The 57671-nt window shown below is 72.9% G+C and carries 48 protein-coding genes (1 of these 48 only partly in view); 22 read left to right on the forward strand and 26 right to left on the reverse strand.

All coding sequences use genetic code 11. The annotated features are described in order from the left end of the window. Positions 1-192: 192 nt before the first annotated feature. Positions 193-1386: a glycine C-acetyltransferase gene (locus ACIRD3_RS09845; RefSeq protein ID WP_402213737.1), complete on the reverse strand. Its 1194-nt coding sequence runs from the start codon at positions 1384-1386 to the stop codon at positions 193-195. Positions 1387-1416: 30 nt separating this feature from the next. Next, positions 1417-2445, reverse strand: a complete 1029-nt coding sequence (gene tdh / locus ACIRD3_RS09850) for an L-threonine 3-dehydrogenase (RefSeq protein ID WP_402213739.1) — start codon at positions 2443-2445, stop codon at positions 1417-1419. Between the two features lie 482 nt (positions 2446-2927). Between tdh and ACIRD3_RS09855 the strand changes: the two genes are divergently transcribed. Beyond that, a complete protein-coding gene (locus ACIRD3_RS09855) occupies positions 2928-4343 on the forward strand; it encodes a serine hydrolase domain-containing protein (protein WP_402213741.1) in 1416 nt (471 codons plus the stop codon). Between the two features lie 91 nt (positions 4344-4434). Here the strand turns inward: ACIRD3_RS09855 and ACIRD3_RS09860 are convergent, their stop codons facing one another. After that, a complete protein-coding gene (locus ACIRD3_RS09860) occupies positions 4435-5496 on the reverse strand; it encodes an ATP-dependent DNA ligase (protein ID WP_402213743.1) in 1062 nt (353 codons plus the stop codon). 78 nt (positions 5497-5574) lie between these two features. Between ACIRD3_RS09860 and ligD the strand changes: the two genes are divergently transcribed. Together ligD and ACIRD3_RS09870 are read left to right on the forward strand one after the other, a co-directional pair. Continuing rightward, positions 5575-6582 (forward strand): non-homologous end-joining DNA ligase, encoded by a 1008-nt coding sequence (gene ligD / locus ACIRD3_RS09865; protein WP_402214037.1) that lies wholly within the window; start codon positions 5575-5577, stop codon positions 6580-6582. A 32-nt stretch (positions 6583-6614) separates the two neighbouring features. After that, positions 6615-7265 carry a GNAT family N-acetyltransferase gene (locus ACIRD3_RS09870; RefSeq protein ID WP_402213744.1) on the forward strand — a complete coding sequence of 217 codons (651 nt, stop codon included), beginning with the start codon at positions 6615-6617 and terminating at the stop codon, positions 7263-7265. 4 nt (positions 7266-7269) lie between these two features. On the opposite strand, the gene ACIRD3_RS09875 is transcribed toward ACIRD3_RS09870, so the two are convergent. Together ACIRD3_RS09875 and ACIRD3_RS09880 are read right to left on the reverse strand one after the other, a co-directional pair. Beyond that, positions 7270-7785, reverse strand: coding sequence for a hypothetical protein (locus tag ACIRD3_RS09875; protein ID WP_402213746.1), 516 nt, complete (start codon positions 7783-7785; stop codon positions 7270-7272). Next, on the reverse strand, positions 7782-8981 hold the full coding sequence (locus ACIRD3_RS09880; RefSeq protein ID WP_402213747.1) for an 8-amino-7-oxononanoate synthase: 1200 nt from the start codon (positions 8979-8981) through the stop codon (positions 7782-7784). Before ACIRD3_RS09880 ends, ACIRD3_RS09875 begins: the two co-directional genes overlap by 4 nt. 171 nt (positions 8982-9152) lie before the next feature. On the opposite strand from ACIRD3_RS09880, the gene ACIRD3_RS09885 reads away from it, so the two are divergent. Beyond that, positions 9153-11645 carry a DEAD/DEAH box helicase gene (locus ACIRD3_RS09885; RefSeq protein ID WP_402214039.1) on the forward strand — a complete coding sequence of 831 codons (2493 nt, stop codon included), beginning with the start codon at positions 9153-9155 and terminating at the stop codon, positions 11643-11645. Between the two features lie 98 nt (positions 11646-11743). Here the strand turns inward: ACIRD3_RS09885 and ACIRD3_RS09890 are convergent, their stop codons facing one another. Beyond that, positions 11744-12667, reverse strand: a complete 924-nt coding sequence (locus ACIRD3_RS09890) for a hypothetical protein (RefSeq protein ID WP_402213749.1) — start codon at positions 12665-12667, stop codon at positions 11744-11746. A gap of 236 nt (positions 12668-12903) precedes the next feature. Between ACIRD3_RS09890 and bioB the strand changes: the two genes are divergently transcribed. From bioB to ACIRD3_RS09910, 4 genes are all read left to right on the forward strand, one after another. Further along, positions 12904-14178 (forward strand): biotin synthase BioB, encoded by a 1275-nt coding sequence (gene bioB, locus ACIRD3_RS09895; protein WP_402213750.1) that lies wholly within the window; start codon positions 12904-12906, stop codon positions 14176-14178. Between the two features lie 30 nt (positions 14179-14208). Then, positions 14209-15513 carry an adenosylmethionine--8-amino-7-oxononanoate transaminase gene (locus ACIRD3_RS09900; protein WP_402213752.1) on the forward strand — a complete coding sequence of 435 codons (1305 nt, stop codon included), beginning with the start codon at positions 14209-14211 and terminating at the stop codon, positions 15511-15513. Continuing rightward, positions 15510-16244, forward strand: a complete 735-nt coding sequence (bioD, locus tag ACIRD3_RS09905; protein WP_402213754.1) for a dethiobiotin synthase — start codon at positions 15510-15512, stop codon at positions 16242-16244. Before ACIRD3_RS09900 ends, bioD begins: the two co-directional genes overlap by 4 nt. A gap of 78 nt (positions 16245-16322) precedes the next feature. Then, on the forward strand, positions 16323-16769 hold the full coding sequence (locus ACIRD3_RS09910; RefSeq protein WP_402213755.1) for a hypothetical protein: 447 nt from the start codon (positions 16323-16325) through the stop codon (positions 16767-16769). Between the two features lie 78 nt (positions 16770-16847). Here the strand turns inward: ACIRD3_RS09910 and ACIRD3_RS09915 are convergent, their stop codons facing one another. After that, positions 16848-17702: an alpha/beta fold hydrolase gene (locus tag ACIRD3_RS09915; protein ID WP_402213756.1), complete on the reverse strand. Its 855-nt coding sequence runs from the start codon at positions 17700-17702 to the stop codon at positions 16848-16850. Positions 17703-17786: 84 nt separating this feature from the next. On the opposite strand from ACIRD3_RS09915, the gene ACIRD3_RS09920 reads away from it, so the two are divergent. Together ACIRD3_RS09920 and ACIRD3_RS09925 are read left to right on the forward strand one after the other, a co-directional pair. Next, the gene (locus tag ACIRD3_RS09920) at positions 17787-18356 is read left to right on the forward strand and encodes a helix-turn-helix domain-containing protein (RefSeq protein ID WP_402213758.1); all 570 of its coding nucleotides are present in this window, start codon (positions 17787-17789) and stop codon (positions 18354-18356) included. 85 nt (positions 18357-18441) lie between these two features. After that, entirely contained in the window at positions 18442-19773 is a 1332-nt protein-coding gene (locus ACIRD3_RS09925) for a serine/threonine-protein kinase (protein ID WP_402213760.1), read from the forward strand. Here the strand turns inward: ACIRD3_RS09925 and ACIRD3_RS09930 are convergent. The 3 genes from ACIRD3_RS09930 to ACIRD3_RS09940 all read right to left on the reverse strand — a co-directional run bounded on the left by ACIRD3_RS09930 (position 19770) and on the right by ACIRD3_RS09940 (position 20916). Next, positions 19770-20231 carry a DUF3592 domain-containing protein gene (locus ACIRD3_RS09930; RefSeq protein WP_402213761.1) on the reverse strand — a complete coding sequence of 154 codons (462 nt, stop codon included), beginning with the start codon at positions 20229-20231 and terminating at the stop codon, positions 19770-19772. The two genes, ACIRD3_RS09925 and ACIRD3_RS09930, sit on opposite strands and share 4 nt — an antisense overlap. 224 nt (positions 20232-20455) lie before the next feature. Beyond that, positions 20456-20683 carry a hypothetical protein gene (locus tag ACIRD3_RS09935; RefSeq protein ID WP_402213763.1) on the reverse strand — a complete coding sequence of 76 codons (228 nt, stop codon included), beginning with the start codon at positions 20681-20683 and terminating at the stop codon, positions 20456-20458. An 8-nt stretch (positions 20684-20691) separates the two neighbouring features. Further along, positions 20692-20916 carry a hypothetical protein gene (locus ACIRD3_RS09940; RefSeq protein ID WP_402213764.1) on the reverse strand — a complete coding sequence of 75 codons (225 nt, stop codon included), beginning with the start codon at positions 20914-20916 and terminating at the stop codon, positions 20692-20694. A gap of 185 nt (positions 20917-21101) precedes the next feature. Between ACIRD3_RS09940 and ACIRD3_RS09945 the strand changes: the two genes are divergently transcribed. Together ACIRD3_RS09945 and ACIRD3_RS09950 are read left to right on the forward strand one after the other, a co-directional pair. Then, on the forward strand, positions 21102-22166 hold the full coding sequence (locus ACIRD3_RS09945; RefSeq protein WP_402213766.1) for a Scr1 family TA system antitoxin-like transcriptional regulator: 1065 nt from the start codon (positions 21102-21104) through the stop codon (positions 22164-22166). Positions 22167-22218: 52 nt separating this feature from the next. Beyond that, the gene (locus ACIRD3_RS09950; protein WP_402214041.1) at positions 22219-25116 is read left to right on the forward strand and encodes a BTAD domain-containing putative transcriptional regulator; all 2898 of its coding nucleotides are present in this window, start codon (positions 22219-22221) and stop codon (positions 25114-25116) included. On the opposite strand, the gene ACIRD3_RS09955 is transcribed toward ACIRD3_RS09950, so the two are convergent. Next, positions 25097-25318, reverse strand: a complete 222-nt coding sequence (locus ACIRD3_RS09955; protein WP_402213768.1) for a hypothetical protein — start codon at positions 25316-25318, stop codon at positions 25097-25099. The genes ACIRD3_RS09950 and ACIRD3_RS09955 overlap by 20 nt on opposite strands. A 157-nt stretch (positions 25319-25475) precedes the next feature. Here ACIRD3_RS09955 and ACIRD3_RS09960 point away from each other — a divergent pair, with 157 nt between their 5' ends. Both ACIRD3_RS09960 and ACIRD3_RS09965 read left to right on the forward strand, forming a co-directional pair. After that, a complete protein-coding gene (locus tag ACIRD3_RS09960) occupies positions 25476-25991 on the forward strand; it encodes a DinB family protein (protein WP_402213770.1) in 516 nt (171 codons plus the stop codon). A 2-nt stretch (positions 25992-25993) separates the two neighbouring features. Continuing rightward, positions 25994-26530, forward strand: a complete 537-nt coding sequence (locus tag ACIRD3_RS09965) for a hypothetical protein (RefSeq protein WP_402213772.1) — start codon at positions 25994-25996, stop codon at positions 26528-26530. A 244-nt stretch (positions 26531-26774) separates the two neighbouring features. Here the strand turns inward: ACIRD3_RS09965 and ACIRD3_RS09970 are convergent, their stop codons facing one another. From ACIRD3_RS09970 to ACIRD3_RS09990, 5 genes are all read right to left on the reverse strand, one after another. Continuing rightward, a complete protein-coding gene (locus ACIRD3_RS09970; RefSeq protein WP_402213774.1) occupies positions 26775-27314 on the reverse strand; it encodes a GNAT family N-acetyltransferase in 540 nt (179 codons plus the stop codon). Between the two features lie 202 nt (positions 27315-27516). After that, on the reverse strand, positions 27517-27915 hold the full coding sequence (locus ACIRD3_RS09975; protein WP_402213776.1) for a hypothetical protein: 399 nt from the start codon (positions 27913-27915) through the stop codon (positions 27517-27519). 398 nt (positions 27916-28313) lie between these two features. After that, the gene (locus ACIRD3_RS09980; protein WP_402213778.1) at positions 28314-28673 is read right to left on the reverse strand and encodes a DUF6086 family protein; all 360 of its coding nucleotides are present in this window, start codon (positions 28671-28673) and stop codon (positions 28314-28316) included. Positions 28674-28703: 30 nt separating this feature from the next. Next, positions 28704-29702 carry a MarR family transcriptional regulator gene (locus ACIRD3_RS09985; RefSeq protein ID WP_402213780.1) on the reverse strand — a complete coding sequence of 333 codons (999 nt, stop codon included), beginning with the start codon at positions 29700-29702 and terminating at the stop codon, positions 28704-28706. Positions 29703-30004: 302 nt separating this feature from the next. Next, positions 30005-30700 carry a helix-turn-helix domain-containing protein gene (locus ACIRD3_RS09990; protein WP_402213782.1) on the reverse strand — a complete coding sequence of 232 codons (696 nt, stop codon included), beginning with the start codon at positions 30698-30700 and terminating at the stop codon, positions 30005-30007. Positions 30701-30810: 110 nt separating this feature from the next. Here ACIRD3_RS09990 and ACIRD3_RS09995 point away from each other — a divergent pair, with 110 nt between their 5' ends. Beyond that, complete coding sequence (locus ACIRD3_RS09995) at positions 30811-32247, forward strand: aminopeptidase P family protein (RefSeq protein WP_402213784.1); 1437 nt, start codon at positions 30811-30813, stop codon at positions 32245-32247. Between the two features lie 113 nt (positions 32248-32360). On the opposite strand, the gene ACIRD3_RS10000 is transcribed toward ACIRD3_RS09995, so the two are convergent. The 6 genes from ACIRD3_RS10000 to paaK form a co-directional block, all read right to left on the reverse strand. Beyond that, positions 32361-32798, reverse strand: a complete 438-nt coding sequence (locus ACIRD3_RS10000; protein ID WP_402213786.1) for a GNAT family N-acetyltransferase — start codon at positions 32796-32798, stop codon at positions 32361-32363. 179 nt (positions 32799-32977) lie between these two features. Further along, positions 32978-33649: a class I SAM-dependent methyltransferase gene (locus ACIRD3_RS10005; RefSeq protein WP_402213788.1), complete on the reverse strand. Its 672-nt coding sequence runs from the start codon at positions 33647-33649 to the stop codon at positions 32978-32980. A 68-nt stretch (positions 33650-33717) separates the two neighbouring features. After that, positions 33718-34986, reverse strand: coding sequence for a sugar ABC transporter permease (locus tag ACIRD3_RS10010; protein WP_402214043.1), 1269 nt, complete (start codon positions 34984-34986; stop codon positions 33718-33720). Between the two features lie 71 nt (positions 34987-35057). Further along, positions 35058-35837 carry an ATP-binding cassette domain-containing protein gene (locus ACIRD3_RS10015; protein WP_402213789.1) on the reverse strand — a complete coding sequence of 260 codons (780 nt, stop codon included), beginning with the start codon at positions 35835-35837 and terminating at the stop codon, positions 35058-35060. Between the two features lie 140 nt (positions 35838-35977). Beyond that, complete coding sequence (locus ACIRD3_RS10020; protein WP_402213791.1) at positions 35978-37099, reverse strand: sugar ABC transporter substrate-binding protein; 1122 nt, start codon at positions 37097-37099, stop codon at positions 35978-35980. Between the two features lie 341 nt (positions 37100-37440). Continuing rightward, entirely contained in the window at positions 37441-38697 is a 1257-nt protein-coding gene (paaK, locus tag ACIRD3_RS10025; RefSeq protein ID WP_402214045.1) for a phenylacetate--CoA ligase PaaK, read from the reverse strand. Positions 38698-39105: 408 nt separating this feature from the next. Here paaK and ACIRD3_RS10030 point away from each other — a divergent pair, with 408 nt between their 5' ends. Further along, positions 39106-40674: a hypothetical protein gene (locus tag ACIRD3_RS10030; RefSeq protein ID WP_402213792.1), complete on the forward strand. Its 1569-nt coding sequence runs from the start codon at positions 39106-39108 to the stop codon at positions 40672-40674. 375 nt (positions 40675-41049) lie between these two features. Further along, the gene (locus tag ACIRD3_RS10035) at positions 41050-42213 is read left to right on the forward strand and encodes an ROK family protein (RefSeq protein WP_402213794.1); all 1164 of its coding nucleotides are present in this window, start codon (positions 41050-41052) and stop codon (positions 42211-42213) included. A 206-nt stretch (positions 42214-42419) separates the two neighbouring features. On the opposite strand, the gene ACIRD3_RS10040 is transcribed toward ACIRD3_RS10035, so the two are convergent. Then, positions 42420-43199, reverse strand: coding sequence for a GntR family transcriptional regulator (locus ACIRD3_RS10040; RefSeq protein ID WP_402213796.1), 780 nt, complete (start codon positions 43197-43199; stop codon positions 42420-42422). A gap of 287 nt (positions 43200-43486) precedes the next feature. Between ACIRD3_RS10040 and ACIRD3_RS10045 the strand changes: the two genes are divergently transcribed. The 5 genes from ACIRD3_RS10045 (at position 43487) to ACIRD3_RS10065 (ending at position 53404) form a co-directional block, all read left to right on the forward strand. Then, positions 43487-44314, forward strand: a complete 828-nt coding sequence (locus ACIRD3_RS10045; protein ID WP_402213798.1) for an exodeoxyribonuclease III — start codon at positions 43487-43489, stop codon at positions 44312-44314. Between the two features lie 208 nt (positions 44315-44522). After that, positions 44523-48167: a DUF4132 domain-containing protein gene (locus ACIRD3_RS10050; RefSeq protein WP_402213800.1), complete on the forward strand. Its 3645-nt coding sequence runs from the start codon at positions 44523-44525 to the stop codon at positions 48165-48167. 1456 nt (positions 48168-49623) lie between these two features. Next, a complete protein-coding gene (locus ACIRD3_RS10055) occupies positions 49624-50259 on the forward strand; it encodes a hypothetical protein (RefSeq protein WP_402213801.1) in 636 nt (211 codons plus the stop codon). Positions 50260-50450: 191 nt separating this feature from the next. Further along, a complete protein-coding gene (locus ACIRD3_RS10060; RefSeq protein ID WP_402213803.1) occupies positions 50451-52676 on the forward strand; it encodes a hypothetical protein in 2226 nt (741 codons plus the stop codon). Positions 52677-52918: 242 nt separating this feature from the next. Then, a complete protein-coding gene (locus ACIRD3_RS10065; protein WP_402213805.1) occupies positions 52919-53404 on the forward strand; it encodes a hypothetical protein in 486 nt (161 codons plus the stop codon). A 320-nt stretch (positions 53405-53724) separates the two neighbouring features. On the opposite strand, the gene ACIRD3_RS10070 is transcribed toward ACIRD3_RS10065, so the two are convergent. The 3 genes in view from ACIRD3_RS10070 to ACIRD3_RS10080 are tightly spaced (each overlapping or abutting the next) and all read right to left on the reverse strand, a layout consistent with a single transcriptional unit that may run on beyond the window. Continuing rightward, positions 53725-55692 (reverse strand): acetoacetate--CoA ligase, encoded by a 1968-nt coding sequence (locus ACIRD3_RS10070; RefSeq protein ID WP_402213807.1) that lies wholly within the window; start codon positions 55690-55692, stop codon positions 53725-53727. Then, complete coding sequence (locus tag ACIRD3_RS10075) at positions 55689-57296, reverse strand: bifunctional 3-(3-hydroxy-phenyl)propionate/3-hydroxycinnamic acid hydroxylase (RefSeq protein WP_402213809.1); 1608 nt, start codon at positions 57294-57296, stop codon at positions 55689-55691. The genes ACIRD3_RS10070 and ACIRD3_RS10075 overlap by 4 nt, the downstream gene beginning before the upstream one ends. Continuing rightward, positions 57293-57671, reverse strand: the final stretch of a protein-coding gene (locus ACIRD3_RS10080) for a fumarylacetoacetate hydrolase family protein (RefSeq protein WP_402213811.1). 560 nt of this gene lie beyond the right edge of the window; 379 of the gene's 939 nt are visible here — the last part of the coding sequence; its start codon lies beyond the right edge, outside the window; its stop codon occupies positions 57293-57295. Before ACIRD3_RS10080 ends, ACIRD3_RS10075 begins: the two co-directional genes overlap by 4 nt.

Here is a 57671-nt window from a genome sequence, read left to right on the forward strand (position 1 = left end):
GGGGGGGGGGGGGGGGGGGGGGGGGGGCCCCCCCGGCGGGGGGGGGGGGGGGGGGGGGGGGGGGGGGGGGGGGGGGGGGGGGCTCGGGCCCCCCCCCCCCCCCACGGCGGTTGTGGGCCCGCGGGCCGGACCGGTTCCGAGCGGTCCGGCCCGCGGGCAGTCGGTGCGGGCCCCTGCCGGGCCCGGCGGGGGCTACTGCCCCAGGGCGGCGCGGGCGTCGACGAAGGCCGCGACGGCGCGCTCGACGTCCTCGGTGGAGTGCGCCGCGGACAGCTGCACCCGGATCCGGGCCTGGCCGTGCGGGACGACCGGGTAGGAGAACCCGATCACGTACACGCCGCGCTCCAGCAGCAGTTCGGCGAGCCGGCCGGCCTCGGCCGCGTCGCCGATCATCACCGGGGCGATCGGGTGGTCGCCGGGCAGGATCTCGAACCCGGCCTCGGTCATCTTCGAGCGGAACAGCGCGGTGTTGGCCGCCAGCCGCTCGCGCAGCTCGTTGGAGTTCTCGACCAGGTCGAGCACCTTCAGCGAGGCGGCCGCGATCACCGGGGCCAGCGAGTTGGAGAACAGGTACGGCCGGGAGCGCTGGCGCAGCAGGGCGACGATCTCCCGGCGGGCGGCGACGTAGCCGCCGGAGGCGCCGCCGAGGGCCTTGCCGAGGGTGCCGGTGATGATGTCCACGCGGTCCATCACGCCGTGCAGCTCCGGGGTGCCGCGGCCGCCCGCGCCGACGAAGCCGACGGCGTGCGAGTCGTCCACCATGACCATGGCGCCGTAGCGGTCGGCCAGGTCGCAGATCTCCCGCAGCGGGGCGACGTAGCCGTCCATCGAGAAGACGCCGTCGGTGACGATCAGGCGGCGGCGGGCGTCCTGGGTGTCCTGGAGCTGCTTCTCCAGGTCGGCCATGTCGCGGTTGGCGTAGCGGTGGCGGCGGGCCTTGCTGAGCCGGATGCCGTCGATGATGCTCGCGTGGTTGAGCGCGTCGGAGATGACGGCGTCATTGGCGTCGAGCAGGGTCTCGAAGACACCGCCGTTGGCGTCGAAGCAGGAGGAGTAGAGGATCGTGTCCTCCTGGCCGAGGAACGCCGAGAGGCGGTCCTCCAGCTCCTTGTGGACGTCCTGGGTGCCGCAGATGAAGCGGACCGAGGCCATCCCGTAGCCCCAGCGGTCCAGGGCGTCCTTGGCGGCGGCGAGCACCTCGGGGTGGTCGGCCAGGCCGAGGTAGTTGTTGGCGCAGAAGTTCAGCACCTCGCCGGGCTTGCCACCGCCGGTGACGGTGACGGCGGCGCTCTGCGGGGTGCCGATCACCCGCTCGGGCTTGAACAGGCCGGCCTCGCGGATCTCGTCGAGGGTGGTGGCGATGTCGGCGCGCACGTTGTCGAACACAACAGGCTCCTTTTGCGTCGGCGGGGTGGCTCAGGCGGTCCAGTCGAGGATGATCTTGCCGCAGTTGCCGCTCGCGGCGTCGTCGAAGGCGGCGCCGAAGTCATCGGCGGCGTAGCGGCCGGTGATCACCGGGCTGAGGTCCAGGCCGCCCTCCAGCAGCACGGACATCGCGTACCAGGTCTCGAACATCTCGCGGCCGTAGATGCCCTTGATGGTGATCATCGAGGTGACGATCCGCGCCCAGTCGACGGCGAAGTCGTCGGCCGGCAGGCCGAGCATGGCGATCTTGCCGCCGTGCGTCATGTTGGCGATCATCGACTGCATCGCCTCGGGGCGGCCGGACATCTCCAGGCCGACGTCGAAGCCCTCGCGCAGGCCCAGCTTCTGCTGGCCCTCCTCGATGGTGTGCTCGGCGACGTTCAGCGCCAGCGTCACGCCGACCTCGCGGGCCAGGTCGAGCCGGTACGGGGAGACGTCGGTGATCATCACGTTGCGGGCGCCGGCGTGCTTGGCGACGGCGGCGGCCATGATGCCGATCGGGCCGGCGCCGGTGACCAGCACGTCCTCGCCGACCAGCGGGAAGGACAGCGCGGTGTGCACGGCGTTGCCGAACGGGTCGAAGATCGCGGCCACGTCCAGGTCGACCGGCACCCGGTGCACCCAGACGTTGGAGGCGGGCAGCGCCACGTACTCGGCGAAGGCGCCGTCGCGGTTGACGCCCAGGCCGACGGTGTTGCGGCACAGGTGGCGGCGGCCGGCCAGGCAGTTGCGGCACTTGCCGCAGACCAGGTGGCCCTCGCCGCTGACCAGGTCGCCCACCGCGATGTCGGTGACGCCGGCGCCCAGCTCGGCGACCTCGCCGACGAACTCGTGGCCGATCGTCATCGGGGTCCTGATGGTCTGCTGCGCCCAGTTGTCCCACTTACGGATGTGCAGGTCGGTGCCGCAGATGCCGGTCCGCAGCACCTTGATCAGCACCTCGCCCGGGCCGATCTCGGGCTTCGGGACGTCGATCATCCAGAGGCCGGGCTCGGCCTTCTGCTTGACGAGTGCCTTCACGGGCGACGGCTCCTGACGTGCGGGTGGGACGGCCTTCGGGGGTCGGGCAGGCCGCGGCGGCCCGGTTCGGCCGCACCTGACGGACGCGCTCCGGGCAGGCAGCAATCTGCCTGGTGAGAGGGGGTGCGGTCCATCGAGGAATTCTTAAGGGCGGCCACAGCTGGGCTGAACGATCGTGCCCGAGCCGCGCCCGACGGCCCGTACGGCGTGCCGGTGCTCACTCGTTCGGCCGAGCGCGAGGAGCCGACCGTCACACCAACCGGCCCCCGGGCGGCGGCACTTGGCAACGCCCGCGGGCCGCCGGCCACGGGCACCACCAGCCGGGACCGGCCACTCGGGTGGGGTTGCGTCCCGTTCGGGCCAGCACGGCCGCGGCCGACGCGCGGGTGCCGGACGCCGGTGCTTACGGTGACGACGCTCCCCCGCGGCCCCGTGGAGCAGGCGCTCCGGGGCCCTTCGCCCCAGAGAGGCCGCCCCGACCCATGACCAAGACCCGACGGCCCCGACCGGCCGCACCCCGCTCCGCCGGCCGGGCCACCGCCGCCGCCCTGGCCCTGACCGGCCTGCTCGCGGTCTCCGCCTGCTCCGGCGGGTCCGAGCCCGCCCCGCAGGCCGGCGGCCCGGCGGTCACCGCCGAACCGGCCGCGTTGAGCCCGTCGTCGACCGCCGGCAGCAGCCCCACCGGCACGGTGGTCCCCCTCACCCCGGACGTCGTGAGCCGTCTGGACACCGCGATCAAGCAGGTGATGACCCAGGTCGGCATCCCGGGGGTGATCGTCGACTACACCACGCCCGACGGCACCTACCAGCGCTCCTTCGGCGTCGCCGACAAGAACGCCGGCACCCCGATGTCGCCCGACCTCTACATGCGGATCGGCAGCGTCACCAAGACCTTCACGGCGACCGGCATCCTGCAGCTGGTGGACCAGGGCAAGGTGGGCCTGGACGACCCGATCTCCCGGTACGTCCCGGGAGTGCCCGGCGGCGACGGGATCACCCTCCGCGAGCTCGGAGACATGCGCAGCGGCCTGTACAGCTACACCTTCGACCCGGACTTCCAGAAGGCGTTCTTCACCGACCCCAACCGCCCGTTCACGCCGCAGGAGCTGCTGGCGTACTCCTTCAAACACCCGGCGAACTTCGCGCCGGACGCCCAGTTCGAGTACTCCAACACCAACCTGATCCTGCTCGGCCTGGTCGTCGAGAAGGTCAGCGGACAGCCGCTCGCCGAATACCTGCAGCAGAACGTCTTCGCCCCGGCCGGGCTCACCCAGTCCAACCTGCCGGTCGACGCGGCGTTCCCCGCCCCACACGCCCACGGCTACACCAACCAGACGCTGAGCGGTGCGGTCGAGGACTCCACGGACTGGAACCCGTCCTGGGCCTGGGCGGCCGGCGCCCTCATCTCGACCCGGTCCGACCTGCAGAAGTGGTCGAAGGTGCTGGCCACCGGCGTACCGCTGGTCAAGCCCGCGACCCAGGCGGAGCGGCTGAAGACCAAGCCGGTCGGGCCGAGCCCCGACCTCGGCTACGGCTTCGGCGTGTTCGAGACCCACGGATGGATCGGCCACAACGGCTCGCTCCCCGGGTACGAGAGCGTGGTGATCTACCTGCCGCAGGCGCAGGCCAGCCTGGTGATCCTGCTCAACACCGACATCCTGCACGACGGTTCGGAGCCCTCCACCCCCCTCGCCCGGGCGATCACGCAGATCGTCTCGCCGAACAACGTCTACACCCTGCCCACCCCGCCCGGTTCGGCCTCGGCCTCGGCCTCGGGCTCCGGGTCGGCGTCGCGCTCGCCCAGCGGCTCGGGCTCGCCGTCCGCGTCCACGACGTCGGCTTCGCCGTCGGGGCCCTCCCCCACCGCGAACGGCTCCGCCACTCTGCACGTCTCCTGAACTGCACGTCTCCTGACCGCGCGGCTCCGCTGACCCCACGGAGGCCCGGGCCGATCCACCGGCCCGGGCCTCCGACGCACACGCCCCTGCCTCAGATCCCCAGCACCTCGCCGAGGTCGTACGAGACCGGCTCCTCCAACTGCTCGTAGGTGCAGCTCTCCGGGGTGCGGTCCGGCCGCCAGCGGCGGAACTGCGCGGTGTGCCGGAAGCGGGTGCCCTCCATGTGGTCGTAGGCGACCTCGACCACCCGCTCGGGGCGCAGCGCGATCCAGGAGAGGTCCTTGCCGCCGGTCCAGCGGCTGACCGCGCCGGGCAGCCGGCCCGCGGCGTGCGCGGCCTCGTCCGCCCAGTCGCCCCAGGGGTGCCGGGAGAGGTCCGCCATCCGCAACGGGGCGAGTTCCTCGGCGAGTTCGCGGCGCCGGGCCATCGAGAAGGCGGCGCAGACACCGACGTGCTGCAGCTTCCCCGCGGGGTCGAAGATGCCGAGCAGCAGCGAGCCGACCACCGGGCCGCTCTTGTGCTCGCGGTAGCCCGCCACCACGCAGTCGGCGGTGCGCTCGTGCTTGATCTTGTACATGGTCCGCTCCCCCGGCCGGTACGGCTGGTCCAGCGGCTTGGCGACCACCCCGTCCAGCCCGGCGCCCTCGTACTCGGCGAACCAGCTCCGGGCGAGGTCCCGGTCGGTGGAGGCGGGGGCGGTGAACACCGGGTCGGCGGCGCCGGCGAGCGCCGTCTCCAGGGCCGGGCGGCGCGCCGACAGCGGCTCGTCCAGCAGGGAGTCGTCGCCGAGGGCGAGCAGGTCGAAGGCGACGAAGGAGGCCGGGGTCCGCTCGGCGAGCAGCTTCACCCGGCTCGCGGCCGGGTGGATGCGCTCCAACAGCTCCTCGAAGCGCAGCCGCCCGTCACGGGCGATCACCACCTCGCCGTCCAGCACGCAGCGTGGCGGCAGCTCGCGCCGCAGGGCTTCCACCAGCTCGGGGAAGTACCTGGTCAGCGGTTTTCCGGTGCGGCTGCCGAGCTCGACCTCGTCGCCGTCGCGGAACACGATGGTGCGGAAGCCGTCCCACTTGGCCTCGTACTGCATCCCGGGCGGGATCTCGGCCACCGACTTGGCGAGCATCGGCGCCACCGGTGGCATCACGGGCAGGTCCATGCGTCCGATCCTCGCCCCGATGGTCTCGGGGCGCGCGCCGGGCGTACGGCGCTTAGCGTGAGAGCCATGGGCTCCGCCGTGGAACTGGAAGTCGCCGGGCGCACCGTCCGGCTGTCGAACCCGGACAAGGTGTACTACCCCGAGCGCGGCTTCACCAAGCTGGACGTCGCGCAGTACTACCTGGCCGTCGCCGACGGGGTGCTGCGCGGTCTGCGGGACCGCCCGACCACCCTGCAGCGCTTCCCGGACGGCGTGGAGGGCGAGTTCTTCTACCAGAAGCGCGCCCCCAAGGGCCTGCCGGACTGGCTGCCCACCGCCCGGATCAACTTCCCCAGCGGCCGCTCCGCCGACGAGATCTGCCCCACCGAGCCCGCCGCCGTCCTGTGGGCCGCCAACCTGGGCTGCCTCACCTTCCACCCCTGGCCGGTGCGGCGCCCCGACACCGACCACGTGGACGAGCTGCGCATCGACCTCGACCCGCAGCCCGGCACCGACTTCCACGACGCCGTCCGCGCCGCCCACGAACTGCGCGCCCTGCTGGAGGAGTACGGGCTGCGCGGCTGGCCCAAGTCCTCCGGCGGGCGCGGCCTGCACGTCTACGTGCCGCTGGTGCCCGAGTGGACCTTCACCGACGGACGGCACGCGGTGATCGCCCTCGGCCGGGTCCTGGAGCAGCGGATGCCGGGCAAGGTCACCACCGCCTGGTGGAAGGAGGAGCGCGGCGAGCGGATCTTCGTCGACTACAACCAGATGGCCCGCGACCGCACCATCGCCTCCGCCTACTCGCTGCGCGCCCGCCCCCGCGCGACCGCCTCCACCCCGCTGCGCTGGGAGGAACTCGACGACGCCTCCCCCGAGGACTTCGACCTGCGCACCGTGCCGGCCCGCTTCGCCGAACTCGGCGACCTCAACGCCGAGATGGACGGCCAGGCGTTCCGCCTGGAGGGCGTGCTGGAGCTCTACGAGAAGCAGCTGCACGACGAGGGCCTCGGCGAACTCCCCTACCCGCCCGACCACCCCAAGGCCGCGGGCGAACCCACCCGCGTCCAGCCGAGCCGGGCCCGCAAGAAGGAGGACCCGGCGTAGGCTGGCGCCTTCGACGGCGGTGGGGGGCGTGCATGGGCGTGCGGGGACTGGCGGAGATCCTGGCGGACGCGGCGGGCGGGGTCTTCCCGCCGCCGGACGGCTCGGTGACGGTGGTGGCGCAGCCCTCGCCGTACGAGGCCGGGGTGGTGGCCTTCGCCGCGCACGCGGTCGTCTTCACCGACCAGGACCCGGCCTGGGTGCACGACACGCTCGCCGCCGACCCGGGCGACCCGCTGGCCGCCCCGCTCTGCCCGCCCTTCCTCACCGCCCTCGCCGCGCGCACCGGGCGGATCGTCAACAGCATCGACCTGCTGACCGTCGCCGACCGCCTCCCGGGCGAGCCGCCGCTGCCGCTCACCGAGGTGCGGGACCGCGACCACCCCCGGGTGGTGCGGGCCCTGCGCTACCGCGAGGACGTCCGGGTGTTCACCACCGACGGCGGGGTGCTCGTCCTCGGCCGCGGCGTGGCCGGCCGCTGGGAGTGCGCCGTCGAGGTCGACCCGCACACCCGCGGCCTCGGCCTCGGCCGCACCCTCGCCACCGCCGCCCGCCACCTCCTCCCCGAGGGCACCACCCTCTGGTCCCAGCAGGCCCCCGGCAACGCCCCCAGCGTGCGCGCCTTCCAAGCCGCCGGCTACCGCCCCATCGGCGCCGAAGCCCTCCTGGTGCCGGAGCGGCCGTAGGGCGTCACCCTTCGGGTGGCGTCCAGAGCACCCGGACCCGGTCGGCGTCCGGTTCGTAGCCGAGGAACGGGGCCCGGGTGGTGCCTTCGAAGTACAGCGGCACCGGCTTGCCCAGCCGCCGTCCGATCGCGGTCAGGAAGCCGCAGAGGACGTCCAGCCGTTCCTGGCCCTGCAGTTCCCAGAGCGAGACGTCGAAATCGATCTGCTCGTCCGCGAGGAACCGGAAGATCGCGCACACCTCGGCGGCCGGCCACACCCGGAGGTTCGGGCACTCCGCATCGGCCGGGCGGGAGAGCACCGCGGCCGCCCCGGGCAGCGGCAGGACGGAGCTCCCCTCGGAGTACTCGTACGACCAGCCCCGCTCGACGACCAGGTCGAGCACCGCCTGCCAGTCGGCCGCCGTGGTGTCGGCGATGTAGACGTCCGGCAGCGTGCCGCCTCCCGAGGGGTCGAGCAGCCAGGCGACGTCCTCCCACAGCAGCTCCGGCGCGGGGGCGGGGGCGTCCGGCCCGGCGGTCATGCGGTGCGGGCGCCCGTCGGGGCCAGGTCGGCGATGGTGCGGACCGCGTCGGCGATCTGGCCGTCGGTCAGGTCGCCGCGGGCGGTGAGGCGCAGGCGGGAGACGCCGTCGGGGACGGACGGGGGGCGGAAGCAGCCGACGGCGAGGCCGGCGCGGCGGCAGTCGGCGGCCCAGGCGACGGCGGCCTCGGGGCCCGGGGCGCGGACGGAGACCACGGCGGCGTCGGGGCGGCAGGAGTCCAGGCCGGCGGCGGTGAGCTGCCGGGCGAGGGTGCGGGCGACCTCGCGGGCGCGCTCGGCGCGGGCGGGTTCGGCGCGCAGCAGGCGCAGGGCGGCGAGGGCGGCGCCGGCCGCGGCGGGGGCCAGGCCGGTGTCGAAGATGAAGGTGCGGGCGGTCTCGGTGAGGTGGCGGATCACCCGGCGGGGGCCGAGGACGGCGCCGCCCTGGGAGCCGAGCGACTTGGAGAGCGTCACGGTGGCGACGGTGTCGGGCTGCCCGGCGAGGCCGGCGGCGGCGAGGGCGCCGGTGCCGCCGGGGCCGAGCACGCCCAGCCCGTGCGCGTCGTCCACCAGCAGCGCGGCGCCGTTCGCGCGGGCGGCGGCGGAGAGGTCGGCGAGCGGGGCGGCGTCGCCGTCCACCGAGAACACCGAGTCGGTGACGACCAGCGCCCGCCGCGGGGTGCGCGCGGCGAGCGCCTCGGCGACGGCCTCCGGGGCGCTGTGCGGGGCGCGGTGGACGTCGGCGCGGGAGAGCCGGCAGCCGTCGATCAGCGAGGCGTGGTTGTAGGCGTCGGAGACGATCAGGGTGTCCGGGTCGGTGAGCGCGGTGAGCGCGGCCAGGTTGGCGGTGTACCCGGAGGAGAACACCAGGGCGGCCTCGACACCGCAGAACTCGGCGAGCTCCGCCTCCAGTTCGGTGTGCAGCGCCGTCGTCCCGGTGACCAGCCGCGATCCCGTCGACCCGCCGCCCCACCGCAGCGCGGCCTCCGCCGCCGCCCGCGTCACCGCAGGGTGCCTGGTCAGCCCCAGGTAGTCGTTCCCGGCGAGGTCCAGCACCGGGTCCTCGGCCGGCCGGCTGCGCAGCGTCCTGGTCAGCCCGGCGTCGGCCCGCAGCGCGGCGGCCTCGTCGAGCCAGTCGAAGACGGTCTCGGGGGCGAGGACGGAGGAACGCGGTCCGTACGCGAGGGGCTGGCTCATGCCCGGCACTCTGGCACGCCGCCCGAAGCGGGATCAATGTGCCGCTCGGCACATGATCGGCGCACTTCGCTGGCCGGTCGCCACAACGCGGGCGCCTCCGCCGGTCGGCGACGGGCTTTGCCCGGGGTGGCGGCGAGCAGGCAAGATAGCCGGGTGACCCTCCTTGATCTGATGCCGAAGCCCGCCACGCCCGACGCGCTGTACGAGACGTTCGCAGCCTGGGCGGAGGAGCGTGGGATCACGCTGTACCCGGCGCAGGAGGAGGCGCTGATCGAGCTGGTCTCGGGGAACAACGTGATCCTGGCGACGCCGACCGGCTCGGGCAAGAGCCTGGTGGCGGCGGGGGCGCACTTCGCGGCGCTGGCGGAGGGGCAGCGGACCTTCTACACGGCGCCGATCAAGGCGCTGGTGTCGGAGAAGTTCTTCGACCTGGTGAAGATGTTCGGCACCGAGCAGGTCGGCATGATGACCGGCGACGCGAGCGTGAACCCGACCGCGCCGATCATCTGCTGCACCGCCGAGGTGCTCGCCCAGATCGCGCTGCGGGACGGCGCGCGGGCGGACATCGGCCAGGTGGTCATGGACGAGTTCCACTTCTACGCCGAGCCGGACCGCGGCTGGGCCTGGCAGATCCCGCTGCTGGAGCTGCCGCAGGCGCAGTTCCTGCTGATGTCGGCGACGCTGGGAGACGTCCGCCGCTTCGAGGAGGACCTGACCCGCCGCACCGGCCGTCCGACCACGGTGGTGCGCAACGCGACCCGCCCGGTGCCGCTGTTCTACGAGTACCGCCGCACCACGATGCACGACACCCTGGAGGAGCTGCTGCAGACCGGCCAGGCGCCGGTCTACGTCGTGCACTTCACGCAGAAGGAGGCGGTGGAGCGGGCCCAGTCGCTGATGAGCATCAACATGTGCTCGAAGGCGGAGAAGGAGGCCATCGCCGACCTGATCGGCAACTTCCGCTTCACCACCAAGTTCGGCCGCAACCTGTCCCGTTACGTCCGCCACGGCATCGGCGTGCACCACGCGGGCATGCTGCCGAAGTACCGCCGACTGGTCGAACGCCTCGCCCAGGCCGGCCTGTTGAAGGTGATCTGCGGGACGGACACGCTCGGCGTCGGCGTCAACGTGCCGATCCGCACAGTGCTGTTCACCGCCCTGTCCAAGTACGACGGGCAGCGCGTACGGATCCTGCGCGCCCGCGAGTTCCACCAGATCGCGGGCCGGGCCGGCCGCGCCGGGTTCGACACCGTCGGCCAGGTGGTGGCGCAGGCGCCGGAGCACGTGATCGAGAACGACAAGGCGATCGCCAAGGCCGGGGACGACCCGAAGAAGAAGCGCAAGGTGGTGCGCAAGAAGGCGCCGGAGGGCTTCGTCGGCTGGACCGAGGAGACCTTCGAGAAGCTGATCGCCGCCGATCCGGAGCCGCTGGTCTCCCGGTTCAAGGTGAGCCACGCGATGCTGCTCTCGGTGATCGGCCGCCCGGGCAACGCCTTCGAGGCGATGCGCAAGCTGCTCACCGACAACCACGAGGACAGGGCCGCGCAGCGCCGGCACATCCGCACCGCGATCGCCATCTACCGCTCGCTGCTGGAGGGCGGCGTGGTGGAGCGGCTGCCGGAGCCGGACGCCGAGGGCCGGATCGTGCGGCTCACCCTCGACCTGCAGGAGAACTTCGCGCTCAACCAGCCGCTGTCCACCTTCGCGCTGGCCTCCTTCGAGCTGCTCGACCCGACCTCGCCCTCGTACGCGATGGACGTGGTCTCCGTGGTCGAGGCGACCCTCGACGACCCGCGCCAGATCCTCGCCGCGCAGCAGAACAAGGCGCGCGGGGAGGCCGTCGGCGAGATGAAGCGCGACGGCATCGAGTACGAGGAGCGGATGGAGCGGCTCCAGGAGATCACCTACCCGAAGCCGTTGGAGGAGCTGCTCAGCCACGCCTACGACGTCTACCGCCGGGCGCACCCGTGGATCGGCGACCACCAGCTGCAGCCGAAGTCGGTGGTCCGCGACCTGTACGAGCGGGCGATGACCTTCTCGGACTACGTCGGCTTCTACGAGCTGGCCCGCACCGAGGGCATCGTGCTGCGCTACCTGGCCGGCGCGTTCAAGGCGCTGGAGCAGACCGTCCCCGAGGACGTGAAGACCGACGACCTCAAGGACGTCATCGCCTGGCTCGGCGAGCTGGTCCGCCAGGTCGACTCCAGCCTGCTGGACGAGTGGGAGCAGCTGGCCAACCCGACCGAGCCGCAGGCCGAGGAGGTGCGGCTGGACGACAAGCCGGCGCCGGTCACGGCCAACGCGCGCGCCTTCCGGGTGCTGGTCCGCAACGAGATGTTCCGCCGCGTCGAGCTGTGCGCGCTGGAGCACTACGAGGAGCTCGCGGAGCTGGACGGCGAGTACGGCTGGGACGCGGACCGCTGGGCGGACGCGATGGACGGGTACTGGGACGAGTACGACGACCTCGGCACCGGCCCGGACGCCCGCGGCCCCAAGATGCTGATCATCGAGGAGGAGGACTCCGCCTGGAAGGTCCGCCAGATCTTCGACGACCCGGAGGGCGACCACGACTGGGGCATCAGCGCCGAGGTGGACCTGTACGGCTCGGACGAGGAGGGCCGGGCGGTGCTGCGGGTCACGGCGGTGGACCGGCTCGGCGGCTGACGGACCGTCGATCACGTGGAGGGGGGCCCGGCGTTGCCGGGCCCCCCTCGGGCTGTTTTCGGGCGGGCAGTGGGCGGCCGGGCCCACCGCGCCCGGGGTCACATCCAGACGAACGGCGACCCGACCGCGTACGAGATCGCGCGGGTGGCCTCGTCCAGGGTCTGCTCGGTGCTGGGCGCCGCCGTCCCGCTGGGCGTGGGGGTCGGCGCGGTGGGCGTACCGGTGACGCTCGGGGTGGTGCCCGGCGGGCGGCCGTCGCCGGTGCGCGAGCTGGTGACGGTGACGTAGTGCCCGACCGCCTCGACCCGCGGGTCGCCGCCCGGCTTGGCGCCGGCGGCCTGGGCGGGGGCGGTGGAGGCGTCGGCGAGGATGAAGGCGACCGAGCCGGGCTTGGCCCGCAGGGCGTCGGCGGCCTTGGCGGCGGCGGTCTGGTCGGCGAAGCGCAGCAGGGTGACGCTGCTCAGCACGGGGCGGTCCTGGCCGCTGAAGCTGACGGTCAGGTACGCCTGGCAGCCGCTGTCCTTCAGCGGGTCCTGGGCGCGGTCCTGGAGCACCTCGGCGCAGTTCTCGCCCTGCCGGACGCCGTTGCGCCGCGCCTTGAAGGTGCCGACCTCGACCAGCCGCTGGGCGGGGAAGTAGTCGTCGACGTTGAGGCCCTCGGTGTCGATGCGCGGCGGCGGGGTGCCGACCACCCGCGGCGCCTTGGTGGCGTCCTTGCTGGACGGGCCGAGCCCGGGTATGTAGTCGCCGGGCATCGGGCGGGTGATGATCCATCCGCCGACCGCGACCACACCGACCACGACGACCCAGCCCGCGGCCCGACGGCCGCTCAGCCGGCGGACCGGTCGCCGTCCGGTGCCGACGCCGGCACCCGTCGCGTCGCCTCCCGTCACACCGGCACCCGTCGCACCGGCTCCCCCGGCGGAGGCACCCCTCGCGCCGGCGCCCCCGCCGGTCCGCTGTCCTGCCTGGCCTTCCCGGCCCTCTCCCGGAGTCGGGGTGCGCTCCCCCTGCGTGGTCATGGCGCAGATTCTAAGCACCCCGGAGGTGGCCTGGATCACGGGGGCGGGGGTTGTGGATCATCGTCCCCCGCCGGCTTCCACTACCCGCCGGTAACCTTCGGCCCGGCGCCGCGTCAAGCGCGTGACCTGCGGCGGAGCCGTGACCTTCGACACTGTGGCAATCGGCACATCCTCGCACCGATCTTCTGGCGGGTTTGCTCTGGCGCCGCTCGACGGCCAGCAGGCAGGATCACCCCATGGATCTGCTCGATACCCTCACCGCCAAGGGCCTGCGCGGCGACGTCCCGACCCGCGAGGAGGCCCTGGCCGTCCTCGCCACCACCGACGACGAGCTGCTCGACGTGGTCGCCGCGGCCGGCAAGGTGCGCCGCCGCTGGTTCGGCCGCCGGGTCAAGCTCAACTACCTGGTGAACCTCAAGAGCGGGCTCTGCCCGGAGGACTGCTCGTACTGTTCGCAGCGGCTCGGGTCGAAGGCCGAGATCCTCAAGTACACCTGGCTCAAGCCGGACCAGGCCGCCGACGCCGCCCGGGCGGGCGTGGCCGGCGGCGCCAAGCGGGTCTGCCTGGTGGCCAGCGGCCGCGGCCCGACGGACCGCGACATCGACCGGGTCACCGACACCATGGCCGCCATCAAGGAGGCCGACCCCGAGGTCGAGATCTGCGTCTGCCTCGGCCTGCTCTCCGACAACCAGGCGGAGCGCCTCAAGGCGGCCGGTGCCGACGCCTACAACCACAACCTCAACACCTCCGAGAGCACCTACGGGACCATCACCAAGACCCACACCTACGCGGACCGGGTCGACACCGTGCAGAAGGCGCACGGCGCGGGCCTGTCCGCCTGCTCCGGCCTGATCGCGGGCATGGGCGAGAGCGACGAGGACCTGGTCGACGTGGTGTTCGCGCTGCGCGAGCTCGGCTCGGACTCCGTCCCGGTCAACTTCCTGATCCCCTTCGAGGGCACCCCGCTCGCCAAGGAGTGGAACCTCACCCCGCAGCGCTGCCTGCGCATCCTGGCGATGGTCCGCTTCGTCAACCCGGACACCGAGGTGCGGATCGCCGGCGGGCGCGAGGTGCACCTGCGCACCCTGCAGCCGCTCGGCCTGCACATCGCCAACTCCATCTTCCTCGGCGACTACCTGACCAGCGAGGGCCAGGCCGGCCAGGCCGACCTCGACATGATCAAGGACGCCGGCTTCGAGGTCGAGGGCGCCGGCGAGGCCACCCTGCCGCGCCACCGCGCCGACGTCGCCGCGGCCGCCCAGGCCGGCGGCTGCGGCACCGCGGCCTCGGCCTGCGGCAGCGGCGGGGGCTGCGGCCCGTGCGGCGGGCACTCCCACGCCGCGCCGGCCGAGCAGGCCGCGCCGGTCGAGGCGGCCGGTGAGAACGCTGAGGCCGCTGCCGCCGAGCCCACCGAGGGCAACGAGCCCGCCGAGGGCAACGACGAGCTCCGCAGCGACCTCGTCAAGGTCCGCCGCCGCGGCGCCGGCACCGAACTCGCGCCCAACGCCTGACCCTTCTAGCGCTCCGGAGAGTCACCCACCATGCCCCAGCTGTCCGCGGACACGCTGCTCACCCTCGACCGCGCCCACGTCTGGCACCCGTACGGGCCGATGCCCGGCACCGTCACCCCGTACGTGGTCGAGTCCGCCTCGGGCGTACGGCTGCGCCTGGCCGAACCGGTCGCCGGCGGGCGGCGCGAGCTGGTCGACGGGATGTCGTCCTGGTGGGCGGCGATCCACGGCTACCGGCACCCGGTGCTGGACGAGGCCGTGCGCGAGCAGCTGGGGCGGATGAGCCACGTGATGTTCGGCGGGCTCACCCACGAGCCCGCCGTCCGACTGGCGGCCCGGCTGGTGGAGATCACCCCGGAGCCGCTGCAGCACGTCTTCCTCGCCGACTCGGGCTCGGTCTCGGTCGAGGTCGCGATGAAGATGTGCCTGCAGTACTGGCAGTCGATCGGGCGGCCCGGCAAGCGCCGGCTGCTGACCTGGCGCGGCGGCTACCACGGTGACACCTTCCACCCGATGTCGGTCTGCGACCCGAACGGCGGGATGCACCACCTGTGGGGCGGGGTGCTGCCCGGGCAGCTCTTCGCGCCCCAGCCGCCGGCCGGGTTCGACGCCCCGCTCGACCCCGAGTACGCCTCGCAGTTCGAGGAGTTGATGGCCCGTCACGCCGACGAGCTGGCCGCCGTCATCGTCGAGCCGGTGGTCCAGGGGGCGGGCGGCATGCAGTTCCACTCCCCCGCGTACCTGCGGATGCTGCGCGAACTCTGCGACCGGTACGGGGTGTTGCTGGTCTTCGACGAGATCGCCACCGGATTCGGCCGTAGCGGCGCCCTGTTCGCCGCCGACCACGCCGGCGTATCGCCCGACGTGATGTGCCTCGGCAAGGCGCTCACCGGCGGCTACCTGACGCTGGCCGCCGCCCTGTGCACCGGCGAGATCGCCGACGGCATCAGCCGCGGCGAGATGCCGGTGCTCGCGCACGGCCCGACCTTCATGGGCAACCCGCTGGCCTGCGCGGCCGCCAACGCCTCGCTGGACCTGCTGCTCGGGCAGGACTGGGCGACGGAGGTCAAGCGCATCGAGACCGGCCTGCGGGACGGCCTCGCGGCGGCGGCCGACCTGCCGGGCGTGCAGGACGTCCGCGTCCAGGGCGCCATCGGCGTCGTGCAGTTGGACCACCCGGTGGACGTCCGGGCGGCCACCGAGGCGGCCGCCCGGGAGGGCGTCTGGGTGCGCCCCTTCCGGGACCTGATCTACACCATGCCCCCCTACGTGACGGAGGACCAGGACGTGGCACGCATCGCTGCCGCCGTGACCGCCGCGGCGGTGGCGGGATGAACGCGCGCATCCTCTTCGTCACGGGCACCAACACCGACGTCGGCAAGACCGTCGCCACCGCCGCCGTCGCCTCGGCGGCGCTGCGGGCCGGGCTGAAGGTCGCGGTGCTCAAGCCCGGCCAGACCGGCGTGACCGCCGACGAGCCCGGCGACACCGCCGAAGTCGTCCGCCTGGCAGGCGAACTGACGTACCGTGAGCTCGTCCGCTACCCCGAGCCGCTGGCACCCGACACCGCCGCCCGGCGCTCCGGACGGCCCTACCTCTCCCCCGCCGAGGTGGTGGCCGAGGTCGCCGGGCTCGCCGCCGGCCACGACCTGGTACTGGTCGAGGGCGCGGGCGGCCTGCTGGTCCGCTACGACGACGAGGGCCGCACGCTCGCCGACCAGGCCCGGGCCGTGCTGGACGCCGGGCTGCCGGTCGAGATCCTGCTCGTCGCCTCCGCCGGACTCGGCACGCTCAACATCGTCGCCCTCACGGCGGAGGCGCTGGCCGCCCGCGAACTCCCGCTCACCGGCGTCCTGGTCGGCTCCTGGCCCGCGGACCCCGGCCTCGCCGAGCGCTGCAACCTCGCCGACCTGCCGCGCTCCGCCGGCGCCCCGCTGCTCGGCGCCCTGCCCGAACGCGCGGGCAGGGCGGAGGACTTCGCCGCCCTCGCGCTCGCCTCGCTGGCCCCTGAGCTGGGCGGAACCTGGAACGCGGAGCACTTCGCGCACAGCCATCGGCCCGAATAGGCCCGGCTTCGCTCGAAGGGGTGATCTCCGCCCCCGAACCGTGGGAGCCCCGGCCCTTGGCTGAATACCGTTCCTCCCATGACAGACGGGCTCACCGTGGACGAGGCCCTGCGGGCCTTGGCCGCCCTGGAGGCGGCGTGGAAGGACGACGACGAGGCGCTGTCCGCCCTGGCGGCGGGCGGCGCCGGTGAACAGCCGCTGCCGGCGCTGGTCGCCGCGTACGGCGAACACGCGATGGACACGCTGATGGCCCTGGCCTTCGGCCTGCGCTCCAGCATGAGCGACGAGGAGCTCGCGGAGATCTCCGACGCGGTCAGCTCCAACATCGGCGCCCGGATGAGCGCCCTGCTCACCCAGACCCTGAAGGCCTGGGGCACCCTCGCCGCCCCGGACGACTTCGCCGTCACCAAGATCATCGCCCACACCGTGATCGACGCCATGCGCGCCGTCACCGAGGACCCCGGCAAGACCGAAGTCCTGCCCCTGCTCGCCACCTTCCGCAGCTACGCCCTCAACGACACCTGAGGGCCGGACGGTTCGGGGCGGGCGTCGAGGTCTCGTCGAGGTCTCGTCGAGGCCCGCGCCCTCGCCCCGCGCCTTCGTTCACCGCTCCGGGCCCGTCCGGCCGAGGAGGCGTTCCACCCGGTCCGCGACGATCCCCGGCTGCTCGGCCTGGATGAGGTGGCCGGAGTCCACGGTCTCGAACCGGCCGTTCGGCAGTGACTCGGCCCACCGCCGTCGATGCTCGGCCAGGGCGGCGTGGTGCCGCCCCCGGCCCTTCTGGGGGCGGGAAGCCGAGAGCAGGACGGTCGGGCACGTCGGCGGGTCGGGCGGATCGGCACGGAAGCGGGGAACGGCCGCGGCCACCGCCCTGATCTCCTTCCGCGTCTGCGCGATGCCCGCCGGGACGAAGTCCTCGGCGAGCATGGTCGTGTAGGTGTCCGCCGGGTAGTGGCGCCGGAGCTCCCCGCCGGCCAGCCGGGCCAGCAGCCGGGAGCGGCACAGCGCCTGCGTCACACCCAGGGCCCGGTCGACCTTCACCGCGGTCCGGTCGAAGGTGTCGTAGACGGGCGCGCTCTCCGCCGCCGGGTCGAGCAGCAGCAGCCCCCGCAGCCGCGACCCCAGTCCCGCCACGGCGCGGCGGGCGACCAGCCCGCCCATGCTGTGCGCGACGAGCACGAAGCGGCCGGGGACCACCGCCTCCACCATCGCGACCAGGTCCGCGGCCATCTCGTCGATGCTCAGCTCTTCCACCGTGCGGCCGCTGCGGCCGAAGCCGGCGCGGTCGTAGGCGACCACGCGCGCCCGGTCCGCCAGCAGCGCGACCACCGGGTCCCAGCAGGTGCGGCCCATCCCGCCGCCCGCCTCGAAGACCACCCAGTCCGCTCCGCTGCCGGATTCCTCCACGTGGACGGTCCGGCCGTTCACCCGCACCGCCCGCCCCGCTGTCTGACGCATGCCCCCTCGCCCCCTCCAGGTCCGCCGTTCGGAGTCCACCGTTTCCATTTTCGAGAATGGTACCGAGTATGGAATCGTGAGGCCATGGACACCACCGAACTTCTTCTCCACCCGGTGCGCCTGCGCGTGGTGCACGCCCTCTCCGGCGGAGGGGAACTGACCACCGCTCAGCTATGCGCGCGCATGCCCGACGTGCCGAAGGTGACCATGTACCGGCACGTCGCCCTGCTCGCCGAGGCGGGCTTCCTGGAGGTGGCGGGAGAACAGCGGGTGCGTGGCGCCGTCGAGCGGCACTACCGGCTGCGCCAGGACCGCCCGGTCGTCGACGCCGACGCCGCGGCGGCCATGACGCCGGACGACCACCGCCGGGGCTTCGCCGCCGCCATGGCCGTGCTCATCGCCGAGTTCAACGCCTACCTCGACCGGGACGGCACCGACCCGGTGGCCGACGCGGTGTCCTACCGCCAGGGCACCCTCTGGCTCACCCCGGAGGAACTCACGGAGATGACGGCCCAGTTGCGCGCGGTGCTGGGTCCTCGGCTGGCCAACCGCCCGGCACCGGGCCGCGCGCCCTACCTGCTCAGCCCCATCACCTTCCCGGTCGGGCCGCCGTCCCCCGAGGAGCAGCCCGAGGGGCCTCTACAACTACCGTAGGGCTGCGCACGTGGACTCCCGTGGTGTGTAATCGCGCTGAGCCGGAGCAGCCGGACGGCGGGAGCGAGGGCAAGGGGGAAGCCTGGTGGACGAGTTGCAGCCGACCGATCCCCGGCAGGTCGGGCGGTACCGGATCACCGGGCTGCTGGGCGCGGGCGGGATGGGCCGGGTCTACCTCGGGCAGTCCCCCAGCGGACGGGCGGTCGCGGTGAAGGTGGTGCGGCCGGAGCTCGCCCAGGACCCGGAGTTCCGGCGCCGGTTCGCCCGCGAGGTGGCCTCCGCCCGTCGGGTCAACGGCTTCTTCACGGCCGCCGTGGTCGACGCCGATCCCGAGAGCCGGACCCCGTGGCTCGCCACCGCCTACGTCCCCGGCCAGCCCCTGGACCAGGCGATCGCCGGCGGCGGCCCGTGGCCGGTGGAGTCGGTACGGGCACTGGGCGCGGGCCTCGCCGAGGCCCTGGAGGCCATCCACGCGGCAGACCTGGTCCACCGCGACCTCAAGCCCTCGAACGTGCTGCTCGCCCCGGACGGCCCCCGGGTGGTCGACTTCGGAATCTCCGTGGCCGCCGAGGCCACCGCCCTCACCCGCACCGGGATGATCGTCGGCACGCCCGGCTTCATGGCGCCCGAGCAGCTCACCGGCGCCCCCGTCACCCCCGCCACCGATGTGTTCGCCCTCGGCGCCGTGCTGCACTACGCGGCCACCGGCACCGGGCCCTTCGGCACCGGGTCCGTCCAGGCGCTCAACTTCCGCATCGCGTACGAGGAACCGGACCTGTCGGGGCTGCCGGCGGGGCTGGAGATCATCGCGCGCTGCCTGGCCAAGGACCCGGCGCAGCGGCCGTCGGTGGCGGCGCTCATCGCGGAACTCGCCCTGGCCCCGGTGGAACCCGGACCGGTCGCGTCGCCCGTCCTCCCGGCGACGGCGTGGCTCCCGACGCCCGTCGCCGGCCCGACGCCCGTCGCGGCGACGACGGTGACCGTCCCGCCGGTCGCGACGGCCCCGGCCGCCGCTGCCGTCCCGCTGTTCCCTTTCTGGGCGGCCATCGCCACGTTGGCCCTCGCCACGGTCCTTCCCCCTGTCACGGGGTCATCCGTGGCCATCACGAGCATGGCCAGGGGCTCCTGGCCGGTCGTCGCGGCCGCCGCCCTCGGCGTCGCCACGTGTGCGGGCGCGCTGTTCCTCGCACAGCGGAGTCGTACGGGTCCGGTACCGCGCTGGCCCCGCCACGTCCACGGCCTCGCCGCCGTCGTCAACACCGGGCTGGTCGTCTTCTACCTGGACAGGATCGCGAGCTACGGGCGATTCGGTGAGCTCAGCGGCGGTGCTTACAGCTATATCGTCGCGGCTGTCCTGCTCATCTACGGCGTCGTGCGCTTCCCCACCTCGCCGAGGATCCCGGCGGCGCGCCGCTAGACACGGTCGCTCCGACCCCAGAACGCGCGGTAGAGCAACATTCCGGCCGTGCCCAGCACGCCGACCAGCAGCGCCAGGGCCCACGGGAGCAGGACGGACGTCCACCCCACCTGCGCCGGGAAGGCGATCGTGGACGGCCGGTCCGGGTCGATGAGCACGGTCCGCACCGCGCCCTTCTCCAGCCCGGCCGGCACACCACCCAGGTCGTGGTCGGGTGTGGCCTCCCGGCCGTCGGGCAGCGCGAGCACGATCCTGCCCGGCCGGTCGCCCATCGGGCCGTGGTACTCCGCCGTCACCACGGTGGCCGGTACCCGTGCGGCATCGGCGTAGCGGTAGTGGTAGCGGGCCTGCGCCCCCATCGCCACCAGGCTCAGCAGGATGCAGCCGCCGAACACGATGAGCCCGATGACCAGCGTCGTTCTGTTGTAGAGCGGTGTGCCGGACGCTTTCCGCGCCATGATCCCCCCAGGTGCTCGGCCAGAGCATAGACCCCGGGCTGGAGCGCTCGTCTAGGGATTGGACCTCATCCACCCGGCGGCGAGAGCGAATCCGCCCGTCGAGGCGGCGAGGAAGGCGAGGGCGAAGACGAGGCCGCGCGCCGGTCCCGGGACGTCCTCGGGGACCAGGAGGACGGCGAACCCCGCGAGGGAGAGGGAGCCGACGACGATGACGCCGGCGGCGACTACGGCCGCATACCTCTGCGGAGGACGACGACCAGCTGCTCGATGACGTCCGGCCGGGCGGCCCCGAGGTCGATCAGGATGACGCCGGTGGCCTTGGCCGAGCGCCAGTCGATCCCGAGCGAGGGGAGTTTGATCGAGGCGGCGTTCAGGACGGCCCGGAGGTCGTCGAGGATGTCGGCCGCGGTGCGACGGTCCTCGGCCGTGATCTTGTCGATCATGCTGCTCATGGGGCATCTCACTGTTCGGTGGTCGTGATCCAGCGCGCTTCGGTGTCCCACTCGATGCCGCCGCCGAGGGGGCGGAGGAACACGAGGCCGTGCTGCCGGCCCATGAAGGTGGCCCACCGGCCGGAGCGGACGTCGAAGACCCGCTCCCCGACGGAGGAGGGACGGTAGGGGTCGGAGGGCGGCGCCACCCGCCGCACCGCCGGCGGGGGCGGGGAGGCGGAGTCGGGGCTCATCCGCGCCTCGGGGACGGAGTCCCCGCACTGCGGGCACCGGCACGGCGGGAAGTTCCGCCGCAGGATGAGGCTTTCGCCAGATTGAGTGTTCGTCATATCCACCGACTAGTTCCTTTCCGTTGCCAACTCCTCACCAAGAGTGGCTAACTGGGACCAGCAGCGGAAGAGCTTCACTTTGACAGCGCATGTTGTGGAACCAGGTGATCACCATGGCTCAGCGGGAACTCGACCCCACCTCCTCCCCGAACGCGGCTCTCGGCGTTCAGCTTCGACGCTTCCGCCTGGCGAGGGGGCTCACTCAGGTCGAGCTCGGACGGCGGATCAACTACAGCGACTCGCTGATCTCCATGATCGAGAACGGCGAACGTCCCGCGCCGCTGAACTTCGTCCGGCGCTGCGACAAGGAACTGGACACCTGCGGGGCGCTGGAACTCCTGTACTGGACCAGCAAGAGCAGCACGTTGATCGGCGGGTTCCTCGCGTTCATCGAGCACGAGACCAAAGCCACCGCCTTCAAGATCTACGAGCTGAACCTCATCCCTGGGCTGCTTCAGACACGCGCCTACGCATCCGCGATCATCGGCGCCGAGGCCCGACGAGGTGAGATCACCGAGGACAAGGTCAGTGAGCGCCTGAATGTCCGCATGGCACGGCAAGCCGCCCTGTACCGCGAACCCGCTCCCTCGATCCACATCGTCATGGAGGAGAGCTGCCTGCGACCCGTCGGCGGTCCCTTCGTCATGGCCGAGCAGCTTCGTCGGCTTGAGAGCGTGGCCGAACTTCCGCACGTCATGCTGCAGATCGCGCCGTCCAGCCTCGGCGAGGACCTCCCCACGGTCTGGCCGTTCACACTTCTCAGTTCACCGGACCAAACCTGGATGGCGTACCTCGAAACCATCCAGCGGGGATACGTCGAGCGCGACGACCAGAACGAGATCCGCTCTCTCGCAAGGACTTACGATTGGCTCCAGGCCCAAGCCCTCTCATGTGCGGACTCGCTGGCTCTCATCCGCGCGCGTCTCAAGGAGTTCGAAGCCATGTTCCCCATCACAGCCGCCAAGCCCGCCTCCTGGCTGAAGTCCTCCTACAGCAGCGGCGGCGGCAACTGCGTCGAGGTCGCTCCCGGCCTCCCCGGTGTCCTCCCCGTCCGCGACAGCAAGGACCCCCACGGCCCTCAGCTCGCCTTCGGCACCGACGCCTGGAAGTCGTTCATCGCCGGGGTCAAGGCAGGCGACTTCGGTGCAATCTGACTTACCCTCGACCCCGGCCCCGCTGCGCTTCGCGATACTCGGCGCGCTGCGGGTGCAGCGCGCCGATGGTCCCCTCCCACTCGGGGCTCCCCGGCAGCGGGCCGTGTTGGTCGCGCTTCTCCTCCGTCCCGACGCCGTCGTCACAGCTGACCAGCTGATCGACGACCTGTGGGGCGATCACCCTCCAGGGTCTCCCCTCGTCACCCTCCGCTCGTACGTCTCGCAACTCCGCAAGATCCTGGAACCGGTCCGCGAGACCCCCGCCGTCCTGCTCTCCCAAGCGGGCGGCTACCGCCTGGCCGTCGAGCCCGACCACATCGACCTCTGGCGCGCCAAGCACCTGCACGAACTCGCCGCCCGCCACTCCCCCGAGCAGCCGGCCCGCGCCCGCGAACTCCTCGCCGAGGCCCTCTCCCTCTGGCGCGCCGAACCACTCGCCGACCTCCCCGGCCCCCTCATGCACCGCGAGCGCGAGCGCCTCCGCGAACTGCGCCTCACGCTCCTGGAGGAGCGCCTCACCCTGGACGTCGCGCTCGGCGATCCCACCCCGGAGCTGGCCGCGCTGGCCGCCGAACACCCCTTCCGCGAACGCCTCCAGGCTCTCCTCATCCGCGCCCTGCACCGCCAGGGCCGCACCCCCGAGGCCCGCGCCGTCTACGACGCCCTGCAGCACCGCCTCGTCGAGCACCTCGGCATCGAACCGGGCCCTGACCTCACCACCCTGCGCCGGGAACTGGACCCGGACCAACTCCCCTCCTCCCCACCCCACTTCACCGGCCGCGCGAACCACGTCGCCCACATCGCCCGGGCCCTCACCGCTCCCCCCGGCCCCGGCCTGCGTCTGGTGACCGTCACCGGCATGGCCGGGGTCGGCAAGACCGCCCTCGCCGTACGCGCTGCCCACACCGTGCGCCCGGACTTCCCCGACGGCCGCCTCTACGCGGACCTGCGGGGCGCCGACCTGGTCCCGGCCAGCCCGTCCGACATCCTGGCCGACTTCCTGACCACCCTGGGCATCCGACCGTCCGCCGTCCCCAGGGACCTCCCGGGCCGGTCCGCCCTCTTCCGCACGGCGACCGCCGGCAAGCGGCTGCTGATCCTCCTCGACAACGCCCGGGACGACGTCCAGATCCAGCCGCTGCTGCCCGGTTCCTCCGACTGCGCGGTCCTCGTCACCAGCCGTACGGTGCTCTCCGGCGTGCCGTCGGTCCTGAACCTCCCCCTGGACGTGTTCAGTTCGCGGGAGGCGCTCGGCCTGCTGGACTCCGTCATCGGCCGGCCCCGCCGGTCCGCGCAGTCCGTCGAGGCCGAGCTGCTGGTCGAGGCGTGCGGCCGGCTCCCGCTGGCTGTCCGGATCGCCGCCGCCAGGCTCGCCGCCGCCCCGGACCAGTCGATCGCCGATCTCCTGCGCCGCCTGGCCGACGACCGTGAGGGCATCGCCGCCCTCCGCACCCGCGACCTCGCCATCGAGCAGGTCTTCGACGTCAGTTACCGCCTGCTTCCGCCGTCTCTGGCGACGGCGTTCCGGATGCTCGCCTGGGTGGAGCCTGACATCGGCCTGGAGTCGGCGGCCGCCGTCCTCGACCTGCCCGAGGGCGAGGCCGAGTGGCTGGCCGAATCCCTGGTGGACCAGGCCCTGTTGGAGTCGCTCGGCGCCGGCCGCTACCGCTTCCACGACCTGGTGCGCGCGTTCGCCCGCCGTACCTCCCTCCGACTCGGCCCCGACGAACGCGGCTCCGCCCACCACCGACTGCTGGGGCTCCTCCTCGGGCGTGCTCGTACGGCCTTCGCCCTCGCCGTCCCCGGCGACCCGGTGGCCGACGTCTTCGGCGAACCGACGCCCTCCCGGACCAGCCGTCCCCCCTTCACCGACCTGGCCGACGCCCGCCGCTGGGCGCGCGCGGAGACACCGGGCGCGGTCGCCCTCGCGGCGGCCGTCGCGACGCACGGCCGCGCCGAACTGCGGGCCGCCATCGACCTCCTGATCGCGCTCAGCCCGCTCGGCCTCGGCGCGTTCGGCGGCCGGGCGGAGGAAGCGGCCCGCCTCCTCGTCGCCGCCGCCGTCGAGGCCCGCGACCGCGCCGCCGAAGGCCGTTCCCGTTTCCTGCTCGGCACGATCCTGCTGGCCCGGGCCCGCCTGGGCGAGGCGGGCGCCGAGGCCCGGCAGGCCGCCGACGCCTGCCAGGAGGCGGGCGACCGGGCCGTTCTGCGGCAGGCCCTCAACGACCTGGGCCTGATCGCCCAGGCGGAGGGCCGGCACGAGGAGGCGATCGCCGCCTTCGACGAGGCGGCGCTGCTCGCCCGGCGGCTGGGTCACCGGTCGGGCGAGGTGGCGAGCACCGCGAACGCGGCGCTGTCCCGGATCCGCAGCGGACAGGCGGCCGTCGCGGCGGAAACCTGCCGCCTGCTCCTGACCGAACCGACCGCCGACACCCGCACCGGCACCGAACCGACCGCCGGCACCGGCACCGGCACCGGCACCGAGCCGACCGCCGGCACCGGATCAACGGACCCCGCGATGACCGCGTACGTGCACTACGTCCTCGGCCTCGCCCACCAGGTCCTGGGCCGGCTCGACGACGCCGCCGCGCAGATGCGTCTCTGCATCGACCGCGCGCACCCCGCCCGCGACCTGGACCGCGAGTCGGCCGCCCGCAGCCGCCTGGCCGACATCCTGCGCCTGCTCGGCCGCCTCGACGAGGCCGCCGCCGAGGCGGAGCGCGCCCTGGCCCTGGCGACGGAAGGCGGGCGACAGCGCGAACGCGCCCTCGCCCACCTGGTGTCGGCCAACGCCCTGACCGCCCGTGGCGACCACTCGGCCGCCCGGCATCACGAGGCGGAGGCCCACCTGCTGCTCAGCCGGCTGAGCGCGCCGGAGTCCGCCGACGCGAAGCCGCTGCTGACCGCGCTGGCCACCACCGACCGGGCCCTCACACCCCGCGCGGATTGACGATCACCAGGCCGGTCCCGTTCCACGCGACCCTGCTCGCCAGGCACTGCACGTCGGCCGACCCGCCGCAGGCCCCCGCCGGCGGCTCGGCCGGCGAGCCGTGCCGTACGGGCCCTCCCGCTCCCACCGCGACGGCACCCAGCACCGACACCAGCACCGCCGCACCGGCGACCACCGCGCGGACAACAACCTTCCGAACCACCGAGGACGCTCCTTACTCGTACGTGATCAAGCGTCCGTACCCTCCCAGGCTCCGGTAGACAGCCGATCAACGCGCCACCCCCCGCCACCCGACCGACCTGGCCGGCGCTCGACAATTCGGGTGCCCCGGCCCGGCCGTGCCGGTAGCCTGCGCGACCATGGCACCCGAACTGCAACGCCCCCCGATCCACGCGGACGAACGCACCTCGCTCATCGGCTGGTTGGACCTGCAACGGCAGATCCTGCGCTGGAAGTGCGAAGGACTCGGCGACGAGGACGCCCACCGCGCGGTCATCCCCACCTCGCCGGCGATGACCATGGCGGGCCTCGTCTCCCACATGCGCTGGACCGAACACCTGTGGCTGGAGGTGCTGTTCCTCGACGGCGACGAGACGCCGAACCCCGCCTTCGACAAGTCGACCGAGGACGCCGACTGGCAGACCGGCGGCCGCCCGCTGGCCGAACTCCTCGCCGAGTACGAGGCCCAGTGCGCCCGCAGCAACGAGATCGTCGCCGCCGCCTCCCTGGACGACACCGGCCGCCACACCGGTTTCCACTCCGGGGGCGCCAACCTGCGCTGGATGCTCGTCCACCTCATCGAGGAGACCGGCCGCCACGCGGGCCACGCCGACCTCGTCCGCGAACTCCTGGACGGCACGAAGGGCTACTACTGACCGTGCCGAACCCGCCCGACGCCCCGGCCGACGTCCCGGCCGCGGTGAGGGCCGCCGCCGAGCCGCTGGAGGACCTGCTCGACGACTGCAACCACGTGGCCCTCATCGACCTGCTCCCCGTCGTCCCGGTGGTCCCGGTGCTCCCGGCCGCCGCGGCGGCGCCCGGCCGGGACCGGCTGCGGCGGATCGCCCAGGCCGTCTACGACGCGGGGCCCGGCGGGTGCCGGACCCCCGCGCCGGTGGAGCCGTTCGAGACGGCCGGCGCCTGGCGTGACGTCCTGCGCCACGAGGTCACCGAGGGCTTCCTGCAGCCCGCCCGGCGGTTCGGGTCCACGGCGCCCGCCCTGCGCACCCCGGAGCAGATCCGGCGGGCGGGCGAACTCGCCGACGGCGTGGCCGACCTGATCGAGGCGCACCTCGGCCCGGTCCGGGCCTCCGCCGAGGTCGGCGGGTCACACCCGGGCGAGATCCGGTGGCGCGACCTGCTGCTGGTCTCCGGCGACCGGGCCACCGTCCTGCACCTCGGCGTCGCCGACTGATCGGCTCCTCAGCCCCGCGAAGGCGGCACAGCGGCCTGGACCGATGCCGCTCAAACCGACGATCGTCCACCGGTTGCGCAGCAGGTCCCGTCGCCCGAGACCGAGCCGTATCTCGTCCGCCGCGCGAGTGTAGACCCCGCCGCCGGGACCTGCACGGGAAGTCGACGTGGCCGACTTTCCGTACAGGTCCCCATGCAGATCCCGTGCGGTCCCGCCCGGTTCCGGCCTTTGCACCGGGGACGGCTCAGGCCCGGGGATCGGTGCGCAGCAGGCTGTAGAGCACCACGTCCCGCCATGCCCCGTCGCGGAAGGTGTGCGCGCGCTGCACGCCTTCGCGGGTGAATCCGACCTTTTCCAGGACGCGCTGCTCGGCCAGGTTGGTGGATTCGGTCTCCGCTTCCAGCCGCATCACCGGCGAATGCGCGAACAGGTAGTCGGCGAAAATCCGGTGGGCGCGCGTGCCGATTCCCCGGCCGCGCGCCTGGGGCAATAGCTGCGCGCCCATGGTCCAGTACGGGGCAGTCGGCGACGCCCCCTCCCGCATCGCGGCGGCGTAGCCGCAGAACTCGCCGTCGGCGGTGATCGCGAGCGTCCACTGCTCGTCCGTGAGCAGGCCGGTCTCGGCCCAGACGCGGCGGATGCGGTCCGGCTGCCGCCAACCGGTCCAGAGGTGCTCGCCCATGACGTCGGGGTCGTTCAGCAGGGCGAGGAACTGCGGGAAGTCGGCTTCGGCTATCGGGCGCAGCGAGATGTGTTCCTGGTTCATGCCTGCGGAAACGCGCACTCCGGCGTTCCGGTTCCGCGATTCTCGGAGAAATTCGGAAACAGCCCCCTCGGGGCGTTCATTTACTGCGGACAGAATTGGTTCACCGCGCCGGAAATCCGTTGACCGCGCCCGGAATCCGTTTTACTGCGCCAGGTCCGTCGACTGCACCGGCCCGCCGCGCGGCAGCACGGCGGCCCACCGGCGGTCGGCCGGGCGGGCGTCAGCGCGCCGCGGCGACCCGGAACGACCCCGAGTTCCACTGGAGCCCGGCCGGGCCACCGGTGGGCCACTCGTGGTCCAGCCGGCGACGGTCCCGGCCCAGGGCGCCGAGGTCGAGCGGCCGCAGGGTGCCGGCGACCAGGCCGGTGGCCTCGGTGGCGGTGAGCGGCATGACCGTCACGTACTGGGCGTCGTCGCCGCCCATCCAGTCGACGGACTCGCTGAAGATCCAGACGAACTGCTGCGCGCAGTCCCGGCAGCGCCGGACGTCGACGGAGAAGTGCGCGCCCTCCACCACCTCGGCCTGCTGCTCGAACGCCTCCCGCTGCCCCCGCCACACCGCGTGCGCGTCCTCGCCGTAGCACTTCGCGCAGCCGAACTCCATCATCGGCCTTCTCATCGGTCGACTCCCTGTTCCGCATCCGCCCGTTCGACGACGTCCCGTCGCGGCCCATGATGCCCGGCCCGGCGGCGGATGGCACCGTCCCGCCGATCACCGCCCGGTGGGTGCCACGAGCCTCGACGAGCCTCCCGACGGCCCCGCCAACCGCCGGTGACGGGCGGTGATCCACCCCGTGAACGGCCGCGCCCACCGCCCGTACGCAGCCACGATGCACCGCCGCCCCGCAGCCGACGCCATCCCCCGGCACCCCCGCCACCACCGCGCGCCGGCCCCGCCTAGATCAACGCGGCCGCTCGGAGGAGCCCCCGACGGTGGAACAATTCACGGCCCGTTTCCACGCCATTCTCGCCCGGACGAAGGACCCCAGGGGCGCGCACGAGTTGACGACCGGGCCCTCACGGCGCGAGGTCGCGCAGCATCTCCCGCGCCCGCTCCCGCAGCCGCGGGTCGGACACCTCCTCCTCCCACGGCGTGCCGGCCCTCTCGGCGAGGGCCAGGGTCGTGGCGACGAACCCCTCGGAGAGGGCCCGCAGCACGCCGTGGTGACACGTCCTCCCGTGCCAAGCGGCCAGGGCCCTGACGAAGGCGCCGAACACCGCCGGGTCGATCTCGCTCTCGTCATCGACCATCGGCCCGATGCCCGAGGTCTGGCCGAGTTCGGCCTCGAAGTCCGCCACCTGGCGCAGGAACAGCCGGGAGGCCCCGTTGGACGGGTTCCACAGCGTCCTGCCGGCCATCTCGTAGTACTGGCTCATCCGGTCCCCCTCAACGCGGAAACGACCACCTTACGACTGCGCCGGGGGCTGCGGGTTGTCGAGCAGGAGGTCGTGGCCGACCTCGGTGAGGGAGTGACGGACCTGCTTGCCCTCGCGCCGGGTGGCGATCAGGCCGGCCGCGCGCAGGGCGGCGGCGTGGGCGGAGGCGGAGGGCGGGGTGACGCCGAGCCGCTGGGCGAGTTCGGTGGTGGAGCAGTCGCTGCCGGCGATGGCGCGCAGGACGCGGGCCCGGGCGGGGCCGAGGACGGCGGCGAGGCCGTCGGCGGCCGGTGGCCGGGCCGGGGCCTCGGCGGCCGGGGTGGCGATCGGGTGCAGCAGCAGGCTCTGGCGGTCCGGGCCGGCCAGGAGGCTGATGCTCTGCTGGACGAAGTAGTTGGGCCGCAGCTCCAGGCCCCGGCCGCCCAGCTCGAAGGAGCCCTCCAGCTCGCCGAGGGTGCACTCCAGCACCCCCTCGTCCCGCCAGACCGCCTTCGGGTGGAGCGAGTCGAGCATCGCGCCGATCCCGGAGCGTGCGGCGGTGCGGGCCCGGACCGCGATGTCGGCCTCCAGGACGCGGCGGATGTCGGGCCAGTCCGGGGCGAGGCAGGACCGGAACAGCGCCCAGGCGCCGTCGCTGACCTCCCGCAGGCCCCGGGAGCCGTCGTCGCGCAACCGGGCGAGCGCGGTCGGGAGTTCGGCCCCGCTGCCGAACATCGCGACGTCCTCCTCGACGGCCCGCTGCGGGACGGCGAGGAGTGCGTCGAGCTCCTCCGTCAGCTGCCGGCGGACGCTGTCGAGGTCCGCCACCATGAAGTCGGGGACGCCGATCGGGCTCGCGTTGACCACGTCGAGGAAGCGCACGGCCCGGTGGGGCACGTGCCGGCGGACGTCCCGCCACCAGCGCTCGCTGCGCGACCCGGTGCCCTGGTGCACACCCCTCCGGGCGGAGCCGGCCATCAGGTGGTCGAGCGGCGAGATGACGAACCGGGTCTTCGCGAGGTCCGCGACCCCGAACCTCAACGCGATCACAAAGCCTCCTCGGGATCCCCGCAACCACCCTGACCTGGTGCGTTTTTGACTATTAGGCCCTGAGGCTAATGCATGGCCGGTCGGCCTCCGCGCTTGGCATGCTCTCTCTCGCCGGCGCGACGAGGACCCGCTCCGGCCCCCACCACGAGGGGAGTGGGGGCCGGAGCACCCGTTCGGTAATCCGAACGCCGTGCCTCCGGCGCCGCCCCGGGTGCGGACGCGGGCGTCCGTCAGCGTCCGCGCCCGCACCCGGGCCGGTGCCCCCGCCCGCGGCCTCCTCGGTGCCCCCGCCCGCGGCTTCCTCAGTGCCCGTGCCCGAGCCGAGCACCCGGCCCCAGCGCCGGACGGGACGCGGGCGGCAGCTCGGACCCCTGCCCGTCGCCCGCCAGGTGCAACCGCTGCTCCGCCCGGTACTGCAGCAGGAGCACCGAGCGGACCGGCTCGCCGCCCACGGCGGTGTACGAGTGCGGCAGCGAGGCGTCGAACCCCACGTAGTCGCCCGGGCCGAGCTCGACCTCCCGCCGCCCCGCCCGCACCCGCAGCCGCCCGGCCTGGACGACGGTGTGCTCGGTGCCGATGTGGCCGCCGGAGATCTGCGTGCCGTCGGTGCGGACCTGCTGGTCGTAGAGCTCGAACACGACGTCCCCGGACTCGATCCGGCGCAGCGGGCGCAGGTCGACGCCCCGACCGCTCAGCACCTCGACGTCGGCCGCCCGCACCACCGTCACCTCCTCGGCGGGCCGCGCCTCCACCAGGTCGGAGATCGGCACGCCGAGCACCCGGGAGAGTCCGAGCACCGTCTCCAGGGTCGGGTTGCCGGCCCCGGACTCCAGCTGGGAGAGCGTGGCCTTGCCGATCCGGGCCCGCCGGGACAGCTCGGACAGCGACAGGCCGCGCTGCGCCCGCACCCGCTTCAGGTTGGCGGCGAGGACGCCCCGGACGCACTCCTCCTCCTGCTCGCCCGCCCGGTGCGGACCGGACTCCCCGGCGTCGTTCATGCTCGACCTCTTCTCTCCCGGCCTCGTTCGATATACCGTACGGGACGCATGCCGACGGACGGGGCAGCGTAGCGAAGCACCTCGCCCACCACCTTCACCGGGAGAACCTAGTGACCGAGCCCGCCGACACCATCAAGTACCGGAAGAACGGCCTCACCCGCGGCGTCACGGACGAGCTCGCCGAGAACATGAAGCAGGGCTGGGCCGACACCGAGCGCACCGCCCTGGAGCCGGTCCCGCAGGCCGCGCACACCGCCCGTCGCCGTGCCGAGCTGTCCGCCGCCTTCCCCGGCGAGCTGCTGGTGGTGCCGTCCGGCAACCCCAAGGTCCGGGCCAACGACACCGATTACCCGTTCCGTCCGTCCTCCGACTACGCCTACCTGACCGGCGACCAGTCCCAGGACGCGGTGCTGGTGCTGGAGCCCACCGGCGAGAGCGGCCACACCGCCGTCCTCTACCTGCGCGACCGCTCCGAGGTCGACAACGGCGAGTTCTGGCTGGACACCCACGGCGAGCTGTGGGACGGCCGGCGCAACAGCCTGACCGAGAGCGAGCGGCTGCTCGGCCTCCCCTGCCGGGACGTCCGCACCGTGCGCGCCGACCTGCGGGCCGCCACCGGCCCGGTGCGGGTGCTGCGCCGCCACGACGCGGGCGTGGAGGAGGCCCTGAAGGACCGGGCGGTCGCCGAACGGGACGAGGAGTTCGAGGTCTTCCTGTCCGGACTGCGCCTGGTGAAGGACGAGTTCGAGATCGCCGAGCTGCGCTTCGCCTGCGCGGCGACGGCCCGCGGCTTCGAGGACGTGGTGCGCGTGCTCGGCACCGACACCGAGACGGCGGAGCGGCTGATCGAGGGCACCTTCTTCGTCCGCGCCCGGGTCGAGGGCAACGACGTCGGGTACGGCACCATCGCCGCGGCCGGCCCGCACGCCACCACCATGCACTGGGTGCGCAACGACGGCCACGCCAAGCCCGGCGACCTGCTGCTGCTCGACGCGGGCGTGGAGACCAACCACCTCTACACCGCCGACATCACCCGCACCCTGCCGGTCAGCGGCCGCTTCACCGACCTGCAGCGCAAGGTCTACGACGCCGTGTACGCGGCCCAGGAGGCCGGCATCGCCGCCGTCAAGCCGGGCGCGGACTTCCGCGACTTCCACCGCGCCGCCCAGCGCGAGCTCGCCGAACACCTCACCTCCTGGGGCCTGTTCGGTGACCTGACCGCCGACAAGGTGTACGAGCTGGGCCTGCACCGCCGCTTCACCCTGGCCGGCACCGGCCACATGCTGGGCATCGACGTCCACGACTGCGCCCACTCCCTCACCGAGATCCACGTGGACGGCCCGCTGAAGCCGGGCATGGTGCTCACCGTCGAGCCGGGCATCTACTTCCAGCAGAACGACCTGACCGTGCCGGAGGAGTACCGCGGCATCGGCGTGCGGATCGAGGACGACATCCTGGTCACCGAGGACGGCAACGAGAACCTCTCCGCCGCCCTCCCCCGCCGCTCCGACGAGGTCGAGGCCTGGCTCGCCGCCCTGCGCGGCTGACGGCCGGAGTTGCCGCGCGGCACCCGGGGAACCGCACCGACCGGCAGGGCCGCGCCGGCGGACCCGGCCGCCGGCGGTCGGCGGCCGTCCGGACGGGGCGGCGACGCGCCCGGTCAGCCCACCAGCGGCTTGACCCAGCGGCTCCACTGCGGCTCGGGGGCGTAGCCGGCGGCCTGCCAGGTGCGGTGGCCGAGGGCGTTGTCGTCCAGCACCATGGCGTCGGCACGGCGGCCGCCGAGCGCGGCGAAGCGCTCCTCGGCGGCGGCCAGCAGCGCGGCGCCGATGCCGCGACGGCGGTGCGCCGGGTCGACGGCGAGGCGGTAGAGGTGGCAGCGCCAGCCGTCCCACCCGGCGATCACGGTGCCGAGCAGGGCCGCCGGGTCGTCGGCGGGGGTGGCGACGATCAGGCAATCCGGGTCGCGGGCGAGCAGGGCGGCCACGCCCGCCTCGTCGTCCGTGATGCTGGCCCCCTTGGCGGCCCGGCCCCAGAGGGCGAGCAGGGCGGGGATCTCGTCAGGGGTGGCGGGGCGCAGCGCGATCTGGTCGGTCATGCGAGCCTGTCTAGCAGCCGGCCGCGCTCCGGCACCGGGAATTCCACACCCTGGACCGCCGGAACGACGGCGCCGCCCGCCCCGGGCCTTCGTCGGAGGGGCGGAGCGGGCGGCGACGGTGGTGCGGGCGGCGGCCTGCCAGCAGCGGGGCCATCAGAAGTGATGGCCGTCTCACGCCGTCAGCCGAGGCGCCACACCGTGGTGGTCTTCACCGCCGTGTCCTCCAGGTCGGCGACCACCGGCACCTGGTAGGCCGCCACCGCCGTGAAGCGCTCCCGGGGCAGGTAGGCGCGGCCGGGGTCGCCGACGATGACGGTGGCGCCGCGGGCCGCGGCCCGTTCCAGGAAGGGCAGGAAGCGGGCGGCCATGGCGCGTTCGTAGAAGACGTCGCCGGCGAGGACGACCTCGGCCGGGGCGCCGTCGCCGTCCACCAGGTCGACCAGGGCGCCCTCGACCCGCACCCCGTTGGCCTCGGCGTTGAGGCCGATCGCGGCCACCGCGTAGGCGTCGATCTCGGCCGCCCGCACGGCGGCCGCGCCGCAGCGGGCGGCGGCGACGCCCACCAGCCCGGAGCCGGCCGCGACGTCCAGGACGGTACGGCCCCTCACCAGTTCGGGGTGGTCCAGCACGTAGCGGGTGACGGCCACCCCGCCCGCCCAGGCGAAGGCCCAGAACGGCGGCGGCAGTCCGGCCCGGCCGCGCGCCCGCTCGGTGGTCTCCCAGAGGGCGATCGCGTCCTCGGCCATGTGCAGGCTGATCTCGGGCACGAAGGGGACGGGCTTCAGCTCGGTCTCGCGCCGGATGAAGGCGAGGTCCTCGGCCGGCTGAAGAGTACGCAGCTCACTCGGCATGTGCGCAGCATAGAGCCCCCGCGGAGAGCGTTCGTCCGCCCGCGGGGGCTCGGCCCCTCCCCGGGCACTCAGGCCCGGCCCGCTGCTTTCTGGGTGCGGCGGGCCAGCGAGTCGACCACGACGGCGGCCAGCAGGACCAGGCCGGTGATCATGAACTGGATGGCGTTGCTCAGGCCCTGGATGTTCATCCCGGACTGGATCGAGCCGATCACCAGCGCACCGAGCAACGCCGACCAGGTCTTGCCGCGACCGCCGAAGAGGCTGGTGCCGCCGATGACGGCCGCCGCGATGGCGTTCATCAGCAGGTTGCCGCCGCCGGAGGTCTGGCTGGCCGACTGGATCTGCGCGGCCAGGAAGAGGCCGCCGACCGCCGCCATCGTGGAGCAGATGGTGAAGACGCTGATCCGGATCCAGGCCACGTTGATGCCCGCGCGCCGGGCGCCCTCGATGTTGCCGCCGAGCGCGAACACCTGGCGGCCGTAGGAGGTGCGGCGCAGCACGAAGTCCAGCACCACGATGAAGATCAGGAAGATCAGCAGCGCGAGCGGCAGCCCCTTGTACTGGTTGAGCGTGTAAGCGGCGAGGAAGGCGACGATCGCCAGCAGGACGGTGCGCAGCACGATGTCGGTCGGCGGGCGGGACGGCACGCCCGCGGCCTGCCGCCGACGGGTGTCGACCAGGGAGGCGAACAGGAACAGCAGGACACCGACCGCCGCCGCACCGTAGGCGGCGGCCTGCTGGCCGTAGATGGTGCTGTAGAGCCTGGAGACGATGTCGTTGCCCGGGAGGTTGACCGTGCCGGTGGCGCCGAGGATCTGCAGCATCAGGCCGTTCCAGCCGAGGTTGCCGGCGAGGGTGACGACGAAGGCCGGGACGCCGACCTTGGCGAAGAAGACGCCCTGGATGCAGCCGACCACGGCGCCTCCGACCAGGGCCGTGAGCAGCGCCAGCCACTGGTTGACGCCGTGGGTCACGTTCAGGACGGCGTAGATCGCGGCGCACAGGCCGCTGACCGAGCCGACCGAGAGGTCGATCTCGCCGAGCAGCAGCACGAAGACCACACCGATCGCGATCATGCCGGTGCCGACGATCTGCTGGGACAGGTTGGAGAGGTTCTGGGCGGACAGGAAGCTGCTGTTGAGACTGCCGAACACGGCCCAGATCACGATCAGCGCCAGGACGACCGGCAGCGAACCGAGTTCACCACTGCTCAGGCGGCGGCGGAACTCCCCGATGTAGCCCTTGACGCCCTCCTGGCGGACGATCAGCCGGGGGTCGACGGCGGGGGTCGCCCCGGGGGCGACCGGCTCGGGGGCGTTGACGCCGCCGTAGGGCATGCTGTCCTCGGGCAGCGGGGCGTGGTGGCGTTCGGGCTCGCCGCCCGGGGGGCTCCCGGGGATGTTCTCGCTCACTCGGAACCCTCCTGGCCCCGGGCCCTCCGGCGGGTCACGGCATTGTCCGTGGCGCCGGTGATGGCCGAGATGATCTCTTCCTGGTTGGTGTAGCGCTTGTCGAAGACGCCGTTGTTGCGGCCGAGGCGCAGCACCGCGACGGTGTCCGCGACGGCCATCACGTCCGCCATGTTGTGGCTGATCAGGATCACGCCGTGGTCCTGCTCCCGCAGCCGTTCGACCAGGTCGAGCACCTGGGCGGTCTGCTCGACGCCGAGGGCGGCGGTCGGTTCGTCCAGCATCACGACCTTGGGCGAGCCGATCAGCGCACGGGCGATCGCGACGACCTGGCGCTGACCGCCGGAGAGCGAGGCGACGGGGATCCGTACGCTGGGGATGCGGATGGAGAGGGTGTCCAGCAGCGCCCGGGAGCGCTTCTCCATCGCGACCTCGTCGAGGATGGTGAAGCGCCGGATCTCGCGGCCGAGGAAGAGGTTCCCGACCACGTCGAGGTTGTCGCACAGGGCGAGGTCCTGGTAGACCGTAGCGATGCCCAACTGCTGGGCGTCCTGTGGCCGGTGGATGGTCACCGGCTTCCCCTGCCACTCGATGACGCCCTCGTCGGGCTGGTGCACCCCGGCGATGGCCTTGACCAGGGTGGACTTGCCGGCGCCGTTGTCGCCGACCAGGGCCACCACCTCGCCGGCGTGCACCTCCAGTTCGATGTCGGTGAGCGCCTGCACGGCGCCGAACCGTTTGGAGACCCCACGCAGGGCCAGTACGGTCTCACCTGCCACAGTGACCAACTCCCTTGCCCCGCCTCCGTCGTGGAGGCGGGGCCTGATCGGGTTCGAGGGGGGACGTCGGGAGCGCGACGTCGAAGGGGTGACGCCGGACGGGCGACGTCGGACGGACGACGCCGGGACGGCGACGCCGGCTACGTGAGGCCGGCGGCCTGGCAGGCGGCGGCGTAGTCCGGCGTGCAGATCTGGGCCACGGTGTAGAGACCGTCCTGGACCACGGTGGTCTTGACGTTGTCCTTCTTGACGACGATCGGGGTGAGCAGGTTGGCCAGCACCTTGTTGTTGCTGCCGTTGGTCGCCGTCGTGGGCGCGAGGGAGGGGCCGGGGGTACCGCCGCCGGCCATGGCGACGGCGATCTCTGCCGCGGCGTCGGTCTCCGGCTTGAACGGCTTGTAGACCGTCATGGTCTGGGTGCCGATCAGGATCCGCTGGATGGCGTCGAGCTGGGCGTCCTGGCCGGTGAGCGGGGTGTTGATGCCCGCCGCCTTCTGCGCGGTGGCGATACCGGCGGCCATGCCGTCGTTGGCGGAGTAGATGCCGACGACGTTGGCCGCGCCGATCGCGGTGATGCCCGCCGCGGCCTCCTGGTTGGCCTGGTTCGGGTCCCACTGCGGGGTGTCGTACTCCTTGCCGATCTTCAGCTTGCCGTCGATGGCGCTGTGCGCGCCGGCCTTGAAGTCGGCCGCGTTGGGGTCGGTGGGCGAGCCGTTGATCATGATGATCTGGCCGGCGTTGGCCTTGTCTCCCACCGCCTCGACCAGGGCCTGACCCTGCAGCTGGCCGACCTTGTGGTTGTCGAAGGACACGTACGCGTCGACCGGGCCCTGGGCCAGGCGGTCGTAGGCGAGCACCTTGACGCCCGCGTCGTGGGCCTTCTGGACCGAGGACTGGATCGACTTGGAGTCCACCGGGTCCAGGATCAGCACCTTGTCGCCCTTGGTCAGGGCGGTGTCCACCTGGGTCTGCTGGAGCGTCGCGTCCTGGTTGGCGTTGTAGTAGTCGATCTGGGCCTGCGGCGCGATCTCCTTGATCTTCTGCTCGATCAGCGGGCGGTCGAACTGCTCGTAGCGGGTGGTCTTGGTCTCCGGCAGCAGCAGACCGATCCGGACGGCTCCGACGGCGCCGCTGCCGCTCGCGGCCGCAGTACCCGAGGAACCGCCTCCTGATGACTGCTTGGCGCTGCCACAGGACGCCATGCCGAGGCCGAGGGAAACCACGGCGGTGACCGCGAGGACGCGGCGAAGCCCGATGCTCATGAAGATGCCTCTCCGGTTGGGTCCACCCCCTTCTCCTCTCCGAGTCTGGGAAGCATTGGCCGCGCCCACGAATCCGGTGAGCCGAACGGGTACCCGGGACGTCGGCTGGACTCGACACCGATCGGGCGTCTACATTTCTGTAGACGTCGGAGGCGCACGGCATCACCCCCCGGACAGCCGTGCGCCTCCGACCTCGTGCCGACGGGCGGGATCCGTGCCGGCACGCGGGATCCATGCGACATGCGGATCCATGCGGCGTGCGGATCCATGCCGGCACGCGGGATCCATGCCGGCACGCGGGATCCACACCGGCGGGCAGGATCCACACCGGCGGGCGGGATTCACCCCCGCTCGTCCACCACCCGCTTGATCTTCCCGACCGAGCGCTCCAGGGTGTACGGCTCGACCACCTCGACCGCGACCGTGACCCCGACCCCGTCCTTCACCGCGCCGGCGATCGCCGCCCGCGCGGCGTCGCGCTGCTCGGCGGACGCGTCCGGCCGGGCCTCGACCCGGACGGTCATCCGGTCCAGCCGCCCCTCCGTGGCCAGCCGCAGCTGGAAGTGCGGCGCGACGCCCGGGGTGCGCAGCAGGATCTCCTCGATCTGGGTCGGGAAGACGTTCACCCCGCGCAGGATGATCATGTCGTCGCAGCGCCCGGTGACCTTCTCCATCCGCCGGAAGGCAGGGCGCGCGGTGCCGGGCAGCAGGCGGCTCAGGTCGCGGGTGCGGTACCGGATGACGGGCAGCGCCTCCTTGGTGAGGGAGGTGAAGACCAGCTCGCCGCCCTCGCCCTCGGGCAGCACCTCGTCGGTGATCGGGTCGACGACCTCCGGGTAGAAGTGGTCCTCCCAGATGTGCAGGCCGTCCTTGGTCTCCACGCACTCCTGGGCGACGCCCGGGCCGATCACCTCGGAGAGGCCGTAGATGTCGACGGCGTGCAGGTCGAGCCGCTCCTCGATCTCCCGGCGCATCTCCTCCGTCCAGGGCTCGGCCCCGAAGATGCCGACCCGGAGCGAGGTGCCGCGCGGGTCGATCCCCTGCTTCTCGAACTCGTCGAGCAGGGTCAGCAGGTAGGACGGGGTGACCATGATGATCTCGGGCTCGAAGTCCCGGATCAGCTGCACCTGCCGGGCGGTCATGCCGCCGGAGGCCGGAATGACGGTGCAGCCGGCCCGCTCGGCGCCGTAGTGCGCGCCGAGGCCGCCGGTGAACAGGCCGTAGCCGTAGGCGATGTGCACCTTGTGGCCGGGTCTGCCACCGGCCGCGCGGATCGAGCGGGCGACCACGTCGGCCCACATGGCGAGGTCGTTCTCGGTGTAGCCGACCACCGTCGGCAGGCCGGTGGTGCCGCTGGAGGCGTGGATCCGGCGGACCTGCTCCATCGGGACGGCGAACATCCCGAAGGGGTAGCCCTCGCGCAGGTCGGCCTTGGTGGTGAAGGGGAAGCGGGCCAGGTCGGCCAGGGTGCGGCAGTCATCGGGGCGGACGCCGGCCGCGTCGAACTTGCGGCGGTAGAGCTCGACGTCGTCGTACGCGTGCCGCAGGGTGGCCCGCAGCCGGGTGAGCTGGAGGGCGCGCAGCTCGTCCACCCCCATCCGCTCGCCGGCGTCCAGGAGCCCGGACGGGATCGGCTCCCCGAGTCGGCGGGGCTGCTCTCCCCGGTGTCGGGGCGGCGCCTCCGGGTGGCGGGGCGGGACGGGTGCGGTGCCGGTCATCGTCGCTCCTTCGCTGGTCGGCCTGGCCCGAGGTGCCTACCGATCGTTCGGTCAGGCGCGCGCCGAGCCCAGTAACCCAGTACCCGAACCGGGTGTCAAGGGACCGTGCGGCACTTCCGGAATACGAACGTCCGTCCTCTTTGCGCCCACTTCTCCTCAGCCCCGCCCCTCCCGCTTGGCTGTCCGATATGAAAATCATTACGGAAGTTTGACTCTGCGGCGCCCTTCCCCGACCCGACCTCATGGTTCAGTAGTTCGGTTTCCCCCCGTGTCCTGGAAGTGATAACCGTGCCCAACTCTTCTGCCCTGGTCACCGCGCTGCGCGAACTCGGCGACCGGCCCGCCGTCGTCGCCGACGGGCGCGCGATCAGCGGCATCGGCCTGCTGCTCGGCGTCTCCCCAGCGGGCGGCCTGCCGCGGGCCCTCGCCGGGCGCGTCGCCGACCACGCCGCGCTGGCACCCTCCGCCGCCCGCGCCGCCGAGCAGCGGCTGCGGTACTGGGCCGGCGTCCTCGGCCCGCCGCCGATCCGGCACACCGTGCTGCACCCCGTCACCGACCTCGCCGTCGAACTCGCCCTCGCCACCCTCCTGACCGGCGGCACCGTCCACTGCGACAACCCCGAACGGCACCCCGACGAGCAGCTCGCCGCGCTCGCCGCCCACCGCACCACCCACCTCAGCCTGCCCTCCGCCCTGCTCTGGCGGCTCAGCCGACTGCCCGGCCTGACCGACCACGACCTCGGCGCGCTGCGACTGGTCCTGCACATCGGCCCCGAGCCCCGCCAGGAGGACGTGTACGCCGCCGTCGACGCCCTTGGCGCCGTCCTCGCCCACGTCCGCGCCCCCGACAGCGACACCGAAGCCGCCGACCGCCGGCTGCGCGCCGACGCCGAAGCCGCCACGGCCGCCGCCTGGAAGCACAGCATCGGCGTCACCGTCGAACAGCTCCGCGAGTTCGGCGCCCACCTCGACCGGTCCGTGCTCACCTCCCTGCTGCTGACCCTCCAGCAGAGCGGCGTCCTCACCGACCCCGCCCGCGAGTACTCCGAAGCCGAACTGCTCGCCACCGCCATGGTCACCCCCGCCCAGCGCCCCCGGGTCACCCGCTGGCTCGACGCCCTCGCCCGGCACGAGCTGATCACCCGCCACGACGGCGGCGCCCAGGGCCCCGTCTTCCACGTCCGCCACGACGTGCCCCCGCTCACCGCCGCCGAGGTCCGCGAGTCCTGGCGGCCGGCCGTCGAGGCCTGGGCCGACGGACTCGGCCCGGCCGCCGCCCTGGACCGGGTCCGGCGCGGCGCGGCGCGGCTGCCCCGGCTGCTCAGCGGCGAGGAGACGCCCCGTCCGACCACCGCCCCCGTCCGCTGGACCGCCGCCCGCGGCTACCTCGGCACCGCCCTCGGCGCACTGGTGCGCCGCACCGCAGAAGCCCACGACGGACCGGCGCCGCTGCGCGTCCTGGAACTCGGCCTCGCCCTCGACGGCGCCGAGACCGCCGTCGCGCGCGCCCTCGCCGCCCGGCCCCGCCCCGCCGCCGCGCACCACCTCACCGCCGACGGCGGTCGCTACGACGTCGTCGTCGCCACCGCGTCGGCGGCCCGCCCGCCCGAGGACGAAGTCCGGGCGCTGGTCCGCCTGCTCGCCCCCGGCGGCCGGCTGCTCCTGCTCGCCCCCACCGCCGAACAGCTCGACCTGCTGATCACCGGCGACGCCCAGAGCCCCGCCACCGCCCATCCGCCGCGACGCTGGCAGGCCGCCCTCACCGCGGCGGGCTGCCCGACCGTCCGCATCCTGCCGGAGGACGGGCACCCGATGGCGCTGCTGGGGCAGCGTCTGTTCGCGGCGCGGGTGGACTGAGCGGGGGCCTGAGCCGGGCCGGGGCCTGAGCCTGCGCCAGGGCCGGGCCTGCGCCAGGGCCGGGCCTGGGCCGGGCCTGGGCCGGAGGGTCTTCGTCTCGTCCGCGACCATCCGTGGCCGCGCGGTGAAGCCCTGGTCACCCACCGCCACCCGATCCGTACCAGTTCGATACCGAAGCCTGGATGAGCTGCGAGGATCCTCGCCGCCCGGGGCGCTCCCCGGGTAGGCTCCGGATGTCCTCCGGCCCTCGCGCGGGCGGCCTCCCGCCGCCGCGTTCCGGGGTTCCGGGGGCGCAACCCCGCGGGCCATTCGGTGGGCTCCGCGCACTCGACACCGCGCGCCAGGGCAGTCGCGCGAACGGCGAAGGGCATCGCATTGGCGGATCGGCTCACCGGAGGAGACTCCTCGCTGCTGCGGCGGATCAACGCGGCGGTCACGCTCCGGGCGCTGCGGAACGGCCACTCCGTGACCCTCACTCAGCTCGTCGGCGAGACCGGGCTCTCCCGGCCGACCGTCGAGGGCGTGATCGAGGGCCTGGTCGAGACCGGGCTGGTCGCCGAGGTCGAGCAGCCCAAGGAGGACGGCCAGCCGGGCACCGGCCGCCGCGGCCGCCCCGCCCGCTGGTTCCGCTTCCGCGCCGAGGCCGGGCACATCCTCGGCATCGAGATCGGCGTGCACGACGTCCGGGTCATCCTGGCCGACCTCACCGGCGAGGTGGTGGGCAGTCACTTCAAGCCGGTCGACGAGACCCTGGACGCCGAGGAGCGGCTCACCGCCGTCCGCACCGCCGTCGCCGAGGTGCTGCGCAAGGCCGGCATCTCCCGGGACAACCTCTGGGCCGTCGGCATCGGCACCCCCGGCATCGTCGACCGCGACGGCACCGTCCGGCTCGGCACCGCGATGCCCGGCTGGACCGGCCTCGACCTCGGCGCCCGGCTGCGGCGCTCCTTCCGCTGCCCGGTCCTGATCGAGAACGACGCCAACCTCGCCGCCATCGCCGAGCACTGGCAGGGCTCGGCGGTCGGCGCCGACGACGTCGTCTTCGTGATGGCCGGCCTCAGCCCGGGCGCCGGCTCCCTCATCAACGGCCGGCTGCACCGCGGTTACGGCGGCGCGGCCGGCGAGATCGGCGCCCTGCACCTGCTCGGCCAGGAGGTCACCCCGGAGCGCCTGCTGTCCACCACCGGCAAGCCGCTCAACCCGCTGGACGAGGCCGCCGTCGCCCGCGTCCTGCGGCTGGCCCGGGAGGGCGACGAGGTCGCCAAGGTCGCCATGGACCGCTTCCTCACCCGACTCGTCCAGGGCGTCGCCGCGCTCGTGCTGGCCATCGACCCGCAGCTGGTGGTCATCGGCGGCTGGGCGGCCGGCCTCGACGGCGTCCTGGACCCGCTGCGCGAGCGCCTCTCCCAGTTCACGCTGCGCGCCCCCGAGGTCGCCCTGGCGGCACTCGGCTCGGAGGTCGTGGCGATGGGCGCCCTGCGCGTCGCCCTGGACCACGTCGAGGAGCAGCTCTTCGCGGTCGACCCGCCCCGGGTCTGACGCGGGCGGCGGCAGCGCGGCGGCGACACCGCTGCTCCACCGTCGGCTTCCCAACGGCGAAGGCCCGGACGCCGGTTGGCGTCCGGGCCTCGACCTGAGGGTTTTCGGCAGGTGGTTCAGGGGCGGCGCGTCACTCCGCGGTTACGTCAGGAGGCGGTACGTCAGGACGCGGTACGTCACGCCGCGGTCCGTCCGGACGCGGTACGTCAGGACGCGGTGCGCACGTCCGCCGACGTCGCGGCGGCGACCGGGGTGACCTCGACCAGGCCGGCCTCGCCGAAGGTCAGCTTGCAGGTGTCCGCCCGGTAGGTCGCGACGGCCACCGCCACCAGGCGGCCGGCCGAGGCGTACTGGGTGGTCATGACCAGCACCGGGGTACCGGGCGGGCGCTCCAGCAGCGCGGCCTGCTCGGCCTCGGCGACACCGAGCTCGACCGAGCGCGACTCCCCGTCGACCTCCAGGCGCTCCAGCTGGCGCAGCACCGAGCGGGCGCGGTCGCTCTCGGCGCGGAAGCCGGGCAGGTGCGGCAGCGCGGCCGCCGGGACGTGCAGCGACTCGGTGGCCATCGCGCGGCCCTCCACCAGGCGGACCCGGCGGACGGTGTGCACGGTGGCGCCCTCGGCGATGCCGAGCGTCCTGGCCAGCTGCGCGGTGGCGGGGGCGGTGGTGCAGTCGATCGTCCGCCAGGACTGGCTGCGGGCGGCGCCGGGCCAGCCCTCCTCCTGCCGGTTCACCGGGACGCCGACCCGCGGGGCGGCGATCAGCGTGCCGATGCCCCGGCGCCGGACCAGGCGGCCCTCCAGCTCCAGCTGGTCGAGCGCCTGCCGCAGCGTCGCCCGGGCCACACCGAAGCGGGCGGAGAGCTCACGCTCGTTGGGCAGGACCTGGCCGGTGGAGAACTCCGAGTCGATGGCGCGCAGCAGCACGGTGCGCAGGTGCCAGTACTTCGGCTCCGGCACCGCCGAAAGCTGTCCAGTCGTTCCCACCGCGTCCTCCACCTGTGTGCTGTCCGCCCTGCGACAAGGAGGGCGGATACCGGGCCCGCCGTCCGCTGTCGCGGCAGGTGGGAGAGCGGGGCTTTATCCGTCCTTCTTTATTAAAGGTCCTTGCAGTAAGCGACCCTAGGGGCTTCTTCCGGAGATGGTCAAGACCAATGGCAGCGCTTGACGCAACCGTCGCACATATTCATGCCGCGTTCACGACAGGACCCTCCCGCGCCCGCCGCCGCGCGTCACGGTGCGGACCGGATACGGCCAGTCGGTAGGCTGCCCGGGTGATCGTGGTGACGAGTGTGAACGTGAACGGAATCCGGGCGGCGGCCAAGAAGGGCTTCGTCGAGTGGCTGGCCGGCACCGAGGCGGACGTGATCTGCCTGCAGGAGGTGCGCTCCGAGCCCGAGCAGCTGCCCGTCGAGCTGCGCGACCTGGACGGCTGGCACGCGGTCTGGGCCCCCTCCGTCGCCAAGGGCCGCGCCGGCGTCGCCATCCTCTCCCGCACGGAGCCGCAGCGCACCGCGATCGGATTCGGATCCGAGGAATTCGACAATTCGGGCAGGTATGTGGAAATCGACCTTCCCGGCCTGACCGTCGCCAGTCTCTACCTCCCCTCCGGCGAAGTCGGCACCGAGCGCCAGGACGAGAAGGAACGCTTCATGGCGGAATTCCTCGTCCACCTCACCGCCCTGCGCGCCCGCGCCGCCGCCGACGGCCGCGAGGTCGTGGTCTGCGGCGACTGGAACATCGCCCACCGCCCCGAGGACCTCAAGAACTGGAAGGCCAACCAGAAGTCCGCCGGCTTCCTCCCCGAGGAACGCGCCTGGCTCTCCCGCGTCTACGACGAGGCCGGCTACGTCGACGTCGTCCGCGCCCTCCACCCCGACCGCACCGGCCCCTACACCTGGTGGTCCTACCGAGGCCGCGCCTTCGACAACGACTCCGGCTGGAGGATCGACCTCCAGGTCGCCACGCCCGCCCTCGCCGCCAAGGCCGTCGAGGCCTACGTCGAACGCGCCGCCACCCACGGCGAACGCTGGTCCGACCACGCACCCGTCACCGCGGTCTTCGACACCGAGGTTGACTGGGAGTCGCCAAACACCCGTTGACTGTGACTGATTGACTCGGCGCCACCGAGCGCCTCCACTCACCCGCGCATGCGGGGGAGGCAGCCTACGCATGACACCAAGTCAGCCAGCGACTGCAGGGTTGACCGGCGGGGAGGTGAGTGCCGGAGGGGCGAAGGGCCGGGGACTTGTCGGTGGGGCTCGCTAACGTTCGTCTCCTGATCATCAGTGCGAGGAGAGGGGCGGGGCTGTGCGGCGCTGGGAGTTCGTCGAGGGCGGCTCGGACAAGTTCTGGGAGGCCGCGGTCGACGGTGTCGCGGTGACCGTGCGGTACGGGCGGTCCGGTACGGACGGGCGGGAGCAGGTCAAGGCGTTCCCGACCGTGGATGAGGCGCAGGCGTACTTCGCCAAGGCGGTCGCCGCGAAGGAGCGCAAGGGCTACCACGAGATCGGTGCGGGGGCGGGCACGGAACCGGGTGCAGCGGCGGATCCGGTCCCCGTGGCGCAGCCGGACGTGTCCGCGCCCACGGCCGAGGCCGCCGCTCCGGAGGACGAGGACGTCTTCGTCATGCCGGACGCCTGGCGTCGGGCCCTGATCCCGCGGCGGGGCGGCATTCCCCGGAAGCCGTCCGCGCCGGGCAAGGAGCCGGTGGCCTCGTACCACGACGGGTTGCGGCAGATGGCGGACTGGCTGGAGCAGACGCTCACCTCGGAGCGCAGTGACGCGGAGCTGGTCGCGGCTGCCCGCGCCCACCAGTCCGGCAGCCGGGACCCACTCGGTGCGGCGGTGCTCGCCGCCGTGTACGCATACCCGGCCAAGAACAAGATCAGCCTGGCCGTGGATGCCTGGGTAGCGGAGTTCGGCCTGCCGTTCGCGGCCAGGGCCACCGTCGAGCTGTTCACGACTACTGTCGAGACCGACTGGATCCACCAGAGGTCCGTCCACCCCCGCGTCCGGCGCGGGGCCGACCAGAGGCACGGCGCGTACCGTCCCGCCGCGGACCGGGTCCGGTCGCTGCTGGCGGCCTGCGACGAGGAGACCCACCGCGCGGCGGTCGAGGCCCTGGCGGGCTGCCGGAACAACCTGACCCGCCTGGTGGTGGCGGCGTACCTGGTGCCGTCCGAGACCGCCTGGGTCGAGGAGTGCGTCGCGTCGGGCTCCCGACTGGCCGCCGTCGAGTGGTCGATGCTGCTGTGCTCGCTCTCCTCGGCGGAACCCCTGGAGAAGCTCCCCCCGCTGCCGAGCCTGGGCTATAACGGTTGGTCCACCGAGATCATCGCGACCGTGGCAGAGGGCCTCGGCGGCGGCGCAGCACCGGTGATGCTGCACGACCTGGCCACCAGCTACCACCACAAGGACGGCAGGAAGCGGATCCTGGACGCGCTCGCCGAGCTCCCCTCCGACGAGGGCTTCCGGGGGCTACTGGCCGAGCAGGACGGCATCAAGTCCACCCGCGCCGCCCTCATCGCCGCTCTCCGCCGCTTCCCCCGACGTGCCCTGCGCCTGCTCGCCGAGGCCGCGACGGCCTCCGCCGACCCGGCCGCGCAGCGGCTCGCCCAGCAGCTTCTCACCGGCCACGTCGCCGTCCACCGTGCGACCGCGCTCGAACTGCTGCCGGAGCTGACGCCGGAGCAGGCGGCCCTGGTCGAGCCGCTCACCGACCTCGGCGAGCGGGTGCCGGAGGTCGGCCTCGACTCGCTGCCGGAGCTGTTCACCAGCCCGCCGTGGACGCGGCCGCGCTCCGCCGGCGAGCCCCGCGTGCTGACCGGCCTCAGCGTGCCTCGGGAACCGCAGATGCGGTGGCTGCCGGGTGAGCGCGAGGCGTGGGCGGCGACCTCCGAGTCCTGGTACACGAGTTGGTCGGACGACGACTGGCAGCGGGTCGCGGCCACGATCCGGGCCAGGGTCGGGCAACCCGAGGACGCCCGGCTGCGCGGCGGACAGCACGCCGAGCTCGCGCTGTTCGCGTACGGCGACGAGGAGTTGGCCCGGCCCCTGCTCGCGCAGTGGCGCGCCGGTGAGCGCATCTGGCACTCCGGGGACTCCTTGCGCCGGGTCGCCGCCCGCTTCGGGACGGACGCCGTCGAACCGATCCGGGCCGCAGCGGTGGGGAACCCGGCCACGCACGCGCCCCTGCTGCTCCCGTACCTGGACGCCCAGGTTGCCGAGACCATGGCGGACTGGCTGGTGCGCCTCAAGTCGGCCGGGAGCAACGCGCGTTCCTGGTTCACCCGGCACGGCGTGGACGCGGCCCGGCTGCTGGTGCCCGCCGCGCTCGGGAAGGCCGGGGCGGCCCGGCACGGCGCCGAGCAGGCCCTGCGGGTGATCGCCGAGGCGCACGGCGCGGCGGCGGTGCGTGCGGTGGCCGCCGAGTACGGCCCGAAGGCGGAGGAGGCCGTGGGCGCACTGCTGTCGGCCGACCCGCTGGTGACCGCGCTCCCGGCGAAGCTGCCCCCGCCCTGCGACTGGACGGAGCCGGTGGTACTGCCGCAGCTGCTGCTGCGCGGCGCCGAGGGCGCCCTGCCCGCCGAGGCGGTGCGGCACGTGCTCACCATGCTCGCGCTGTCCGCGCCCGGGGCGTTCTACCCGGGCCTCGATGAGGTGGCCCGGCTGTGCGAGCCGCGGTCGTTGGCGGAGTTCTGCTGGGCGGTGTTCGAGCAGTGGCGGCTGGCCGGCATGCCGGCCCAGGACGGGTGGGCGCTGCACGTGCTCGGCCGGTTCGGTGACGACGAAACGGTCCGCCGGCTGACGCCGGTGCTCCGCGCCTGGCCGGGCGAGGGGGCGCACCACCGGGCGGTGGACGGCCTGGAGGTGCTGGCCGTCATCGGCACCGACGTGGCCCTGCTGCACCTGCACGGCATCGCCCAGCGGGTGCAGTTCAAGGCGCTCAAGACCCGGGCCCAGGAGAAGATCTCCGAGGTGGCGGCCGGTCTCGGCCTGACCGGGGAGCAGCTGTCCGACCGTCTGGTCCCGGACTTCGGGCTGGAGGCCGACGGGACCACCGTCATCGACTACGGCCCTCGGACGTTCACGGTCGGCTTCGACGAGCAGCTCAAGCCGTACGTGCTGGACGGGGCCGGCGCCCGCCGCAAGGACCTGCCAGCCCCGGGGGCGCGGGACGACGCCGAGCTGGCGCCCGCCGAGCGCAAGCGCTTCGCCGCGTTGAAGAAGGATGTCCGCACGGTGGCGGGGGACCAGATCCGCCGCCTGGAGGAGGCGATGGTCACCCAACGCTCGTGGACGGCGCAGGAGTTCGACCAGCTCCTCGTCGGGCATCCGCTGCTGTGGCACCTGGCGCGCCGCCTGGTGTGGCTGTCCGAGACGGACGGCACGGTGACGGCGTTCCACGCCGCCGAGGACCGCACCCTGGCGGACGTCCGGGACGAGGCGTTCGCACTGCCCGCCACGGCCTCCGTCCGGCTGGCGCACCCGCTCCTGCTCGGCGACGGCCTCGCCGACTGGTCGGAGCTGTTCGCCGACCACGAGATCCTGCAGCCGTTCCGCCAGCTCGGCCGCCCGGTGTACGCACTGACCGACGAGGAGCGGGCCGGCCACCGCCTCACCCGCTTCGAGAACGGTCCGGTGCTGCCCACCACCCGGCTGGTCGGAATGGAACGGCGCGGCTGGCGGCGCGGCGAGCCCCAGGACAACGGGGTCGAGCAGTGGCTGTCCCGCCGGGTCGGGCCCGACCTCTACGTGGTGATCGCCCCGGAGGACGGCATCGCCGTCGGCATGTTCGACACCTACCCCGAGCAGCGGGTGGAAACGGTGTGGCTCGACAGGCGCCCGGGCGACTACTGGACCCACAACCGCACCTTCCCGACGTTCGCGGAGCTCGACCCGGTGATCGCCTCCGAGGTGATCGCCGACCTCACCGAGCTGACCACGCTGTGATCCCTCGCCACCTCACCGACGACCACCCGGGAAAGGCCGCCGCGACCACGACCACCACCGGGGAGTAGCTCCAGCGCCCGCCTGCCCAGGTCCGGTACGCCGAGGAACTGGCCGCGCTGCGCGCCGAGGACCGCGACCACTGCCCGCTGGACGTGCAGGACTCGCTGCTTTCCCCGCTCTCCGAGCGGGGCGACGGCGGCGGAGATCCTGTCCGGGGTCGACCTGACCGGCAAGCGCATGATCGTGACCGGCGGGGCCTCGGGGACCGGGATCGAGTCCTTACGCGCCCTCTGCAAGGGCCGGCGCCCCGGTCGTCGTCGCAACCGGGAACCCGGCCGCCACCGAGCCCGTCCTCAGGGAGTTCCCCACCGCCGAGGCCGCCGCGCTTGACCTCGCCGGCTGCGATCCATCCGGGTGCCTTCTGCGACGGCTGGAGCGGCCCCGTCGCGGACGAGGAGGGGAACGCCTCACCGCTGGTGAAGGGTGTCACGGGCCGCCGCTTCGAGGATAACCCCGAGTCCGAAGTCAGGTACGGAGGAGCCGAGTTCACGATGTCAGGCGTCGAGCGGTAGTCGATCGACTCGGTCGCTGCGGACAGGTTGTGGGACTACGCGTACGGCCAGTTCGCATAGTGCTCCGCTCCCCCGGCACGCGAAACGCCGCTGGTCACCGGTCGTCCCGGTAAGCGGCGTTCCGTGCGTCGTCGGGCTCGTCCTCGCTCAGTCACCGGGGGTGGTTGCGATCGGCCCACTCGGGCCCACGCAGCTGGTCCGCATGCCGCGGCGCGCCTCGGGATCCCGGTACGCCTTGCGGATGTGCCCCGCCAGCACAGCGGCGACGGCCGGCCTCGTCCGCCCCTGGAGTTCTGCGGAGCCGCGGCAGGAACAGGACCGGGTGGCGCAGAGACCGTCACCACGATCGTCGGCGGCAGCACCTTCGACGCTTACTCAGGCTCGGCAGCCCCGTGTCAACCGATCGGCGGCGCACTCCTCCCCGCGCGCCGCAGGGCCCGCGCGACCGACCTGGAGTTCGCCGCCGCTTCCTCACTCCGGGGCGAGCAGGCCACTGTCGATCACGTGGACAGGTGGACCATACGACTCAACTCTTCCTATAAATAGTTGAATTGACCGCGTGAAGGCAGTGGATCTAGCCTGGGCGTGTACGAGCCCTCCACGACCTAGTGACCGGCATTCGGCAGACGGCCGAACGCTACCCGAAAACTCTGACTGGCGGACCTCACAGACTCGTTGAGTCTCAGCAGGCCGTCGAGACAGGGCCCGGGGAGCCTGGTGGTGGGGAGACGCAGCACGTATCGCCCGAATCCGTGTGCCCGACCGTGTCTCAGCCCGGTTGGTCGATCAGTTCGAAGCGGTGCAGCCGCAGATCGTCCTGATCATGTTCGGATTCGAGCGAAAGGCCGGGAACCACCATCAACGCCCATCAGTCGGTCGACCGTTTGTGGTACGTCGACGATTCCGGGATCCCCAAGACCGGCCTCGCGCTCTACACCGCGATCGGGGCTTCCCCTGTACTGGCCCCCGAAGTCTTAGCCGACTGGCAGAACATGCGCCGCCAGTGGAACCACGAGCACAGCGTGCCAGTCGGTTTCGAGCTGCACGCGACCGACTTCCTCGGAGGGCGTGGCCGTCCGGGCGGGTTGAATCCCCGCAAGATCGAGCGGTACCGCATGGCCCAGGAGGCCCTCTCCGTGATCGGCTCCTGGCCCTCACTCGACATCGTGACGGTCTACGCCGAAGAGCCCTCGCACTGGGGGACGGCGAAGCGACGGGCTTACGAGGGACTGCTCCGTCGCCTGGACCGTCGGCTGGCCGAGATCGGTGAACCTGCTGGGCTGATCGTCGACGGGGACGGGACCGAGGGACTCTACGAAGAGGTCCACCGGCTGGTGAACCCCCGGTGGATCCCACTGCCGGCCGCGCAGGCTCCGGCCGACACCTCGGAGTGGCTCCAGATGGCGGACCTGGTGGCACACGCCGCGTGCCAGTCGATCGCCAGGCAGGAGGCGAAGCGGATGATGTGGGGCTGGTTCGGCCGGTACCTGCCGAAGGCCCCGGCCCCAGAACGGAGTTGACCGAGGGATCGGACAGGGTGGCGGCATGACGAGACCCCGGCCGCCGGCCGGGGTCCGTGAAAGCAGACCTGGCACGCGCACGGGGCGCGAGCCCTGACTGCGTTCCCCAGTCTAACTGCCGAGGCAGTGGCCAGCCAGTGGGGCAATCGATGGAAATCAGTCAACTTTGACATTCTCTTGCAAGGAAGAACATGTCTGACGTCAGCGAATCCCAGGTCATCGACGAGGAAGATGGCGACCACGGGTCCCGTGTCGTGACACCGGCGAGCGACCCCGAGAGCATCTCGTTCCGCTTCGCGGGGGAGGAGTTCACGGTCTCGGGATTCGAGCGGACCCTGCCGACTCCCGCCACCGCGGGTGATCGGTCCGCACTGGTGCGAGAGGGCCTGGCAGCCGAGGGCGCTTCACTGGACGAAGACGGGTGGCACGTCGTGGCTCGTGCCGTCGTCTCCCCCCACGCGGCGGCAGCCCAACTGCGCTCCTCCAAGGGGCAGGCGCCCGCATTGATCGAAGAACACGTGGAAGGGGCAACACTCCGCTCGCTCCACACCAGGGTATGGCTGACCGAACTCTTCCCGGGGCACCAGCCGCGGACCAGCCAGGGAGCACTGCCCGTGAGCGACCCGGAGGTCCACGGCGATGTGGACGAGGGCGGACGGCCGTATGCCCGTGTCGTCTACCGCTACCGCAATCGCGGCCATCTGCGGGACCACCTCACGCAGACCATCGAGCAGACTCGACACGCCAATCCGAATCCCTACGACCGGTCGATCCTGGCCCGGCGGATCACCCGTGCCGTCATCGCGCACCCGTGCCGGCTCGAGTTCGCCGACGGCAGCGAACACATCGACGTCCTCGCCGTTCGCGACGGCATCACGCGTCTGACCAGTGCCTGGGCACTGCTCACCGAAGGGGAAGCGCCGTACGCCGACGACATCGCCGCGACGGCTCTCAAGGTGCTGAGCGCCGAGAAGCCCCAGCGACGCGGTGCCAGCGAGAAGGCGCTCAGCCAGCGCATGGCGCTCGGCCGGCAGGAGGCACTCGTCGGCTTCCTCGCCGAATTCCAGCGTGGAGTGAACGAGGCGCAGCCGACGGACCGCGCGGTACGCCTTGGCCAGACCCTTGTCCTGCCGGCCCAGGTCACGGTCGGCGTCCACCGGCACAGCTCGGCCGGGCTCTCCGCGGAGGAGGTCTTCGACGACGCGATCCGCTCCATCCTCGCCTCGATCCACGTCGAGTTCCGGCATTGGGACGCTGCAGCGCAGAACGTCGAGGTCGGCACCAGGGCGATCAGCCGTATCCGCCTTCCCGGGCTGCCGCAGCACAATCTCCTGGAGGAGATCATCGGGCTCGCGATCGGTCGCCGGAAGCCAGCGGAACTACCCGCCGTCTTCCAGAACAACCGCATTCCGGGCACAGCACTCTGGCGGGCCGTCTACCTGGTGAACTTCCTCACCCGGCCCGAGATCTTCGAGCAGGTCAAGCGGTTCGCCAAGGACATCAAGGGCACCAGCAAGATGAGGACGGCCGGGTACGCGGAACTCCTCGGGCCGGTCATCGACCTGCCCTGGCGCGGGTACAAAGCGGGATCGCTCCAGCAAGCGCGGAACGCCTGGGCGAACGGCGGCGTGCTCACCAAGGGCGTCATGGGGAACTGGCAGCCGGTTCCCACGGCGGACTTCGCCGAACTCGTCCAGCCCGCGTTGAACGGCAACGAGAGTGCGAGGCAGACCCTCGCGGTGGCCGGAGGGGTCGCGCTCATCACGGACAAGCTCATCACGCGCAACGTCGGGTCGGCGGTGGGTCGGACGGTCCCGTTCCGCGCCAACGCGGACCAGATCATCGCCGGGCTCGCGGAGTCCGAGGAGGGGTTGTGGACCCTGGCCTTCGCCGCCAAGGCCTTCGACCCGGAGCGGGAGTGCCTCAACGCCTTCACCGACACTCAGCTCCTCGGACGCAACACGGCCACGATGTACTCCGTCCCGGCGGTCGACCTCACTGCTGAGGACAAGATCCGCAGGGACGCGGGGGGTGTGGCCCCCGAAGCACTCAGTCAGTGGAGCATCGTGGTGCTCTCCGACCCGGGGAAGGCTCGCGAGGTCGAGGACGAGCAGAACTCGGAGAAGGAGAAGGCCAGCGCCGATCAGTCCATCCACGCCCAGTTGGCGGCCGAGCGGCGAGCCCTGCGCCATGCCGTGAACGACGCGCGGCAGGCCGTGAAGCGGCTGATGGCCCTCGCGGAGGCTCCTGAGGCACGGGCCACCACCTCGCACCCGTTCGGATCGGCCGAGGAGCAGAACCGCATCCTCGACGAGGTGCGCAAGTTGGGTGGCGACATCCTCGTGAACTCCCCGGCCGTGGATCATCGAGATGACGAGGAGTACGAGGACGACGAGGAGTACGAGGACATCGAGTAGCCGGGCCCGTCGGGACGTGGGGTGGGGGTGAAATTGACGGGGGTGGGGCGAGGGGCAGGCCGATAGGTGGGGCGGACGAAAGTTCGTGTTGCTGACCCGCTCGTCGGGCCGGCGAGAACGGGGACACACTCACCCTGCGCAGCGATCTCGCCCACGCCAAGATCCTCCGGCGCAAGCTCGTCGGCGGTGTCCCCCAAGATCTTCAGGAGCTGTTCGAGATCTGCTTTCGGCAGCAGGCCACTATGGCGGGACCGGCCTCCCCGCGCCTCGAACCCACCGGCTCGACGCCGCCGGCTGGCGCCACCACGGCGACGACCAATGGCGCGAGGGTGACGGCCGAACCGACGCCCGGGGAGGTGGCACAGAACCGTGCCCTCCCGGAGGCTGCCCTCAGCGAACTCGCCGAGGCCGTGGGGCTCGTTCTCCGTGATGTCGCCCGTCACCAATCCACCATCACCTGGTCGGGAATAAGCCGCCGGGTGGATCTCGACCTGCCCTGGTTGCGGGGATCGGAGCAGCGTGAGCTGCTCACCCGGGTCGACCGTGACACGCCAACTGGCGAACCGTTGCTGTCCGCTCTTGTCGTCACGGGTGACCACGCCCCGACTGGGGTCTACCACGAGGTCGCGGCTGCGCTCGGCAGAGAGCTGCCGCACCCGCAGAACGGACTCCAACAGCACTGGCAGATGGATGTCCTGCGACTGCACTCGCTGTGGCGTCACCGCTGAGCCGACAGCAACACATGCATCTCACAAAGAGCTCACTCGCACGTGCCTCAGTTCTGCCGCTGCCCCACGCTCCACCGCCGCTGCCCAGCCTCATGTCTGATCTTGAGACACGCAATACGGAGAAGGATCCAGACCATCCGAGCTATGCCCTGCTTACGGCGCACTCCAGCGTCGATGCTCGTGCTTCGAGTTCGGCGGGCAGGTACCAGCCTTCGGTGGTCTTGCGTGCCTTGACGGAGCGGCCGGTCAGCTTCTCTTGGGCGGGCCGAGGGGCAGGAAGGCCAGGCAGGGCCCGACGAGGAGGGTGATCTACGCAGTCGTCATGACGGCCGGTTCCGGCGGGCGGCGCCCAGGCGGGCGTAGTGGTCGAGGAGGTCGGGGGCGTCCACGGCGGCGGGGTTGACGACCTGTTCGGCGGGGGCGCCTTGCAGGAGGCGTTTGACGGGGACTTCGAGTTTCTTGCCGGTGCGGGTGTGCGGGATGCCCGGGACTTCGAGGATCTCGTCGGGGACGTGGCGCGGTGAGGCGCCGCTGTGGATCGCCTCCTTGATCTTCTCGCGCAGCGCCTCGTCCAGCGCCACTCCTGGCGCCGGGACGACGAACAGGGGCATCCAGTAGCCGCCGTCGGCTTCCTCGGCTCCGATGACCAGGGCTTCCGTGATCTCCGGGAGGCGCTCGACGATGTCGTGGAGGTCCGCGCTGCCCAGGCGTACGCCGTTGCGGTTCAGGGTGCTGTCGGAGCGGCCGTGGACGACGACCGAGCCGTGGGAGGTGTGGGTGATCCAGTCACCGTGGCGCCACACGCCGGGGTGGGTGGAGAAGTAGGCGTCGTGGTAGCGGCTGCCGTCGGGGTCGTTCCAGAAGGCGAGCGGCATGGACGGCATGGGCCGGGTGACGACCAGTTCTCCGACCTGGTCGACGACCGGGCGGCCGGCGGTGTCGTACGCGGCCAGCGCGACACCCAACTGGGGTGCGGACAGTTCCCCGGCCCAGACGGGCGTGGTGGGCGCGCTGCCCGCGAAGCCGGACACCACGTCCGTGCCGCCGCTGATGGAGGCGAGCAGGACGTGGCCGCCGACGTGGTCGCGGACCCACGGGTACGCGGAGGCCGGCAGGGCCGAGCCGGTGCACCCGACGACGCGGACCGACGACAGGTCATGGCTGGACGGGTCGATGCCGTACTTGGCCATGGCCAGCAGGTACTGGGGGCTGGTGCCGAAGACGGTGACCCGGTGGCGGGCGGCCAGCTCCCACAGGACGTCGAGCTTGGCGAGGGGGGCCGGACTGCCGTCGTAGGTGCAGGTCGTCGCGCCGGTCAGCAGTGTCGAGGCGACCAGGTTCCACATCATCCAGTGGGTGGTGGTGTACCACAGCAGGCGGTCGCCGGGCCCGAGGTCGGAGTGCAGGCCGAGGGTCTTGAGGTGTTCCAGCAGGACACCGCCGTGGCCGTGGACGATGCCCTTGGGCAGGCCGGTGGTGCCCGAGGAGAACACGACCCAGAGCGGATGGTCGAACGGCACCGGCGTGCAGGTGAGTTCCTCGGTACGGGTGGAGGCCTCCTCCCACGGCACGACCGGCGACGGGTACGCCTGGGGCCGCCACGGCAGGCCCACGTGGTCCACCAGCACGGTGGCCTTCAACCCGGGCAGCGCGCCGGCGAGTTCCAGGGCGGCGTCGCGGCGGTCGTGGGTGGTGCCGTTGAACAGGTAGCCGTCCGCCGCGATCAGGACGGTGGGTGCGAGCTGGCCGAACCGGTCGGCGGCGGCCTTCGGGGCGTAGTCCTGCCCGCACACCGACCACACCGCGCCGAGGCTCGCGGCGGCGAGGAACGCGACGATGGCGTGCGGGGTGTTGGGCAGGTAGCCGACCACCCGGTCGCCCCGGCCGACGCCCAGGTCGCGCAGGGTGGCGGCGACCGAGGCGACCTGGGCGCGCAGCCGGCCCGCGGTCACCTCGTGCGCGGCCCCGGTTTCGTCGAGGGCGATGATCGCCACGTCGTCGTCCGCCGGGTGGCGCAGGGCGTGGTGGGCGTAGTTGAGGGTGGCTCCGGGGAACCAGCGGGCCCCGGGCATCCGCTCCTCGGCCAGCACCTGCTCGTAGCCGGTGTCCGCGTCGACGCGGAAGTACTCCCACACCGCGCCCCAGAAGCCTTCCAGGTCGGTCACCGACCAGTGGTGCAGGGAGGCGTAGTCGGCGCCGTCGCGTCCGACGCGGCGGGCGAAGTCCATGATGCGGCTGCTCGCGACAGCCTGGGGGTCGGGCGTCGTGAAAGGCTCCGGCCGGGTCATCGTGCGGCGCTCCTCGGCAGGCTGTTCTCTACGGTCCGTGGGGAAGGGGCGGGGCTGCGCGTGGTGTGCAGGAGGCGGGCCCAGCCGGCGGTGTCGGTGAAGTCGTGGCCGCCGGCCGGGACCACGTCCAGGACGACGCGGTCGGGGCGCAGCAGGACGGCGTCCGCCCGGCCACCGCGCAGCCAGGCGGCGAGGGTTCCGTCGTCGCCGAGGCCGGTCACGGGGACCACCTGGACGCCGAGCGCGTGGGCGAGGGCCTGCAGCGACGGCGAGGGGTCGGCGGCGGTCAGGATGGTGAAGGAGTCGCCGAGGTACTCGTCGAGGCGGAGACGGCGTCCGTCGACGCCGATCGACGGTTGGGGGCAGTGGCGGCCGGCCAGGCCCCCGCGCAGGCGCCGTCGTACGAGGGGCCCGGCGGTCAGGCGCGGGCTGAGGTCGCGTCCGATCGCTGCGGCCAGGCCCGGTAGGCGGCAGGCCGCGGCCAGGACGTTCCGGCGCAGTGCGGCGGCGCTGTCCTGGCCGCCGGTCATGGCCCAGCCCATGGCGACCGCGAGCCGTATCACATGCCGTGCATGCGGCTTGCGTTCGCTCTCGTAGGTGTCCAGCAGCCGCTCGTCGCCGCCCCGGCCGAGGACGCGGGCGAGCTTCCAGGTGAGGTTGTAGGCGTCCCGCAGCCCCGCGCACAGGCCCTGGCCGACGAACGGCGGGGTGAGGTGGGCGGCGTCGCCGAGGAGGAAGACCCGTCCGCTGCGCCACCGGTCGGCCACCCGCGCCCGGAAGGTGTACTGCGCCTTGCGCAGGACCTCGAAGTCCCCGTCCCAGGACGGCGGCAACCAGGGCGCGACCAGCTCGCGGACCGGCTCGTCGCCCTCCTCCAGCCGGAACTCCCAGCGGTAGCGGTCCTCGCCGATCCGCATGAACGTCGCCGGACGGCGCGGGTCGCAGACCTGGTCGACGCCCTCCCAGCAGCGCACGTCGGCGCTCGTGCGGACGTCGACGACGGTCCAGCTCTCCTCGAAGTGCAGGTCCTCCCAGGTCGCGCCGATGGCCTCGCGGGTGAGGCTGTTGGCCCCGTCGCAGCCGAGGACCGCCTCGGCCCGCAGCCGGTGTTCCCCGTCCTCGTCGCGGTAGGTCACGCGGACCGGGCCGCTCGTGTCCGCTTCGACGGCGGTGACCTCGACGCCGACGCGCAGTTCGCACTGCGGGTGGCGGGCGAGGGCGTCCCGCAGCAGTCGTTCCAGCTCGGGCTGGTCGAACATGCTGGTCTGCGGGTAGCCGTGGTGGCCGTGCGGGGTGCGGGGGAACTCGGCCATCACCCGGTGCCGGGCGTCCAGCAGCCGGAGTCCGTTGGCGGGGCGGACGATCGTCGAGAACTCCTCGCCGACGCCCGCGGCCTGGAGGATCCGGCGGACCTCGTCGTCGGCGGCGACGGCACGCGGGAGGGGGTAGGGGTCCCGGTGTCGCTCCAGGACGACGGTGGGCACTCCGCGCCGGGCGAGCAGAAGGGCCGCGGTGACGCCCACCGGTCCGGCCCCCACGATCACCACGGGCACGGTCGTCCCGTTGGCTTCGACGGTCACGTGCGGCTCACGTCGGGGTGTCATCGCGCGTCCGTGACCGGAGTTCGCTGCTTGCCGAGGTCGATCCGGCCGTCCGGGGTCGCGATCGTCGCCGTGATCACGTCTCCCGCGTGCAGGTAGCGCGGGTTCTTCGTCTGGGACGTGAAGAAGGCCTTCCACTTCACCGCGGGCGGCAGCAGCGCCCCGATCTTCTCCACCGGCTTCGGTGGGGCCTTCAGGGCCGTGCCGCCGGGCGTGCCGGTCAGCAGCAGGTCCCCGGGGTCGAGGGTCTGGAAGCGGGCCAGCAGGGTCAGGGCCTGGGCGGGGCGGACGATCATGTCGGCCAGCGTGCGGTCCTGGCGCGGCTCGCCGTTGACCGACAGCCGCAGCCGCAGATCGAGGAGGTGGGCGAAGTCCTCC

Source organism: Kitasatospora sp. NPDC093550 (assembly GCF_044764985.1).
Taxonomy (GTDB): domain Bacteria; phylum Actinomycetota; class Actinomycetes; order Streptomycetales; family Streptomycetaceae; genus Kitasatospora.

Coding starts and splice junctions, on each gene's coding strand:
- ACIRD3_RS09855 (WP_402213741.1), top strand. CDS start 2,928: ATGACCAAGACCCGACGGCCCCGACCGGCCGCACCCCGCTCCGCCGGC.
- ACIRD3_RS09860 (WP_402213743.1), bottom strand. CDS start 5,496: ATGGACCTGCCCGTGATGCCACCGGTGGCGCCGATGCTCGCCAAGTCG.
- ACIRD3_RS09870 (WP_402213744.1), top strand. CDS start 6,615: ATGGGCGTGCGGGGACTGGCGGAGATCCTGGCGGACGCGGCGGGCGGG.
- ACIRD3_RS09875 (WP_402213746.1), bottom strand. CDS start 7,785: ATGACCGCCGGGCCGGACGCCCCCGCCCCCGCGCCGGAGCTGCTGTGG.
- ACIRD3_RS09880 (WP_402213747.1), bottom strand. CDS start 8,981: ATGAGCCAGCCCCTCGCGTACGGACCGCGTTCCTCCGTCCTCGCCCCC.
- ACIRD3_RS09885 (WP_402214039.1), top strand. CDS start 9,153: ATGCCGAAGCCCGCCACGCCCGACGCGCTGTACGAGACGTTCGCAGCC.
- ACIRD3_RS09890 (WP_402213749.1), bottom strand. CDS start 12,667: ATGACCACGCAGGGGGAGCGCACCCCGACTCCGGGAGAGGGCCGGGAA.
- bioB (WP_402213750.1), top strand. CDS start 12,904: ATGGATCTGCTCGATACCCTCACCGCCAAGGGCCTGCGCGGCGACGTC.
- ACIRD3_RS09900 (WP_402213752.1), top strand. CDS start 14,209: ATGCCCCAGCTGTCCGCGGACACGCTGCTCACCCTCGACCGCGCCCAC.
- bioD (WP_402213754.1), top strand. CDS start 15,510: ATGAACGCGCGCATCCTCTTCGTCACGGGCACCAACACCGACGTCGGC.
- ACIRD3_RS09910 (WP_402213755.1), top strand. CDS start 16,323: ATGACAGACGGGCTCACCGTGGACGAGGCCCTGCGGGCCTTGGCCGCC.
- ACIRD3_RS09915 (WP_402213756.1), bottom strand. CDS start 17,702: ATGCGTCAGACAGCGGGGCGGGCGGTGCGGGTGAACGGCCGGACCGTC.
- ACIRD3_RS09920 (WP_402213758.1), top strand. CDS start 17,787: ATGGACACCACCGAACTTCTTCTCCACCCGGTGCGCCTGCGCGTGGTG.
- ACIRD3_RS09930 (WP_402213761.1), bottom strand. CDS start 20,231: ATGGCGCGGAAAGCGTCCGGCACACCGCTCTACAACAGAACGACGCTG.
- ACIRD3_RS09935 (WP_402213763.1), bottom strand. CDS start 20,683: ATGAGCAGCATGATCGACAAGATCACGGCCGAGGACCGTCGCACCGCG.
- ACIRD3_RS09940 (WP_402213764.1), bottom strand. CDS start 20,916: ATGAGCCCCGACTCCGCCTCCCCGCCCCCGCCGGCGGTGCGGCGGGTG.
- ACIRD3_RS09945 (WP_402213766.1), top strand. CDS start 21,102: ATGTTGTGGAACCAGGTGATCACCATGGCTCAGCGGGAACTCGACCCC.
- ACIRD3_RS09960 (WP_402213770.1), top strand. CDS start 25,476: ATGGCACCCGAACTGCAACGCCCCCCGATCCACGCGGACGAACGCACC.
- ACIRD3_RS09975 (WP_402213776.1), bottom strand. CDS start 27,915: ATGAGAAGGCCGATGATGGAGTTCGGCTGCGCGAAGTGCTACGGCGAG.
- ACIRD3_RS09980 (WP_402213778.1), bottom strand. CDS start 28,673: ATGAGCCAGTACTACGAGATGGCCGGCAGGACGCTGTGGAACCCGTCC.
- ACIRD3_RS09990 (WP_402213782.1), bottom strand. CDS start 30,700: ATGAACGACGCCGGGGAGTCCGGTCCGCACCGGGCGGGCGAGCAGGAG.
- ACIRD3_RS10000 (WP_402213786.1), bottom strand. CDS start 32,798: ATGACCGACCAGATCGCGCTGCGCCCCGCCACCCCTGACGAGATCCCC.
- ACIRD3_RS10005 (WP_402213788.1), bottom strand. CDS start 33,649: ATGCCGAGTGAGCTGCGTACTCTTCAGCCGGCCGAGGACCTCGCCTTC.
- ACIRD3_RS10010 (WP_402214043.1), bottom strand. CDS start 34,986: ATGCCCTACGGCGGCGTCAACGCCCCCGAGCCGGTCGCCCCCGGGGCG.
- ACIRD3_RS10020 (WP_402213791.1), bottom strand. CDS start 37,099: ATGAGCATCGGGCTTCGCCGCGTCCTCGCGGTCACCGCCGTGGTTTCC.
- paaK (WP_402214045.1), bottom strand. CDS start 38,697: ATGGGGGTGGACGAGCTGCGCGCCCTCCAGCTCACCCGGCTGCGGGCC.
- ACIRD3_RS10060 (WP_402213803.1), top strand. CDS start 50,451: ATGTCTGACGTCAGCGAATCCCAGGTCATCGACGAGGAAGATGGCGAC.
- ACIRD3_RS10065 (WP_402213805.1), top strand. CDS start 52,919: ATGGCGGGACCGGCCTCCCCGCGCCTCGAACCCACCGGCTCGACGCCG.
- ACIRD3_RS10070 (WP_402213807.1), bottom strand. CDS start 55,692: ATGACCCGGCCGGAGCCTTTCACGACGCCCGACCCCCAGGCTGTCGCG.
- ACIRD3_RS10075 (WP_402213809.1), bottom strand. CDS start 57,296: ATGACACCCCGACGTGAGCCGCACGTGACCGTCGAAGCCAACGGGACG.